The 57,671-nt window shown below is 68.3% G+C and carries 51 protein-coding genes, 4 tRNA genes and 1 other RNA gene (2 of these 56 only partly in view); 21 read left to right on the plus strand and 35 right to left on the minus strand.

The window, feature by feature from the left end; genetic code table 11:
- Window positions 1–757 carry the 3' portion of a pyridoxal kinase PdxY gene (pdxY, locus tag LQ938_RS07755; RefSeq protein ID WP_223721185.1) on the plus strand. Its footprint begins 95 nt before the window's first position, so 757 of the gene's 852 nt are visible here — the last part of the coding sequence; its start codon lies beyond the left edge, outside the window; the stop codon is at window positions 755–757.
- 15 nt (window positions 758–772) lie between these two features.
- Here the strand turns inward: pdxY and LQ938_RS07760 are convergent, their stop codons facing one another.
- The 3 genes from LQ938_RS07760 to thrS all read right to left on the minus strand — a co-directional run bounded on the left by LQ938_RS07760 (window position 773) and on the right by thrS (window position 3,977).
- Window positions 773–1,336 carry a hypothetical protein gene (locus LQ938_RS07760; RefSeq protein WP_223721184.1) on the minus strand — a complete coding sequence of 188 codons (564 nt, stop codon included), beginning with the start codon at window positions 1,334–1,336 and terminating at the stop codon, window positions 773–775.
- A gap of 80 nt (window positions 1,337–1,416) precedes the next feature.
- Window positions 1,417–1,977 (minus strand): HIT family protein, encoded by a 561-nt coding sequence (locus LQ938_RS07765; protein ID WP_223721183.1) that lies wholly within the window; start codon window positions 1,975–1,977, stop codon window positions 1,417–1,419.
- A complete protein-coding gene (gene thrS, locus LQ938_RS07770; RefSeq protein ID WP_223721182.1) occupies window positions 1,974–3,977 on the minus strand; it encodes a threonine--tRNA ligase in 2,004 nt (667 codons plus the stop codon). The genes LQ938_RS07765 and thrS overlap by 4 nt, the downstream gene beginning before the upstream one ends.
- 312 nt (window positions 3,978–4,289) lie before the next feature.
- On the opposite strand from thrS, the gene LQ938_RS07775 reads away from it, so the two are divergent.
- On the plus strand, window positions 4,290–5,441 hold the full coding sequence (locus tag LQ938_RS07775; RefSeq protein WP_223721181.1) for an SLC13 family permease: 1,152 nt from the start codon (window positions 4,290–4,292) through the stop codon (window positions 5,439–5,441).
- Between the two features lie 24 nt (window positions 5,442–5,465).
- On the opposite strand, the gene LQ938_RS07780 is transcribed toward LQ938_RS07775, so the two are convergent.
- From LQ938_RS07780 to LQ938_RS07795, 4 genes are all read right to left on the minus strand, one after another.
- Entirely contained in the window at window positions 5,466–5,855 is a 390-nt protein-coding gene (locus tag LQ938_RS07780; protein WP_223721180.1) for an ester cyclase, read from the minus strand.
- Window positions 5,856–6,132: 277 nt separating this feature from the next.
- A tRNA-Val gene (locus tag LQ938_RS07785) sits at window positions 6,133–6,207 on the minus strand.
- Between the two features lie 25 nt (window positions 6,208–6,232).
- Window positions 6,233–6,306: transfer RNA gene (locus tag LQ938_RS07790), tRNA-Cys, on the minus strand.
- A 53-nt stretch (window positions 6,307–6,359) separates the two neighbouring features.
- Window positions 6,360–6,432: transfer RNA gene (locus LQ938_RS07795), tRNA-Gly, on the minus strand.
- 157 nt (window positions 6,433–6,589) lie between these two features.
- Here LQ938_RS07795 and LQ938_RS07800 point away from each other — a divergent pair.
- A tRNA-Val gene (locus tag LQ938_RS07800) sits at window positions 6,590–6,665 on the plus strand.
- A gap of 374 nt (window positions 6,666–7,039) precedes the next feature.
- On the opposite strand, the gene LQ938_RS07805 is transcribed toward LQ938_RS07800, so the two are convergent.
- The 5 genes from LQ938_RS07805 to zapE form a co-directional block, all read right to left on the minus strand.
- Window positions 7,040–7,372 carry a DUF7882 family protein gene (locus LQ938_RS07805; protein ID WP_223721179.1) on the minus strand — a complete coding sequence of 111 codons (333 nt, stop codon included), beginning with the start codon at window positions 7,370–7,372 and terminating at the stop codon, window positions 7,040–7,042.
- Between the two features lie 77 nt (window positions 7,373–7,449).
- Window positions 7,450–7,728 (minus strand): hypothetical protein, encoded by a 279-nt coding sequence (locus tag LQ938_RS07810; RefSeq protein ID WP_223721178.1) that lies wholly within the window; start codon window positions 7,726–7,728, stop codon window positions 7,450–7,452.
- Between the two features lie 108 nt (window positions 7,729–7,836).
- Window positions 7,837–8,328 carry a type II toxin-antitoxin system PemK/MazF family toxin gene (locus tag LQ938_RS07815; protein ID WP_223721177.1) on the minus strand — a complete coding sequence of 164 codons (492 nt, stop codon included), beginning with the start codon at window positions 8,326–8,328 and terminating at the stop codon, window positions 7,837–7,839.
- 22 nt (window positions 8,329–8,350) lie between these two features.
- Window positions 8,351–9,577, minus strand: coding sequence for an ammonium transporter (locus LQ938_RS07820; RefSeq protein ID WP_223721176.1), 1,227 nt, complete (start codon window positions 9,575–9,577; stop codon window positions 8,351–8,353).
- Window positions 9,578–9,583: 6 nt separating this feature from the next.
- Window positions 9,584–10,621, minus strand: coding sequence for a cell division protein ZapE (gene zapE / locus LQ938_RS07825; protein ID WP_223721175.1), 1,038 nt, complete (start codon window positions 10,619–10,621; stop codon window positions 9,584–9,586).
- A 123-nt stretch (window positions 10,622–10,744) separates the two neighbouring features.
- Here zapE and LQ938_RS07830 point away from each other — a divergent pair, with 123 nt between their 5' ends.
- From LQ938_RS07830 to LQ938_RS07840, 3 genes are all read left to right on the plus strand, one after another.
- A complete protein-coding gene (locus tag LQ938_RS07830; RefSeq protein ID WP_223721174.1) occupies window positions 10,745–11,647 on the plus strand; it encodes a sulfurtransferase in 903 nt (300 codons plus the stop codon).
- A 78-nt stretch (window positions 11,648–11,725) separates the two neighbouring features.
- Window positions 11,726–12,166, plus strand: coding sequence for a SufE family protein (locus LQ938_RS07835; RefSeq protein ID WP_223721173.1), 441 nt, complete (start codon window positions 11,726–11,728; stop codon window positions 12,164–12,166).
- Between the two features lie 22 nt (window positions 12,167–12,188).
- Window positions 12,189–12,881: a dihydrofolate reductase family protein gene (locus LQ938_RS07840; RefSeq protein WP_231341307.1), complete on the plus strand. Its 693-nt coding sequence runs from the start codon at window positions 12,189–12,191 to the stop codon at window positions 12,879–12,881.
- Here LQ938_RS07840 and LQ938_RS07845 read toward each other — a convergent pair.
- Window positions 12,850–14,073 (minus strand): alpha/beta hydrolase family protein, encoded by a 1,224-nt coding sequence (locus LQ938_RS07845; protein ID WP_223721171.1) that lies wholly within the window; start codon window positions 14,071–14,073, stop codon window positions 12,850–12,852. The genes LQ938_RS07840 and LQ938_RS07845 overlap by 32 nt on opposite strands.
- Before the next feature lie 25 nt (window positions 14,074–14,098).
- On the opposite strand from LQ938_RS07845, the gene LQ938_RS07850 reads away from it, so the two are divergent.
- From LQ938_RS07850 to LQ938_RS07865, 4 genes are all read left to right on the plus strand, one after another.
- Window positions 14,099–14,686, plus strand: coding sequence for a DUF3000 domain-containing protein (locus tag LQ938_RS07850; protein ID WP_223721170.1), 588 nt, complete (start codon window positions 14,099–14,101; stop codon window positions 14,684–14,686).
- Window positions 14,679–15,875: an HRDC domain-containing protein gene (locus LQ938_RS07855; RefSeq protein WP_223721169.1), complete on the plus strand. Its 1,197-nt coding sequence runs from the start codon at window positions 14,679–14,681 to the stop codon at window positions 15,873–15,875. Before LQ938_RS07850 ends, LQ938_RS07855 begins: the two co-directional genes overlap by 8 nt.
- Window positions 15,876–15,947: 72 nt before the next feature.
- A complete protein-coding gene (locus LQ938_RS07860; protein ID WP_223721168.1) occupies window positions 15,948–17,156 on the plus strand; it encodes a thiolase family protein in 1,209 nt (402 codons plus the stop codon).
- An 11-nt stretch (window positions 17,157–17,167) separates the two neighbouring features.
- Complete coding sequence (locus LQ938_RS07865; protein ID WP_223721626.1) at window positions 17,168–19,315, plus strand: 3-hydroxyacyl-CoA dehydrogenase NAD-binding domain-containing protein; 2,148 nt, start codon at window positions 17,168–17,170, stop codon at window positions 19,313–19,315.
- A gap of 60 nt (window positions 19,316–19,375) precedes the next feature.
- On the opposite strand, the gene dxs is transcribed toward LQ938_RS07865, so the two are convergent.
- From dxs to dut, 5 genes are all read right to left on the minus strand, one after another.
- A complete protein-coding gene (gene dxs / locus LQ938_RS07870) occupies window positions 19,376–21,334 on the minus strand; it encodes a 1-deoxy-D-xylulose-5-phosphate synthase (RefSeq protein WP_223721167.1) in 1,959 nt (652 codons plus the stop codon).
- Between the two features lie 124 nt (window positions 21,335–21,458).
- A complete protein-coding gene (locus LQ938_RS07875) occupies window positions 21,459–24,326 on the minus strand; it encodes an aconitate hydratase (RefSeq protein ID WP_269216536.1) in 2,868 nt (955 codons plus the stop codon).
- A 139-nt stretch (window positions 24,327–24,465) separates the two neighbouring features.
- A complete protein-coding gene (locus tag LQ938_RS07880) occupies window positions 24,466–25,227 on the minus strand; it encodes a DUF3159 domain-containing protein (RefSeq protein WP_223721165.1) in 762 nt (253 codons plus the stop codon).
- Entirely contained in the window at window positions 25,224–25,823 is a 600-nt protein-coding gene (locus LQ938_RS07885) for a DUF3710 domain-containing protein (protein WP_223721164.1), read from the minus strand. The genes LQ938_RS07880 and LQ938_RS07885 overlap by 4 nt, the downstream gene beginning before the upstream one ends.
- Window positions 25,820–26,272: a dUTP diphosphatase gene (gene dut / locus LQ938_RS07890; protein ID WP_223721163.1), complete on the minus strand. Its 453-nt coding sequence runs from the start codon at window positions 26,270–26,272 to the stop codon at window positions 25,820–25,822. The genes LQ938_RS07885 and dut overlap by 4 nt, the downstream gene beginning before the upstream one ends.
- A gap of 12 nt (window positions 26,273–26,284) precedes the next feature.
- On the opposite strand from dut, the gene LQ938_RS07895 reads away from it, so the two are divergent.
- On the plus strand, window positions 26,285–26,782 hold the full coding sequence (locus tag LQ938_RS07895; protein ID WP_308116155.1) for a DUF3093 domain-containing protein: 498 nt from the start codon (window positions 26,285–26,287) through the stop codon (window positions 26,780–26,782).
- Here LQ938_RS07895 and LQ938_RS07900 read toward each other — a convergent pair.
- Entirely contained in the window at window positions 26,755–27,048 is a 294-nt protein-coding gene (locus LQ938_RS07900; protein WP_223721162.1) for a DUF4193 domain-containing protein, read from the minus strand. The genes LQ938_RS07895 and LQ938_RS07900 overlap by 28 nt on opposite strands.
- A gap of 210 nt (window positions 27,049–27,258) precedes the next feature.
- Here LQ938_RS07900 and sepH point away from each other — a divergent pair, with 210 nt between their 5' ends.
- Window positions 27,259–28,272, plus strand: coding sequence for a septation protein SepH (gene sepH / locus LQ938_RS07905; protein WP_223721161.1), 1,014 nt, complete (start codon window positions 27,259–27,261; stop codon window positions 28,270–28,272).
- A 17-nt stretch (window positions 28,273–28,289) separates the two neighbouring features.
- Here the strand turns inward: sepH and LQ938_RS07910 are convergent, their stop codons facing one another.
- Window positions 28,290–29,405 carry an alkaline phosphatase family protein gene (locus tag LQ938_RS07910; protein ID WP_223721160.1) on the minus strand — a complete coding sequence of 372 codons (1,116 nt, stop codon included), beginning with the start codon at window positions 29,403–29,405 and terminating at the stop codon, window positions 28,290–28,292.
- Between the two features lie 60 nt (window positions 29,406–29,465).
- On the opposite strand from LQ938_RS07910, the gene LQ938_RS07915 reads away from it, so the two are divergent.
- Window positions 29,466–31,931 carry a DNA gyrase/topoisomerase IV subunit A gene (locus tag LQ938_RS07915; protein WP_223721159.1) on the plus strand — a complete coding sequence of 822 codons (2,466 nt, stop codon included), beginning with the start codon at window positions 29,466–29,468 and terminating at the stop codon, window positions 31,929–31,931.
- Between the two features lie 520 nt (window positions 31,932–32,451).
- On the opposite strand, the gene LQ938_RS07920 is transcribed toward LQ938_RS07915, so the two are convergent.
- Entirely contained in the window at window positions 32,452–34,530 is a 2,079-nt protein-coding gene (locus LQ938_RS07920) for a DNA gyrase/topoisomerase IV subunit B (protein WP_223721158.1), read from the minus strand.
- Window positions 34,531–34,697: 167 nt separating this feature from the next.
- Between LQ938_RS07920 and LQ938_RS07925 the strand changes: the two genes are divergently transcribed.
- Complete coding sequence (locus LQ938_RS07925; protein WP_223721157.1) at window positions 34,698–34,922, plus strand: DUF7455 domain-containing protein; 225 nt, start codon at window positions 34,698–34,700, stop codon at window positions 34,920–34,922.
- Window positions 34,923–34,929: 7 nt separating this feature from the next.
- Here the strand turns inward: LQ938_RS07925 and LQ938_RS07930 are convergent, their stop codons facing one another.
- The 6 genes from LQ938_RS07930 to LQ938_RS07955 all read right to left on the minus strand — a co-directional run bounded on the left by LQ938_RS07930 (window position 34,930) and on the right by LQ938_RS07955 (window position 41,205).
- Window positions 34,930–35,964 (minus strand): alanine racemase, encoded by a 1,035-nt coding sequence (locus tag LQ938_RS07930; protein WP_223721156.1) that lies wholly within the window; start codon window positions 35,962–35,964, stop codon window positions 34,930–34,932.
- Window positions 35,961–36,632 carry an alanine racemase gene (locus LQ938_RS07935; protein ID WP_223721155.1) on the minus strand — a complete coding sequence of 224 codons (672 nt, stop codon included), beginning with the start codon at window positions 36,630–36,632 and terminating at the stop codon, window positions 35,961–35,963. Before LQ938_RS07935 ends, LQ938_RS07930 begins: the two co-directional genes overlap by 4 nt.
- 7 nt (window positions 36,633–36,639) lie before the next feature.
- On the minus strand, window positions 36,640–37,395 hold the full coding sequence (locus LQ938_RS07940) for a glutamine amidotransferase (protein WP_223721154.1): 756 nt from the start codon (window positions 37,393–37,395) through the stop codon (window positions 36,640–36,642).
- Window positions 37,392–38,687: a MurT ligase domain-containing protein gene (locus LQ938_RS07945; protein ID WP_223721153.1), complete on the minus strand. Its 1,296-nt coding sequence runs from the start codon at window positions 38,685–38,687 to the stop codon at window positions 37,392–37,394. Before LQ938_RS07945 ends, LQ938_RS07940 begins: the two co-directional genes overlap by 4 nt.
- A gap of 7 nt (window positions 38,688–38,694) precedes the next feature.
- On the minus strand, window positions 38,695–40,080 hold the full coding sequence (locus LQ938_RS07950) for an RNA polymerase sigma factor (RefSeq protein ID WP_223721152.1): 1,386 nt from the start codon (window positions 40,078–40,080) through the stop codon (window positions 38,695–38,697).
- Window positions 40,081–40,275: 195 nt separating this feature from the next.
- Window positions 40,276–41,205, minus strand: coding sequence for a proteasome assembly chaperone family protein (locus LQ938_RS07955; protein WP_223721151.1), 930 nt, complete (start codon window positions 41,203–41,205; stop codon window positions 40,276–40,278).
- A 64-nt stretch (window positions 41,206–41,269) separates the two neighbouring features.
- Between LQ938_RS07955 and LQ938_RS07960 the strand changes: the two genes are divergently transcribed.
- Genes LQ938_RS07960 through sucB form a run of 3 tightly spaced genes read left to right on the plus strand, consistent with a single transcriptional unit; the run spans window position 41,270 to window position 45,896 of the window.
- The gene (locus LQ938_RS07960; RefSeq protein WP_223721150.1) at window positions 41,270–42,742 is read left to right on the plus strand and encodes a leucyl aminopeptidase; all 1,473 of its coding nucleotides are present in this window, start codon (window positions 41,270–41,272) and stop codon (window positions 42,740–42,742) included.
- 1 nt (window position 42,743) lies between these two features.
- A complete protein-coding gene (gene lpdA, locus LQ938_RS07965) occupies window positions 42,744–44,108 on the plus strand; it encodes a dihydrolipoyl dehydrogenase (protein WP_223721149.1) in 1,365 nt (454 codons plus the stop codon).
- Between the two features lie 54 nt (window positions 44,109–44,162).
- The gene (sucB, locus tag LQ938_RS07970) at window positions 44,163–45,896 is read left to right on the plus strand and encodes a 2-oxoglutarate dehydrogenase, E2 component, dihydrolipoamide succinyltransferase (protein WP_223721148.1); all 1,734 of its coding nucleotides are present in this window, start codon (window positions 44,163–44,165) and stop codon (window positions 45,894–45,896) included.
- 17 nt (window positions 45,897–45,913) lie between these two features.
- Here the strand turns inward: sucB and LQ938_RS07975 are convergent, their stop codons facing one another.
- Window positions 45,914–47,266, minus strand: coding sequence for a hypothetical protein (locus LQ938_RS07975; protein WP_223721147.1), 1,353 nt, complete (start codon window positions 47,264–47,266; stop codon window positions 45,914–45,916).
- A 119-nt stretch (window positions 47,267–47,385) separates the two neighbouring features.
- Between LQ938_RS07975 and LQ938_RS07980 the strand changes: the two genes are divergently transcribed.
- On the plus strand, window positions 47,386–48,096 hold the full coding sequence (locus tag LQ938_RS07980; protein ID WP_223721146.1) for a DUF4191 family protein: 711 nt from the start codon (window positions 47,386–47,388) through the stop codon (window positions 48,094–48,096).
- A 196-nt stretch (window positions 48,097–48,292) separates the two neighbouring features.
- Here the strand turns inward: LQ938_RS07980 and LQ938_RS07985 are convergent, their stop codons facing one another.
- Window positions 48,293–48,694: an RDD family protein gene (locus LQ938_RS07985; RefSeq protein WP_223721145.1), complete on the minus strand. Its 402-nt coding sequence runs from the start codon at window positions 48,692–48,694 to the stop codon at window positions 48,293–48,295.
- Between the two features lie 133 nt (window positions 48,695–48,827).
- Here LQ938_RS07985 and glnA (LQ938_RS07990) point away from each other — a divergent pair, with 133 nt between their 5' ends.
- Window positions 48,828–50,252, plus strand: a complete 1,425-nt coding sequence (gene glnA / locus LQ938_RS07990) for a type I glutamate--ammonia ligase (RefSeq protein WP_223721144.1) — start codon at window positions 48,828–48,830, stop codon at window positions 50,250–50,252.
- A 149-nt stretch (window positions 50,253–50,401) separates the two neighbouring features.
- A complete protein-coding gene (locus LQ938_RS07995) occupies window positions 50,402–50,734 on the plus strand; it encodes a YbjQ family protein (RefSeq protein WP_223721143.1) in 333 nt (110 codons plus the stop codon).
- Here the strand turns inward: LQ938_RS07995 and LQ938_RS08000 are convergent.
- From LQ938_RS08000 to LQ938_RS08015, 4 genes are all read right to left on the minus strand, one after another.
- Window positions 50,725–51,234, minus strand: a complete 510-nt coding sequence (locus LQ938_RS08000) for a GNAT family N-acetyltransferase (protein WP_223721142.1) — start codon at window positions 51,232–51,234, stop codon at window positions 50,725–50,727. The genes LQ938_RS07995 and LQ938_RS08000 overlap by 10 nt on opposite strands.
- Before the next feature lie 53 nt (window positions 51,235–51,287).
- Window positions 51,288–54,287, minus strand: coding sequence for a bifunctional [glutamine synthetase] adenylyltransferase/[glutamine synthetase]-adenylyl-L-tyrosine phosphorylase (locus tag LQ938_RS08005; RefSeq protein WP_223721141.1), 3,000 nt, complete (start codon window positions 54,285–54,287; stop codon window positions 51,288–51,290).
- A gap of 7 nt (window positions 54,288–54,294) precedes the next feature.
- Window positions 54,295–55,632 carry a type I glutamate--ammonia ligase gene (glnA, locus tag LQ938_RS08010; RefSeq protein WP_223721140.1) on the minus strand — a complete coding sequence of 446 codons (1,338 nt, stop codon included), beginning with the start codon at window positions 55,630–55,632 and terminating at the stop codon, window positions 54,295–54,297.
- Window positions 55,633–55,736: 104 nt separating this feature from the next.
- Window positions 55,737–55,919, minus strand: coding sequence for an SPOR domain-containing protein (locus tag LQ938_RS08015; protein WP_223721139.1), 183 nt, complete (start codon window positions 55,917–55,919; stop codon window positions 55,737–55,739).
- A gap of 66 nt (window positions 55,920–55,985) precedes the next feature.
- Here LQ938_RS08015 and ppgK point away from each other — a divergent pair, with 66 nt between their 5' ends.
- A complete protein-coding gene (ppgK, locus tag LQ938_RS08020; protein ID WP_223721138.1) occupies window positions 55,986–56,783 on the plus strand; it encodes a polyphosphate--glucose phosphotransferase in 798 nt (265 codons plus the stop codon).
- 81 nt (window positions 56,784–56,864) lie between these two features.
- On the opposite strand, the gene rnpB is transcribed toward ppgK, so the two are convergent.
- Together rnpB and LQ938_RS08030 are read right to left on the minus strand one after the other, a co-directional pair.
- Window positions 56,865–57,234, minus strand: an RNA gene (gene rnpB / locus LQ938_RS08025) — RNase P RNA component class A.
- Window positions 57,235–57,249: 15 nt separating this feature from the next.
- Window positions 57,250–57,671, minus strand: the 3' portion of a protein-coding gene (locus LQ938_RS08030) for a bifunctional 3'-5' exonuclease/DNA polymerase (RefSeq protein ID WP_223721137.1). The gene runs 1,288 nt beyond the window's last position; the window shows 422 of its 1,710 coding nt (coding positions 1,289–1,710); its start codon lies off the right edge, out of view; its stop codon occupies window positions 57,250–57,252.

Below are 57,671 nucleotides of genomic sequence, written 5' to 3' on the forward strand. Positions count from 1 at the left end.
GCCCGTGTACACGGTGAACTTCTCCAACCACACCGGGTACGGCGCCTGGCGCGGACCACTGATCGCCCCCGAGGACGTCGCCGCGGTGCTCCTCGGCATTGAGGAGCGCGGTGTCTTCGGCGAGATCGACGCGGTGCTGTCGGGCTATCAGGGCGGCGCCGGAATCGGCGACGTGATCATCGACGCCGTCGCGCGGGTCAAGGCGGCGAACCCGTCGGCGATCTACGCGTGCGATCCCGTGATGGGCAACGCGAAGTCCGGATGCTTCGTCGCACCGGCCATCCCCGAACTGCTCCGCGAACGCGTGGTTCCGGTGGCCGACATCATCACCCCGAACCAGTTCGAGCTCGGATTCCTCACCGGCACCTCGCCGGCCACGATCGAGGAGACCCTCGCGTCCGCCGACCTCGCCCGGGCGATGGGCCCTCGCACGGTGCTCGTGACGAGCGTCGAGCGCCCGGACCGGGAGGACGGCACGATCGAGATGATGGTCGTCGACGACCGCGGCGCGTGGATCGTGCAGACACCACTCCTGCCGATGAAGGCGAACGGCTCCGGCGACGTGACGGCCGCCCTGTTCACCGCGCACTACGGCTCGACGGGCGATGCTGCGGATGCGCTCGCCCGCACCACGTCGAGCGTCTACGACCTGCTCGCGAAGACGCACGAGTCCGGAGAACGCGAGCTGCAGCTGATCGAGTCGCAGGAGTTCTACGCTCACCCGCGCATGCAGTTCACCGTGCGTCAGGTGCGCTGACGCGGCATCCGTCGGTCAGAAGCCGGCTTCGCCGGCGGCGGCCTGCCACTGGGGCGCGTCGTCGGGGCAGAGGAACCCGGTGCCGTAGATCATGATGCTGACGACACCGGCCTGAGCTGCCGCATCCTCGCCGGCGAGGGCGGAGATCAGCGGAGACGTCGCGACGTGCGACTGGAAGGTGTTCACGTCGACCGTGTGCGAGTTGAGTATCGACGTCTCGCACGCGTCGAGACCCAGCGCGAGCGTGATGCTCTCGAGTTCGGTCGACCAGGTGACACCCTGCGACTCGACGTACGCACGTTGGTTGGCGACGAGTTCTTTCTGCGCCTCGGTGCGTGCCACGAGCGTGCTCTCGCCGGGTAGCTGCTGCTGAGCGGCGAAGAATTCGTCTCGTTCCGCGAGCGCATCGCTCACGTCGCCCGCGCCGCTGTCCGTGCTCGATGACGCAGACGGCGTGGGCGTGGAACTCGGCGAGGCCTGCGCATCGGGGGCGGCGGCGGGAAGGAGCGAGCATCCGCTGAGCAGAAGGAGAGAGGTCAGCGCGAGCGGGATCGCGATGCGGGTGTGTCGAGCGGTCATGGTGTCCCCCTGGGCCATCGTTCGGTCCTGCCACGCTACGACGGCGGTGCGCGGCCGAACGGCCCTTGCGGAGCGACGGCTCAGTGTGCGGACCAGGCGTCTGCCACCGCGATGCGCACGTCGCCCAGGAGCTGCGGCAATGCCTTCGTCTTGGCGATGATCGGGAAGAAGTTCGCGTCCGTCGCCCAGCGGGGTACGACGTGCTGGTGCAGGTGTCCGGCGACTCCCGCGCCGGCGACGGCGCCCTGATTCATGCCGATGTTGAAGCCGTCGCAACGCGACACGGTGCGCAGTACGCGCATGGCTGTCTGGGTGAGCGCGCCGATCTCGGCGACCTCCGCCGGGGTCGCCTCGTCGTAGGTCGGAATGTGCCGGTACGGGCAGACGAGCAGATGACCGGAGTTGTAGGGGAAGAGATTCAGCAGCACGTAGGCATGTTCGCCGCGGTGCACGATCAGCGCGTCTTCGTCGGTATTCTCCGGTGCGGCGCAGAACGGGCACTCCTCGACCAGTGGCTGCGGGCCCGCTTGGATGTACGCCATCCGGTGCGGCGTCCAGAGCCGCTGGAACTCGTCGGGTACTCCGGCGAACTCGGATGCGGCGGCCAGCACCGCATCCGAGTCACCGGAATCGGTCGTCACGCGAGGTCCTCCGCGGTGTTGACGAGAGTCTTCTGAGCGATCGCCCCGAGGATGCGTTCGATGGCATCCTCGACCGGGATGCCGTTGGTCTGCGTGCCGTCGCGGAACCGGAACGAGACCGTCCCGCCGGAGCGGTCCTGCTCGCCCGCGATCAACTGCAGCGGCACCTTCTGGGTGGTGTGCGTGCGGATCTTCTTCTGCATCCGGTCGTCGGAGTGATCGACCTCGGCCCGCACGCCCTGAGCGCGAAGACGCTGCACGATCTCGTCGAGGTAGTCGCCGAAGTCGGCCGCGACGGGAATCGCGACGACCTGCACGGGCGCCAGCCACACCGGGAACGCGCCTGCGTAGTGCTCGAGCAGGATGGCGAAGAATCGCTCGATCGAGCCGAAGAGCGCACGGTGGATCATGATCGGGCGGTGCTTCTCGCCATCCGGACCCGTGTACTCGAGTTCGAAGCGCTCGGGAAGGTTGACGTCCACCTGGACGGTGGAGAGCTGCCAGGTGCGGCCGATCGCGTCCTTGGTCTTGAGGTCGATCTTGGGGCCGTAGAAGGCCGCCTCGCCGGGAACCTCGGTCACTTTCAGACCGCTGGCATGCGCCACGTTCCGGAGCGCGTTCGTGGAGTAGTCCCAGAACTCGTCGCTGCCGATCCACTTGGACTTCTCGTCGTCGCGCATCGAGAGCTCGAGCTCGAAGTCCTCGAGACCGAAGTCTCGGAGCATCGAGATCACGAACTCGAGCACGCGAGTCGTCTCCGCCTCGAGCTGGTCGGGGGTGACGAACAGGTGCGAATCGTCCTGCGTGAAGCCGCGCACGCGAGTGAGACCGTGGAGCGCGCCGGAGAGCTCGTTGCGGTAGACCGTGCCGTTCTCGGCGAGTCGCATCGGCAGGTCGCGGTAGCTGCGCGCCCGCTCCTTGTAGATGAGGATGTGCATCGGGCAGTTCATCGGCTTCAGGTAGTAGTCCTGACCGGCCTTGGTGACGTTGCCGTCCGCGTCCCACTCCTCGTCCATGCGGATCGGGGGAAACATGCCCTCGCGGTAGGTGACGAGGTGGTTCGACTGGAGGAAGAGATCTTCCTTCGAGATGTGCGGCGTGTAGACGTAGGTGTACCCGCCCTCGACGTGCCGGCGCCGCGCATGCTGCTCCATCTCGCCGCGGACGACACCGCCCTTGGGGTGCCAGACGCTGAGCCCCGAACCGATCTCGTCGGGGAAGGAGAAGAGATCGAGCTCCTTGCCGAGCTTGCGGTGGTCGCGCTTTCCGGCTTCCTCGAGACGCTGCTGGTAGGCACGCAGTTCGTCCTTGGTCGGCCACGCCGTGCCGTAGATGCGCTGCAGCTGCGGGTTCTTCTCGCTGCCGCGCCAGTAGGCTCCCGCGATCCGCTGCAGATCCCAGCCGTTGCCGAGCGTGCGGGTGCTCGGCACATGCGGTCCGCGGCACAGGTCACGCCACGCCACGGTGCCGTCGCGGGTGACGTTGTCGTAGATCGTCAACTCGCCCGCACCGACCTCGACGGAGGCGCCGTCGGTCTTGTCGGCGCCGCCCTTGAGGCCGATGAGTTCGAGCTTGAACGGTTCGTCGGCGAGTTCGGCGGTGGCCTCTTCGTCGGTGACGACGCGGCGGACGAAGCGCTGCCCTTCGCGGACGATGCGCTCCATCTCCTTCTTGATGGCTTTGACGTCTTCGGGGGTGAAGGGCGTGTCGGTGCCGAAGTCGTAGTAGAAGCCGTCGGTGATCGGCGGGCCGATGCCGAGGTTCGTCTGCGGCTTGATGCGCTGTACCGCCTGCGCGAGCACGTGCGCGGCGGAGTGGCGGAGGATGCTGAGGCCATCCGGTGAATCGATCGCGACGGGCTCGACGGCATCATCGGCCGTCACGGTCGTCGCGAGGTCTTTGAGCTCGCCGTTCACCCGCAGGGCGACGACCGAGCGGTCGGAGAAGAGGGCGAAGCCGTCGGCCGGGTACGCGACCTCGGCGGGGGTCAGATCAGTCACGAATACACTCCTGGTGGTCCTCTCCAGGCTACCGGTCGCCCGTGCCGCCTTCGTCGCCTCCCCGGTCTGGCTCACGTGTCGCAATCCGCCGCCCCGCCCCGCGCATTGCGTCACGTGAGCGGGATCGGGATCGGCTCACGTCTGCGCGGGATGGGGATTCGCTCACGTGTCGCAATCCGCCGCCCCGCCCCGCGCATTGCGTCACGTGAGCGGAAAGGCGATCGGCTCACGTGTCACAACACGCCGGGGTCGACGACAAATTGCGTCACGTGAACGGCGGGAGTTCGGGCACGCAGGCCGCATGATGGACCAGTGAAACTGGCGATCGTCGGATGCTGCCTCGTCGCTGTGGCCGTCATCGCGCTGCTGGTCGGCGCGATGCCGTGGAGCGAAGTTGCGACGATCGCCGACCGGGTGTGGCCGATCCTCGCCTTCGTCGTCGCCGTCACGGTCGTCGCGGAACTAGCCGCACGCGCGGGGGTGTTCGATGTTGTCGCGGGCCTGCTCGCACGCCTGGCTCGCGGGCGCACGATGGTGCTGTGGCTGTTCGTCGTGTTGCTGGCGGTGCTGGCGACGGCGTTCCTCTCCCTCGACACGACGGCGGTCCTGCTCACCCCGGTCGTCGTCGCGGTCGCTCGCGCCAACGGGCTCCCGCCGCTGCCGTTCGCGTTCGCGACGGTCTGGTTGGCGAACACCGCATCCCTCGTGCTCCCCGTCTCGAACCTCACGAACCTGCTCGCCTCGGAGCGGCTGACGGATGCGGGCACGGCAGGATTCGTCAGCATCATGGCCGCGCCGGCCGCGGTGGCGATCCTGGTGACGGTGGTGATCCTGTGGCTGCGGTACCGGACCCGGCTGCGCGGCACCTTCGATCCGGCGCCGCTCCCCCGAATCGCCGACCGCCCCTTGTTCACGGTGGCCGCCGTCGTGGTCGGGGTGATGATGCCACTTCTCGTGTCGGGCGTCGAGCCGTGGATTCCCGCATCCGGGGCCGCGGTTGTTCTGCTCGTCGTCTTCGTGTGGCGTTCGCCCCGGACGATCCGCGTCACGCTCGTGCCGTGGTCGCTGCTCGTCTTCGCTTCCGGACTCTTCCTCGTCGCGGGCGTCGCGGAATCGTCCGGACTGCTCGATGTCGTGGCCGGATGGCTGGGCTCCGGAGACGATCTGTTCTCGCTCTGGGGCGTGGCCGGCGCGGGCGCCATCGGGGCGAACCTGGTGAACAACCTGCCGGCGTATCTCGCGCTCGAGCCGGCCACATCCGGTGCACCCGAACGCCTCGCGGCGCTTCTGGTGGGGGTGAACGCCGGACCGTTGATCACCCCGTGGGCATCACTCGCGACGCTGCTGTGGCATCAGCGGTTGAGCGCGGACGGGATCGAAGTGCCGTGGCGGCGCTTCATCCTGTGGGGTGCGCTCGCGACGCCCCTCGTCGTGCTGCTCGCCGTCGTACCGCTCGCGCGGTAGCCGTCCGGGCCGGGCATCTGCGGATCATCCGCTCAACTGAGCCAGGAGCTCCGAGGCGTCGGACCCGGAGAACTCGGTGATACGGCCGGCCGTCACCCGGTACATCGCGAACTCGGCGACGTTCGCATGCCTCCGGGTGGGCGCGATCCCCCGGAAGGCGCCCAGGTGGGTTCCGCTCCCCCTCAGGTGAGCGGCAACCCGATCCTCTTCGACGATCAGCTGGATGCGGCGCCACCGCCAGTCGGGGAAGGCGGCGAAGAGCTCGGCGAGATCGTCGATCCAGGCATCCGCGCCCGCGGGCCGATGCGCGCGTCGGACGGTTGCGTCGAGGAAGCAGCGGATGGCGTCGAGATCGTGCCGGTTGGACGCCTCAAGGAAGTCGGCGTACCACTCGCGCAGTTCCCAGGGCTCCACGATTCCATTATCCGAGCCGAACGACGAGCGGAGGCGCAGCCCTCTGATCTCGGCTCGGTTCGGCCCTAGCTTCACCGTACGTTCGGCGCGGAGCAACACGCCCGGATCGTCGTCGAATCAGCATCCGAGCGCAGGCGCCAGCGCAGGACATCCGTGCGAGGCCGTTCACATCGCAGTACGGCGGGTTCGACACCACCCATGCGCCCACGCGTCCCACCCCAACGAGCTGCGTCTTACGGGCACAGCAAAAAACCCCCGATCTCTCGGGGGTTTTAGGTGGTGCGCGATACTGGGATCGAACCAGTGACCTCTTCCGTGTCAGGGAAGCGCGCTACCGCTGCGCCAATCGCGCCTATACAGGCTGTTCTATTGTGGAGTGGAGGTGGCGACGGGATTCGAACCCGTGTAAACGGCTTTGCAGGCCGGTGCCTAGCCGCTCGGCCACGCCACCATGTGGTTCGACCCACGTGTCGTGATTCTCTCTAGAGAGAACCCCCGCACTCGAGCGGATGACGAGACTCGAACTCGCGACCCCAACCTTGGCAAGGTTGTGCGCTACCAACTGCGCTACATCCGCGTGCTTTCCGATCGCTCGGGCACTCGCATTACATTAGCCCAATCCCAGACCGACGCAAAACCAGAATCGCCCCGCGCGTGTCTCACCGCGGTCCCCGCACGTGCACGGCACCGCTGTCCGCATCCGGTATGCTCGGTTACCGGCCCACGTGGCCGATGGGCGATTGGCGCAGTTGGTAGCGCGCTTCCTTCACACGGAAGAGGTCGTCGGTTCGAGTCCGGCATCGCCCACCAGAAGAGGCCCGGATCGCGCAGAACACGCGCGATCCGGGCCTTTCGCATTCCGTCCGCATCCGCAACTCGCGTCGCGCGCTGATCCCGTCGGATATACGGCCGAAGCGAGGAGATCTGCCGACGCGAGGACCAGAACCTCGGATGCGGACCTCGCTCCGGCAGATCTCCTCGCTCCGGGCGCTCGAAAGCCTCGTGGCACCCCTCACACCCCAAACCCGCCGGGTCACCCCAAACCCGCCGGGTCACCCCAAACCCGCCGGGGCACCCCAAACCCGCCGGGGCGGCACAAACCTGCCGCGGCGCCAGACACTTCACGCGCCGCGCCAAGAAACAGGCGCCCCGACAGCTTCCCGGGGAAGACGGACCGAGCCGCGCTAACCGAGGAGCACGCGTGCCTGCTCCGCCTCCACGGACTGCGGCTCGCTCACGACGTACAGTCCCCGCGGCGAGTCAGCCGTCGCGGTCAGCGCTTCGATCCACGCCCGGTTGATCTTCGGCTGGCGGCTGCCGTGGAACTTGAACGTCATCGTCGCCCCGGCGTGCATCCAGACCGCTGTGCGCCCGGAGCCGACGCTGGCGTCGTCGCGCCATGTGAAGTAGAACGGCTCGGATCGCCGGAGCTTCGTACCGATGACGATCTGCAGATGCGCCAGCAGACGATCGTCGAAGGTCGCGCTGATCTGGGTGTCGTAGGTGAACTTTCCCATCCGAACTTTCTGGTCGGCCGCTCGTGACGGCGCTTCAGGTGAATCAGTGCCGGGCCCGCCCCGGTAGGGGCTGCGGCTCAGAAGTCGAAGAACCCGCCGAACGGCTCCTCGCCGTCGCCGTTGTCTCGCGCATCGAACTGCACGGCCTGAGAGGAGATGACGACCTGGGTGTGCGAGGTGATCAGGACGGATGTGGCACGGTTGCCGACCACGATGAACTCGACGAAGGTGGCGCCGGCGCGCGCCGCCTGCTCGATCTGGCGGCGAAGGTCGTCGACGTCTTGCCCCTGCGCCAGAAGGTAGCTGTCGCCGTTCACCTGGACTTCGGTGCGCACCATGGTCTGCGTATCTGTCACCACTTCACGGTACTGCGTCAGCGCGGTCGCTCGGGGGGTTGCGGCGCACACGCCGCTCGTGCAGGGTGACGCGGCGCACGCACCGCTCGTGCCGGGCGTGGCGATCCGTCAGCGCCGCTTCCACCCGTAGCGGCGCGCGAGCACTTCGGCGACACCCGCGAAGCGACGGGCGTCCAGCGGCGCACCCTGGCGACGAAGACCCCGCTGGTGAACGCTGTACAGCTGGTCGACATCGACCCAGGAGGGGCGACCCTGGGCGTCCCAGTCCCCCGCGCCGATCGGCACGTACTCGCGGTCGCCGTCGTGCGAGCGGGACGTGAGCTTCACGGCGTACACGCGGTCGTCGGACTCCCCCGCGATCACGAGCACCGGGCGATCCTTCCCCCGGCCGTCGCGTTCGGCGTACGGAACCCAGGTCCACACGATCTCGCCCGCATCCGCCCGCGCGTCCCGGCGAGGTGCGTAGGCGAGCGTCAACGGCGAGACCCGGGTCGGATCGATCTCCACCGTCGCACCGGAGTCGCTCGCGGGTGTGTGAGCCGTGCGCGGACGCCCGAACACACGCGCCACGCGCGACAGAAACCGTCCGACGGTCGACATGATCACACCTTATCGGCGGCGTTCAGTCGGCGTCGGTCAGCGAGTATCCCCGCTCGCCGTGCACCGCGGTGTCAACGCCGGCGACCTCGTCCTCGTTCCGGATGCGGAAACCGATCGTCTTCTCGATCGCGAACCCGAGCAGCCAGGCGACTACGAACGAGTAGACGAGCACGCCGAACGCCGCGACGAACTGCAGCACGAGCTGTTCGTAGCCGCCACCGAGGAACAGCCCCGTGCCGGTGGCGAAGAACCCGAGGAAGAGGGTTCCGACGAGTCCGCCCACGAGGTGCACCCCGACGACGTCGAGCGAGTCATCGAAGCCGAGCGCCCACTTGAGCTCCACGGCGATCGCGCAGATCGCTCCCGCGAGCGCGCCGAGAAGCAGCGCCCATCCGGGAGTGAGCGACGCGCACGCCGGAGTCACCGCGACCAGTCCCGCCACGGCACCGGATGCGGCGCCCACCGAGGTGGCCTTGCCATCCTTCAGCTTCTCCACGACCATCCACCCGAGGATCGCGGCGGCCGTCGCGCCCAGCGTGTTGACCACGATGAGTCCCACCGCGGACTCGTCGGTGCCGAGCAGCCCCTCGACTCCCTGCGCGCCCGCGTTGAACCCGAACCACCCGAACCAGAGGATCGCGGCGCCGAGCATCACCAAGGGGACGTTGTGCGGCTTCGCGAGTCCTTTCCGGAACCCGATGCGCTTTCCCAACACGAATGCCAGCGCGAAGGCGGCGGCACCCGCGTTGATGTGCACGGCGGTACCACCCGCGTAATCGATCACGTCGACCGAGTAGCCGAGCTGCTCGCCGAGACCCATGATCCACCCGCCGCCCCACACCCACGCCGCCACCGGGAAGTAGACCAGCGTCGCCCAGAGGCCGGCGAACAGCATCCACGCGCCGAACTTCGCCCGGTCGGCGATGGCGCCCGAGATGAGCGCGACCGCGATGATCGCGAAAGTCGCGCTATACGCCGCACGAACAAGGGTGTCGTCGTCGGCTCCGGCGAGGCCGACATCGGCGAACGGATTACCCGCGAACGCCCACGTCGTGTCGACGGCGCTCATCTGGAATCCGAACAGGATCCAGAGCACGCCGATCAGCCCGAGCGCGCCGAAACTCATCATCATCATGCTGATGACGCTCCGGGCCCGAACGAGCCCGCCATAGAACAGCGCGACCCCGGGCGTCATGAGCAGCACGAGCGCCGTCGCGACGACCGCCCACGCCAGATTTCCGCTGTCCACGTGAGCTCAGGAGTGCGTCAGCGCGATCAGCCGAGAGACCGCGCGCAGATACTTCTTGCGGTATCCCCCGCCAAGCATCTCTTCGCCGAACACCGTGTCGAGCGGTGCGCCGGTCGCCCGCACGGGAATCTGCGCGTCGTAGGCCCGGTCGACGAACGCGACGAATCGGAGGGCGGCCGACTGGTCGGTGAGCACCGTGACGTCGCGGAGTCCGATTTCGGCGAGACCGTCGATGAGCCGGATGTATCGCGACGGGTGCACGGAGGCGAGGTGTGCGACGAGGTCGGCGAAGGCGTCGTCGGAGGCGATTCCGGATTCCGCCGCCGCAGCCACGCGGGACTCGTACTCCTCGGCGGTGAGGACGACGGCGTGCCCGTCGACGGCACGCTGGCGGAAGTCGACGCCGTCGATGCGCAGCGTCTCGAAGCTCGCAGACATCGCGCTGATCTCGCGGAGGAAGTCCTGCGCGGCGAAGCGGCCCTCGCCGAGCGCGTTCGGCGGGGTGTTGGAGGTCGCCGCGAGCTTCGTACCGGAGGCCACGAGCTCACCCAGCAGCCGGGTCATCACCATGGTGTCGCCCGGGTCGTCGAGCTCGAACTCGTCGATGCACAACAGATCCGCACCGCGGAAGAGCTGCACGGTCTGCTGATAGCCGAGCGCACCGACGAGAGCGGTGTACTCGATGAACGAGCCGAAGTACTTCCGGCGTGCGGGCATGGCGTGATAGATCGCCGCGAGCAGGTGGGTCTTGCCGACGCCGAACCCTCCGTCGAGGTACATCCCGGGCTTGCGGTCAGGAGCCTTCGGTGCGCGGCGGAACAGACCGCGCTTCGCGCCGGATTCGACGAATCCGCCGGAAAAGGCGACCAGCGCGTCCTTCGCCTCCTGCTGCGACGGGTGCGCGTCATCGGCGCGATACGACTCGAACGTCGCGTCGGCGAACTGCGGGGGCGGTACGAGTGCGGCGACCATGTCGGTGCCCGAGACCTGCGGGGTCCGGTCGACGAGGTGAACGATGCCGGTGGGCGTCACGGTAGCGGTCATGCGGGCGTCCTGTGTCCCCTGTTTACGGATGCGGATGCGTCTCCCACCCGAGGTATCTAGGGTCGATGCAGACGGCTACCACACTACGCCGTGTCCCGTACGCCCTGATCGCGAGGAGCAATCGTGCCCGTCGAACCCGACACCACGTCCGACAAGTTCGCCGCCTACGCCCACCCGGAACGTCTCGTGACGGCGGACTGGCTGCAGGAGCGGCTCGGCTCGCCGGGCCTGGTCGTCGTCGAATCGGATGAGGACGTGCTCCTCTACGAGACCGGCCACATCCCGGGCGCCGTCAAGGTCGACTGGCACACCGAGCTCAACGACCCCGTCGTCCGCGACTACGTCGACGGCGCGGGCTTCGCGGAGTTGCTGAGCCGGAAGGGCATCTCCCGCGACGACACCGTGGTCATCTACGGCGACAAGAACAACTGGTGGGCCGCCTACGCGTTCTGGGTGTTCTCCCTGTTCGGCCACGAGGACGTGCGTCTTCTGGACGGCGGTCGAGACCGATGGATCGCGGAGGAGCGCCCCATCACGACGGAGGCGTCGGCTCCCACGCCGACCGATTACCCGGTCGTCGAACGCGACGACAGCGTGCTCCGCGCATACAAGGAAGACGTGCTCGCGCACCTCGGCAATCCGCTCATCGACGTGCGCTCCCCCGAGGAGTACAGCGGAGAGCGCACCACGGCCCCCGCCTACCCCGAAGAGGGCGCGCTCCGCGCCGGCCACATCCCCTCCGCGCAGAGCGTGCCGTGGGCGCGTGCCGTCGGCGCCGACGGCGGATTCAAGCCCCGCGAGGAGCTCGATGCGATCTACCGCGGCGATGCCGGTCTCCGCGATGGCGACTCGGTCGTCGCGTACTGCCGCATCGGTGAGCGCTCCAGCCACACCTGGTTCGTGCTGAAGCACCTCCTCGGTTTCGACGACGTACGCAACTACGACGGATCCTGGACGGAGTGGGGCAGCGCGGTGCGCGTGCCAATCGTCACGGGCGCCGAGCCGGGCGCAGTCCCCGGCAGCTGATCGACGGCCCATGTCGCGAGGGTGGGCGCGGGCCGAGCGCCCGCCCTCGCGCGGTCTCCTCGTGAAAGGATGGCCGGGATGAGCGACACCGCACTGCCCGAGGCCCTCGCCGAGATCCGCGAGGATTTCCTCGCGCTCCCCGAAGCCGAGCGGCTTCAGCTCCTGCTGGAGTTCTCGCAGGAGCTTCCGCCCGTCCCGGCGCAGTACGACGGGCACCCCGAGCTGTGCGAGCGGGTCGCGGAGTGCCAGTCCCCCGTGTATATCGTGGTCGACGTGTCGCCGGACGGAATCGTGGCGATGCACGCGACGGCACCGGCCGAAGCCCCGACGACCCGCGGGTTCGCGAGCATCCTGGTGCAGGGTCTGACCGGGCTCACCGCCGACGAGGTTCTCGCGGTGCCCGATGATTACCCGCAGAGCATCGGTCTCACCCGGGCCGTGTCGCCGCTGCGGATAGCGGGCATGACCGGCATGCTCCTGCGCGCCAAGCGGCAGGTCCGCGCGAAGATCGGGTCCTGAGTTCCGGATGCTGATCACTCGCATGATCCCGGGCCCCGTCGAGACGGTCGATGCCGGAACCGACGCGGGCCGGGCATGGCTCGAGGCTGCGTACGCACCGCCGGCGGGCCCGTTCGTGCGCCTCAACATGGTGACCTCGCTCACCGGCGGCGCGACGGGTTCGGACGGAACGAGCGACACGCTCACCAGCCCGCTCGACCGCACGGTCCTCGGCATCATCCGGGCATCATCCGACGTCGTGGTCGTGGGTGCGCAGACCGTGCGCGCAGAGAAGTACATCGTGCCGCGCCGCACGCGTCTCGCGATCGTGACCGCATCCGGCCGGCTCGACGGTCTTCGGATCGAGGCGGAGGATGCGGGACGTGTCGTCGTGTTGTGCCCGGCCGACCGTGCCGAAGCGGTGCGCGCGACCGTTGCCGAGTCGGCCATCGAGGTGCTGCCGATCGCCGGCGATGGCGACCTGACCCCGGAAGCGATCGTGGCGTCACTTGCCGATCGCGGGTGGACCCGAGTGGTCTGCGAAGGCGGACCCGGGCTGGCATCGCAGTTCGCCGCGGCGGGAGCGATCGACGAGTACTGCGTCACGGTCGCGCCGCGGATCGGCGCGTCACCGGCACCGTTCCTGCACGTGCAGCACGACATCGCGGCAGAGCCACGGGCCCTGCTCGTAGACGACGCGGGGTTCAGCTATCTGAGGCTGCGCCCTCGACCGTGAGCTCGTGGCGCCGCATCCAGTTCCGGATGCTGTCGCTCCACCGCTTCTCGTCGTAATTCCAGAGCTTCGTGTGCCGTGCGACCTCGAAGACGTCGAGTTCGACGAGATCGGGACGTGCGTCGGCCAGCGCGTGCGATGCGTCGGAGGGCACGAAGCCGTCGTCGTCGCTGTGCAGGATCAGGATGGGGTCCCGCAGCTCCTTGGCCCGCGCGACGACATCGAGGCGCTCGAACGGGATGGGGTGGCCCGTGCGGGTGAAGGCGGTTCCCCACTCGGACTCGAGCGCCGCGTAGGCGACCGAGGTGACGGCGTGCGGCAGCTTCATGGCCTGCGCCTGGTAGTCCAGCACGACGCGCCAATCCACAACCGGTGAGTCGAGCACGATGCCGGCGATCATGTCGCGGTGCGCCGAGCTCAGGGCCAGCTGCAGCGCGATCGCGCCGCCCATCGACCAGCCCATCAACACGACGCGGCGTGCTCCCTGACGGCGGGCGAAACCGATCGCGGCGTCGACGTCACGCCACTCGGTCGCACCGAGTCCGTACGTTCCCGTGCGGCTTCGCGGAGCCTCGCCGTCGTTACGGTACGACACGACCAGGGTCGTGATTCCGAGACCGTGCATGAGGGGGACGGCACGGAGGCACTCGGCGCGGGTCGTTCCCCGCCCATGCACCTGGATGCACCAGAGGTCGGTGGCTTCCTCGGCCGGGAACAGCCAGGCGGGGCAAGGGCCCACGGCCGAGCCGATGAGCTGCGAGGAGAACGGGAGGTGCAACTGCTCGGGACGGTCGTAGTACCAGCCGCTGAAGGCGGCCTCGGCGGCGAGCTGGGAATCCAGACCGACGTGCGTGAGGAGCTTCCGCTTCACGCTGTGCTCGTTCGAATCGAGCACGCTGCCGAGCTTCATATAGTCCTCGGTACCCGTCGTGAACAAGCCGTATCGGCCCGGCAGCTCGGTGTCGGGGGTGCGCTCGAGTGTGACGGTCTGGGCAGTCGGGTCGACCGCGAGGATGCGGGTGTCGGCGCGTCGTGCGGCGGGCGTCACGACCCGGCGAGCCACCCGTAGCGCAACGGCGCCGAGCAACGCACTCGTCATCGCGGTCGCTGCCGCGAGTCCGACAAGTGCACCGCCGAGAGCCCCGCGCAGAACGGGAGAGGCACTGTGTGAAGCGGCGCGCCTGAAGTTGTTCATGGTCGAACCAGCCTAGTCTGTCGCCGTGGCCCACCCCTCTGCCCCGTCACCCTCCTCGTTCGAGGATGCCGTGGCGGATGTGGCCCAGGTCGTCTTTCGCGATGACCTGGCCGTGCGGCAGATCAGCGCGCCGACCGGGCTGGCGCCGAACGCGATCGCGCTGGCCGGCGACATCCGTCCCGAGTCCGAGCACGGCGAGTCGCTGTATGGAACGGGCCGATTCCTCCTGCTGCACGACCCGACCGAGCCCGACCCCTGGGGCGGTCCCTGGCGCGTCGTCTGTTTCGCGCAAGCGCCTCTCGACGCCGACATCGGCATCGATCCGCTCGTCGCGGACGTGGCCTGGTCGTGGCTGGTCGACGCGCTTCGAGCCCACGATGCGCCGCACCATTCCGCATCCGGGACCGCGACGAAGACCCTGTCCAAGGGGTTCGGCGGGCTCGCCGGAGAAGGCGACGGCGCCCAGATCGAATTGCGGGCATCGTGGTCCCCCGACGGGCGTTTCTCTGCTCACGTCGAGGCATGGGCCGAGCTTCTGGGCATGCTGGCGGGTCTTCCGCCGGGCTCGGAGAACATCGACAGCATCCGGACGAAAGGAACAAGGCGTGGCTGAGTACCCCGTGATCGCCGACGACGACACGCTGGCGGATGCGGTCATCGCTCTCGCCGATGGCGAAGGTCCGTTCGCCGTGGACGTGGAGCGCGCGTCCGGTTTCCGGTACTCGCAGCGTGCGTACCTGATCCAGATCTTCCGCCGCGGCGCGGGGGTCTTCCTGCTCGATCCGCCCGCGCTGTCTCGCTACGACGATCTCCAGGGCGTCCTCGCGACCGATGAATGGGTCCTGCATGCCGCGAGTCAGGATCTCCCCTCGCTCCGGGAACTGGGCCTCGAACCGCCGCGCATCTTCGACACCGAGCTGGCCTCGCGGCTCCTCGGCCACGAGCGCGTGGGCCTGGGCGCCATCGTGGAGGAGACGCTCGGAATCACCCTCGCGAAGGCGCACTCGGCGGCGGATTGGTCGACGCGCCCGCTGCCGCAGGGGTGGCTCGAGTACGCCGCGCTGGATGTGCTGCATCTCATCGACGTGCGCGACATCCTGGTCGCCGAACTCGCCGAGCAGGGGAAGACGGAAATCGCCGCGGAGGAGTTCCAGGCGGTGCTCGATCGCCCGTCCAAACCGCCGCGCACCGACCCGTGGCGCCGGCTGAGCGGTCTGCACACGCTGCGCGGCCGGCGTACGCTCGCGATCGCGCGGGAGCTCTGGGAAGCCCGCGAAGAGCTCGCGATCGCACAGGACGTCTCGCCGGGTCGCCTCGTGCCGGATCGCTCGCTGGTCGCCGCGATCGCCGCCGATCCCGAGTCGAAACGCGCACTGAGCGCGATCAAGGAGTTCAACGGACGGGCGAGCCGTACCGAGCTCGACCGGTGGTGGGCGGCCTTCGAACGCGGCCGCGCGGCCACCGTGCTCCCGCCCGACCGTGTGCCGAGCGACACCCTGCCGCCTCCCCGCGCGTGGTCCGATCGCAACCCGGCCGCGGATCTCCGGTTGAAGGCCGCACGCCCGATCGTCGAAGAACGAGCGAGCGAGCTCGGCATGCCGACGGAGAACCTGCTGACGCCCGAGCTGCTTCGACGCGTGGCGTGGGAACCGCCGGAGCCGACGGATGCCGAGGGCATCGGGGAAGCCCTGCGCGCTCTGGGCGCGCGGTCCTGGCAGGTGCACGAAACCGCACAGATGATCGCGGATGCCTTTGTGGCTTCCGTGCAAGAGCCGCCGTCGCCCGCCGAGAACGATTCGTAGGTTCGGCCCAACCGATTCCCGCCCCCGCAGGGGCCTCCATAGTGTCGAGAGCACACAGACTTTGGAGGCAAAGTGGCCGAAATTTCGGACGTCTATTTCGTCGACGGCATGCGGACCCCGTTCGGTCGCGCCGGCGAGAAGGGCATGTACTGGAACACCCGTGCGGACGACCTGGTGGTCAAGACGATCATCGGTGTGATGGAGCGAAACCCCGATGTTCCGGCTGATCGCATCGACGATGTCGCGATCGCCGCGACGAGCCAGACCGGAGATCAAGGTCTCACCCTGGGCCGTTCAGCGGCGATCCTTGCGGGGCTGCCGATGACCGTTCCCGGATTCGCCATCGACCGCATGTGCGCGGGCGCGATGACGAGTGTCACGACGATGGCCGGTTCGATCGGCATCGGGATGTACGACGTCGCCCTGGCCGGCGGTGTCGAGCACATGGGGCACCACCCCATCGGCGCGAACACCGACCCCAACCCGCGGTTCGTGGCCGAGAAGATGGTGGACCCCGGCGCCCTCAACATGGGGGTGACCGCCGAGCGCATCTTCGATCGTTTTCCCCATCTGACCAAGGAGCGCAGCGACCGTTTCGGTATGCGGAGCCAGCAGAAGGTGCAGGCGGCCTACGACGCGGGAAAGATCCAGCCGGATCTCGTCACGGTCGGAACGAAAGACGCCTCCGGCGCGTGGGGACTGGCGACCGAGGACGAGGGGCGCCGCCCGCAGACCACGATGGAAGATCTCGCAGGTTTGAAGACGCCCTTCCGCCCGCACGGCCGGGTCACGGCGGGCACGTCCTCCCCGCTCACCGACGGCGCCACGATGGGCCTCTTGGCCGGTGCTGCCGCAGTCAAGGAGCTCGGCCTTCGCCCGAAGATGCGACTCGTGTCCTTCGCCTACGCCGGAGTCCAGCCCGAGATCATGGGAATCGGACCGATCCCGTCGACCGAGAAGGCGCTGCGTAAAGCTGGCCTGGGGATCGACGACATCGGCCTGTTCGAGTTGAACGAGGCGTTCGCCATCCAAGTCGTGTCGTTGCTCGACCACTTCGGTATCGACGACGACGATCCCCGCGTGAACCCGTGGGGTGGGGCGATCGCCTTCGGGCACCCGCTCGCCGCATCCGGCGTCCGTCTCATGATCCAGCTCGCTGCGCAGTTCCAGGAGCGCCCCGACGTCCGGTACGGGCTCACCGCCATGTGCGTGGGTCTCGGTCAGGGCGGGTCCGTCATCTGGGAGAACCCGTCCTTCGACGGCAAGAAGAGGAAGAAGTGAGCGCGACCACCGTGACGAACTACGACGCCATCGATTTCTCGCCGCTCGATGCCTTCACCGCCGATGAGGTGGTGACCCACTCCCCCGTTCGCGACATCCGGCTGCCCTCCGGGAACGTTCTCGCACTGATCACGCTCGACAACGGCCGCGACCACACCCGACCGAACACCCTCGGGCCGGCCACGCTCGCGGAGCTCAACGACACGCTGAGCACCCTGCGTGCCCGCGCGGCCGCGGGCGAAATCCAGGCCGTCGGCATCACCGGCAAGCAGTACATCCTCGCGGCCGGCGCCGACCTCTCCCAGGTCTCGCAGGTGCCCTCCCGCGATGCGGCGAAGCTGATCGCGCAGCGCGGACACCAGGTGCTCGGCCAACTCTCGACGCTCGGCGTTCCGTCGTTCGCGTTCGTGAACGGGCTCGCGCTCGGTGGCGGGGTCGAGGTTGCCCTCAACTCGACCTACCGCACCGTGGACTCGTCCGCTGCCGCCATCGCGCTGCCCGAAGTGTTCCTCGGCATCATCCCTGGATGGGGCGGCGCCTACCTTCTGCCGAATCTGATCGGAATCGAGAACGCCCTCGAGGTCGTCATCTCGAACCCGTTGAAGCAGAACCGCACACTCAAGCCGCAGCGCGCGTTCGAACTCGGCATGTTCGACGCGATCTTCTCGCCGGCGACCTACCTGGAGGACTCGCTCTCGTGGGCCGATCGTGTGCTCACGGGAGCTCAGAAGGTCGTCCGGAAGAACGAGCCCGGAAAAATCGAGCGACTTACAAAGTGGCCGGTGGCGATCAAGATGGCTCGCTCCATGCTGGAGAGCCGAATCGGCACCGTCCCCCGTTCGCCGTACGTCGCCCTCGAGCTGCTCGAAAAGGCGCGGAGCGGCACGAAAGAAGAGGGTTTCGCCCGAGAGGACGACGCCCTCGCCGACCTCGTCGCGGGCGACCAGTTCGCGGCATCGATGTACGCGTTCGATCTCGTACAGAAGCGCGCCAAGCGCCCCGTCGGCGCGCCCGACAAGTCACTGGCGAAGAAGGTCACCAAGGTGGGCATCATCGGCGCGGGGCTCATGGCCAGCCAGTTCGCGCTGCTGTTCGTGCGCCGACTCAAGGTGCCCGTGCTGATCACCGACCTCGATCAGGCCCGCGTCGACAAGGGCGTGGCGCACATCCACGACGAGATCGGCGCGCTCGAGGCCAAGGGTCGGCTTGACGGCGACACGGCGAACCAGCTCCGTGCGCTCGTCCGCGGCACGACCGACACATCCGAGTTCGCCGACTGCGACTTCGTGATCGAGGCGGTGTTCGAAGAGGTGGGCGTGAAACAGCAGGTGTTCGCCGGAATCGAACCGATCATCGCCCCGGACGCGATCCTCGCGACGAACACGTCATCGCTCTCCGTCGCGGAGATCGGCGCTCACCTCGCCCACCCCGAGCGTCTCGTCGGCTTCCACTTCTTCAACCCCGTCGCGGTCATGCCGCTGATCGAGGTCGTCAAGACGCCGACGACCAACGAGCAGACGCTGTCCACCGCGTTCGTGGTCGCGAGGGGACTCGGCAAGAATGCCGTTCTGACGGCGGATGCGCCCGGCTTCGTCGTCAACCGTCTCCTGGCGAAGGTCATGGGGGAGGCGGCGCGTGCGGTCTACGAAGGAACCCCCCTCATGACCGTCGAGAAGGCGTTCGCGCCGCTCGGATTGCCCATGTCGCCGTTCCAGCTGATCGACCTCGTCGGGTGGAAGGTCGCCGCCCACGTGCAGGATACGATGGCGCACGCCTTCCCCGAGCGGTTCTTCGCGTCCGAGAACTTCCACTCGTTGGCCGAGTTGTCGCAGGTTGTGGAGAAGGACAAGTCCGGACGGGTCACCGGCTGGACGAAGGCTGCCGAGAAGGTGCTGACGGGTGCGGTCGGATCGACGCCGTCCTCCGAGGCGACCATCCTGCAGCGGGTGCAGGACGGTCTCGCGCAGGAGATCCACCTCATGCTCGAGGAGGGTGTCGTGCCCGAGGTCGAAGACGTCGACCTGTGCCTCATCCTCGGGGCGGGCTGGCCGTTCATTGACGGCGGTGCATCGCCCTACCTCGACCGGGAGGGCGCGTCCGAGCGCGTCTTCGCCGACACGTTCCACCATCCGCCGATCCTCGGCATCGTCTCGCGCTGAGCGCGGGCGAATGAAGAGGGGCGGGACCGGTCAGCCGGCCCCGCCCCTCTTCGGTTCGCCTCAGTCGCGATTCTCGGAGGTCTGTTCCGCCTGCGCCCAGGACGCATCGGCGTCGTCGTTTGCGGGACGAGCGACCGGGATGCGGGTGCCGAGCACCTGAGCGATCACGTCCTGCGCGATCTTCGCGGCCGTGAGACCCGCGTCCTGCAGGATCTGATCACGCGAAGCGTGGTCGATGAACTCGTCGGGCACGCCGAGCTCGTCGACCGCCGTGTCGACCCCCGCCTCGCGCAGCACCTGCCTGATGCGCGTGCCGATGCCGCCGACCCGGATGCCGTCCTCGATCGTGATGACGAGCCGGTGCTCAGCGGCGAGTTCGATCAGCGAGCTCGCCACCGGCACCACCCAGCGCGGATCGACGACGGTCGCGCCGATTCCCTGGGCGCCGAGCCTCCGGGCGACATCCATTGCGACGTGGGCCATCGGCCCGATACCGACGAGCAGAACATCGGATGCGGAGGGCCGGACGAGGACGTCGACTCCGTCCGGAAGACGCTCGATGGCGGGAAGCTCGGGGCTGACCGCACCCTTCGGGTACCGCAGCACCGTCGGTGCGTCCGACACGGCGACGGCTTCCGCGAGTTCTTCGCGGAGGCGCGTCGCATCCCGCGGCGCCGCGATCCGGATGCGCGGCACGAGCTGGAGCATCGCGAGATCCCAGATGCCGTGGTGGCTCGGGCCGTCGGGTCCCGTCACGCCGGCGCGGTCGAGCACGAACGTGACGCCGGCGCGATGCAACGCCACATCCATGAGCACCTGGTCGAACGCGCGATTCATGAAGGTCGCGTACAGCGCGACGACCGGATGCAGTCCGCCATACGCGAGGCCGGCGGCAGACGTGACGGCGTGCTGCTCGGCGATTCCGACGTCGTACACCCGATCCGGATGCTTCACCGCGAAGGGGAGGAGCCCGGTCGGTCGCAGCATGGCCGCGGTGATGGCGATCACATCGGGGTGAGCGTCGCCGACCCGCACCAGCTCTTCCGCGAACACGTCCGTCCAGGCCGTACCGGCGTCGCCGCCGAGGGTCTCACCGGTGAGCGGGTCGATGCGCCCGACCGCGTGGAACTGGTCGGCCTCGTCGTCCATGGCCGGCTGATACCCGCGGCCCTTCTCCGTGATCACGTGCACGATCACGGGGGCGCCGTAGTTCTTGGCGAGCTCGAGCGTTTCGAGAAGGGTCGGCAGGTCGTGTCCGTGGATCGGGCCGAGGTATTTGATGTCGAGGTTCGAGTACAGCGCCTCGTTGTTCACGAAACGCGAAAGGAAGCCGTGCGTTCCGCCGCGGACACCGCGGTACACCGCCCGCGCGGCCGGCCCGAGCTTGATGAACAGGTTCCGCGAGTTCCGGTGGAGGCTCTGGTAGGCGTCCGCCGTCCGCACGCGGTTGAGGTAGCGCGCCATTCCGCCGATCGTCGGGGCGTAGGAACGGCCGTTGTCGTTCACGACGATGACGAGATTCCGATCGTTGTCATCGGAGATGTTGTTGAGGGCTTCCCACGTCATCCCGCCGGTGAGCGCGCCATCTCCCACGACCGCGACGACATGGCGGTCTTTGCGTCCGGTTCGTGCGAACGCCCGGGAGATTCCGTCCGCCCAGCTCAGCGAGCTCGACGCGTGAGACGACTCGACGATGTCGTGCTCGCTCTCGGAGCGCTGCGGGTAGCCGGCGAGGCCCCCACGCGAGCGCAGACCGGAGAAGTCCCGACGACCCGTCAGGATCTTGTGGACGTACGACTGGTGGCCCGTATCGAACACGATCGGGTCCCGAGGAGAATCGAAGACGCGGTGGAGGGCGATCGTGAGTTCGACGACACCGAGGTTGGGCCCGAGGTGCCCGCCGGTGCGGGAGACGTTCTCGATCAGGAACGCCCGCGTCTCCGCGGCGAGCTGCTCGAGCTGCTCGATGCTCAGAGTGTCGAGATCGCGCGGGCCGGCCACAGAGGTGAGCAGAGACATCCCGCTCCTTTCGCCGTCGAGAGTCTTACGCAGAGCGTCGACCCAGTCTAGGTCCGGGCCGGCAATCACCGGCCCTCAGACGACGATGGCCCCGACGCGAACGTCGGGGCCATCGTCGATGCACTCACACGAGCGAACGCAGCACGTACTGCAGGATGCCACCGTTGCGGTAGTAGTCGGCTTCACCGGGGGTGTCGATGCGAACGATCGCGTCGAACTCGACCGTCTCCTTGCCGGGAGCGGAGAACTCGCTCGGGGCGGCGGTGACGCGAACCGTCTTCGGGGTCACGCCCTCGTTCAGCTTCGCCAGGCCCGAGATCGAGACGATCTCGGTACCGTCGAGGCCGAGCGACGCCCAACTCTCGCCCGTCGGGAACTGCAGCGGAACGACGCCCATCCCGATCAGGTTCGAGCGGTGGATCCGCTCGAAGCTCTCGGTGATGACAGCCTTGACGCCCAGCAGGCTCGTGCCCTTCGCCGCCCAGTCGCGCGACGATCCCGAGCCGTACTCCTTGCCACCGAAGATGACGAGGGGGGTGCCCTGCTCCTGGTAGTTCTGGCTCGCGTCGTAGATGAACGACTGCGGGCCGCCCTCCTGCGTGAAGTCGCGGGTGTATCCACCCTCGACGACCGCGCCGTCGTTGACCGCGCCGACGAGCTGGTTCTTCAGGCGGATGTTCGCGAACGTGCCGCGGATCATGACTTCGTGGTTTCCTCGGCGCGAGCCGTAGGAGTTGAAGTCCTTGCGCTCCACGCCGTGGTCGGCGAGGTAACGCCCGGCGGGGCTGTCGACCTTGATGTTTCCGGCGGGGCTGATGTGGTCCGTCGTCACCGAGTCGCCGAGCGTCGCCATCACGCGGGCGCCCTCGATGTCGCGCACCGGGGTGAGTTCCATCGTCATGCCGTCGAAGTACGGGGGCTTGCGGACGTAGGTGGACTCGTCGTCCCACTCGAACACGTCACCGGTGGGCGTCGGCAGGTTCTTCCACCGGTCGTCGCCCTCGAAGACGGTCGCGTACTGACGCGTGAACATCTCTTCGTTGATCGACGAGTCGATCGTCGACTGCACCTCGGCCGCATCCGGCCAGATGTCCTTCAGGAACACGTCGTTTCCGTCGGAGTCCTGACCGAGCGCGTCAACCTCGAAGTCGAAGTTCATCGACCCCGCGAGCGAGTACGCGATCACCAGCGGCGGGCTGGCGAGGTAGTTCATCTTCACGTCGGGGTTGATGCGTCCCTCGAAGTTGCGGTTGCCGGAGAGCACCGCGGTCACGGCCAGATCGTTGTCGTTGATGGCCGTGGAGACCTCTTCGATCAGCGGACCGGAGTTACCGATGCAGGTCGTGCAGCCGTAGCCGACCGTGTAGAAACCGAGATCCTCGAGGTCCTTCGTGAGTCCGGCCTTCTCGTAGTAGTCGGTGACGACCTTGGATCCGGGGGCCAGCGTGGTCTTGACCCACGGCTTGGCCTTCAGCCCCTTCTTGACCGCGTTGCGCGCGAGCAGACCGGCCGCGAGCATGACGGAGGGGTTCGACGTGTTGGTGCACGAGGTGATGGCTGCGATCGTGACGGCTCCGTGGTCGAGCGTGAAGGACTCGCCGCCCTCCAGGGTGACCTTGGTCGGTTTCGACACCGTCGAGGGCGCGTGGCTCAGCGAACGGGCCGCGTGCTCGTGCGCGTGGCTCACCTCGGTGGGGGGTTCGCCCTGGCTCGTCTCGTCCTGCGGGGTGAAACCGATGGGGTCGGATGCGGGGAACGTGCCCTCCACGGCCGCGTCGACGGCCGTATGCGCGCCGGGAGTCGCGTAGTCGAGCAGGTCCTGCTCGAAGCGCTCCTTCGACTCGGTGAGGATGATGCGGTCCTGGGGGCGCTTGGGGCCGGCGATCGAGGGCACGACCGTCGACAGGTCGAGCTCCATGTACTCGCTGAACACCGGCTCGACGGACGCGTCGTGCCAGAGGTGCTGCTCCTTCGCGTACGCCTCGACCAGCGCGAGCGACTGCTCGCTGCGCCCGGTGAGACGCAGGTAGTCGATCGTCACGCTGTCGATCGGGAACATCGCGGCCGTGGAGCCGAACTCGGGGCTCATGTTGCCGATCGTGGCGCGGTTCGCGAGAGGCACGGATGCCACACCCGCGCCGTAGAACTCCACGAACTTGCCGACCACACCGTGCTTGCGCAGCATGTCGGTGATCGTCAGCACGACGTCGGTCGCGGTGACGCCGGTCGGGATCGTGCCGGAGAGCTTGAAGCCCACAACCTTGGGGATGAGCATCGACACAGGCTGCCCGAGCATCGCGGCCTCCGCCTCGATGCCGCCGACGCCCCAGCCGAGCACGCCGAGACCGTTCACCATCGTGGTGTGCGAGTCGGTGCCGACGCAGGTGTCGGGGTAGGCGCGCAGCGTGCCGTCGATCGTGCGGTCGTAGATGACCTTCGCGAGGTGCTCGATGTTGACCTGGTGGACGATGCCGGTTCCGGGCGGCACGACCTTGAAGTCGTTGAAGGCGGTCTGGCCCCAGCGCAGGAACTGATAGCGCTCGCCGTTGCGCTGGTACTCGATCTCGACGTTGCGCTCGAGGGCGTTTTCACTGCCGAACAGGTCGGCGATGACGGAGTGGTCGATGACCATCTCGGCCGGAGACAGCGGGTTGATCTTGGACGGTTCCCCACCGAGGGCGGCGACCGCCTCGCGCATGGTGGCGAGATCGACGATGCAGGGAACGCCGGTGAAGTCCTGCATGACCACACGGGCCGGGCTGAACTGGATCTCGGTGTCGGGCTCTGCCGCCGCATCCCAGGATCCGAGCGCCTCGATCTGCTGCTTCGTCACGTTCGCGCCGTCTTCGGTGCGAAGGAGGTTCTCGAGCAGGACCTTCAGGCTGAACGGGAGCTTCTCGTAACCCGGAACCGTGTCGATCCGGAAGATCTCGTAGTCGGTGCTGCCGACCGTCAGGGTGCTCTTCGCACCGAAGCTGTCAACAGTGGACACGTGTGTCTCCTTCGTCGGCATGGACGGGCGACATCGCGGGGCCCGCAGACCCCATCTTCCCCGCCGCCATGGTGGGGAGCTAGCAAGGCAAGCCTTACTCGGTAGCCCGAATATTTATCTTGACGTCAAGATAAATATATCACCGAGGAGCGTCCGCGGCGTCCGCATCCGGCGTCGCCGCGCGGCGCACGTACAGGGCGCGGGCGGTCAGCCAGGTCACCGCGACGAGCGGGGCGAACAGGGGCAATCCCATCGCGATCTTCAGCGTGCCGAGGAGGGCGACGGCGCTCTCGCGGTTCGCCGGATCGAGAGAACTCAGGTAGATCGGCAGCTGCACGCCCAGGCGCACGGCGAAGAGCGCCGCCCACGCGATGGTCAGCCAGAAGAACGCGCGACGCTTACGGCGATCGCGGCGCCACGCCACACCCTCGCCCATCAGGTACCCCGCGGCGAGACCGATGAGCGGCCACCCGATCAGCGCGGAGACCAGCATCGCCGTGCCGTAGGCCGCGTTGGTGAGCAGTCCCGGCACGAAGTTATCTGACGGGTTGCCCGTCAGGAGCGACAGCACGGCGGCGATCGCGGCGGCGATCAGGCCGCCGAGCGCGGCCGCCGGCGGAGACTTCTGGGCGAATCGGACGACCGTGAACACGGCAGCGATCCCGACCGACGCGATAAGCGAAACGACCAGGTCGCGCGAGACCGTGTACGCCACCACGAAGATGAGGCTCGGCAGCACCGACTCGACGACGCCGCGCCATCCGCCCATCGCCTTCCACACCACGTGACCCGTGGTGGCGGACGAAGACGGATCGAGTCCTGCGCGACGTGCTGCCGTGCCGAGGGCCTCCCCGATCAGCTCGGATGCCTTCGGCTCGCGCGGGTCGGCGCCCTCGCTCACGCGCTGCCCGGTGTCGCGGGCATCTTGAGCGGAATCAGATCGCGGGGCGGCATGGGCGACGTGCCGCGAACCACCACGAGCGACCGGAAGAGATCTTCGACCTGGGCGGCAGCCTCGACGTCGGACGTCGCCGCTCCGCCGATCACACCACGCAAGAACCAGCGCGGCCCATCGACACCGACGAAGCGCGCAAGCCGCTTGCCAGCGGAACCACCGTCACCGCCGACGACGACCGGCACCTCGGCCAGGAGCTCCGGCCCGAGCGGGCCCTCGCGCTCTTCGACGCGACCGCCCTGCTGGCGCACCTGCTGGCGGATCTGCTCCCGCGTCTCCTCCCACAGGCCCGTCGAGCGCGGGGCCGCGAACGCCTGCACCTGGAGCGTGGAGTCCACGTAGTCGAGCCCGACCGCGACGATGCGCTTCGTCTGCTCCTCGACCTCGAGGCGGAGGTTGAGGCCTTCGCGCGGAAGAACCTTCACCGCGCCGAGGTCGATGTACGGACGCACCGGGTTCACCTCCGACTCATCGAAGGGGCCGGCCACGGCGCGATCGGCGGGTGCGGTCTTATCGAGCGGTTCCAGTGACGCGTCAGTCATCGAGGACTCCTCTGAGTGTCGTAACCCGTGGAACCGAAACCGCCGGAACCTCGGATGCTGTCCGGCAACTCTTCGACGGGAACGAAGTGCACCGGCGGAACGGTCATGATGATGAGCTGCGCGATCCGGTCGCCGACGGCCACGTCGTAGGCCGTATCGCGGTCGGTGTTCAGCAGCGTCACCTTGATCTCGCCACGGTAGCCCGCATCCACCGTTCCGGGGGCGTTCAGCACCGTGATGCCGTGTTTCGCGGCGAGTCCACTGCGCGGAACGACGAAAGCGACGTAGCCGTCGGGGAGGGCGATCCGCACGCCGGTTCCGATCAGAGCACGCGCGCCCGGCTCGAGCGTGACCGCCTCCGTGGCGACCAGATCGGCGCCGGCGTCACCGGGGTGCGCGTACGCGGGGACGACCGACGCGATAATGAGTACGTTCACGCTTTCGGCCACCCAACGAGGGTAATGCAGATCATGCACGTCAACACCCGCTCCCCCGCCCCCGTCTACCGCGAAAAGCTCAGCCCCTCGCTCTGGACGCTCGTCGCCGCCGCGCTCGGCGCGCCGATGATCGCGCTCGCGCTCAGCCCGGTCGATCTGACCCTGGCGTTGGTCGGCGGAGTCGCCGTCTCTGCCGCGATCATCGCGCTGCTGATCTGGCTCTCGCCATCCGTCTCCGTCGCGGACGGTGAGCTGCGCGCGGGACGCGCGCACATCGACGTCGCGTTGCTGGGGGATGCGGAAGCGCTCGCGGGCGAAGAGGCCCGCACCGCGCGCGGTCGCGAGTTCGACCCGCGGTCGTGGACGCTCGTTCGCGGCGGCATCGATGGAGCGGTGCGCATCGCCGTGCTCGACGCAAACGATCCGGCGCCCTTCTGGATCATCTCCAGCCGGACTCCGGATCGTCTCGCAGCAGCGCTGCGTCGCGCGCAGTCTTACGCTGCGCACTCCATGCAGATGTAACCGCCGGACTCTTCGTGGTCCACCTGGGATCGGTGCTTCACGAGGAAGCAGTTGACACAGGTGAATTCGTCTTCCTGGGCGGGCAGAACCACGACGTCGAGGTCGAGGTCGGAGAGATCTGCGCCGGGAAGTTCGAAGCCGGACGGGTTGTCAGCATCCTCGACATCGACCGAACCGGACATCTTGTCCGGCACGCGCTCCTTGAGCGCTTCGATGGACTCGCTGTCGTCCTCGGTCTTGCGGGGGGCGTCGTAATCCGTAGCCATGCTTCCGTGTCTCTTGATCGATGTGGAGCGTCCGCCATCGCGGCGGGCGGCCATAGTTTGCATGACGGCTGACCATTAAGCAAATGCGTCGCGGTGCCGTCGGGTGATTGTGTACGCCGAGGAAACTCGCGCCACGCGCACGATATTCCCGGTGTCGCCTGCTCGCTGTGACACCATGGCCCCACACGGCAGATCGGAGGCGTGTGACCTATGGAACAGCTCAGAGTGATCGGCACCGAGGACGGCGTACTCGTCGTCTCATCCGAATCCGGCCAGCGGTATTCCCTCGTCGTGGACGACGTGCTGCGCGCGGAGCTCCGCCGCGCACGCAAGGAGCGCGAAGAACCCGCGCGCGGCCCCCGGCCGAGCCCGCGTGAGATCCAGGCGCAGATCCGCGCGGGGCTTTCCGCACGCGAGGTCGCCGAGGTGCTCGGCACGACGCTCGAAGACGTCGTGCGGTTCGAGCCTCCCGTTCTCGCCGAGCGCGAGTTCATCGTCGGCCAGGCCCTCTCGGTCCCGGTGCTGCTCGGAGCGGATTTCGGTGACGACGCACCCACGACCTTCGGCGATGCCGTCCGCGCCAAGCTCGCGGAGGCCGGCGCGACCGCCGAGCGCTGGTCGAGCTGGAAAGAAGCATCCGGTTGGATCGTGAAGCTGCTCTTCGTCGCCGGCGAGGTCGAGCGCGATGCGCGCTGGGGTTTCGATCCGCGCCGCAGCTCGCTGTCTCCGCTGAACACGGACGCCACCCAGCTCTCCCGACAGGGCTCGCTTCCGGAGGGACTCATCCCGAGGCTTCGTGCTCTCGACACATCGGGGATCAAGGACGAGTCGCGGTTCGACAGCGGCGCCTTCGGCCCCCGGCACGACGCCGAGCAGAGCCACGCCTCGCCGCCGCCGTCGAGTGCGGCGGTACAGGATGCCGCCATCAAGCGCGCGCCGGACGCGCCCGTCACGTCGGCGGAGACCGCCGACCTCCTCGAGGCGCTTCGTCGCCGGCGCGGCCAGCGCACGTCGGCACCCGTCGGAGAGACGGAAGGCTCCCGTTCGCCGGCTCCGGTCGCCTTGTTCGACGCCCTCGAGCCGGGCTACGACTCGTCCCCCGCCGCAGAACCGACCCCGACGCAGGCCGAACCGTCCGGAAGCGACGCCCAACGTCGCAAGGGTCGTACGTCGATGCCGTCGTGGGATGAGATCGTCTTCGGAGCTCGTACAGACGAGAACTGAGCTCGGCTCCCCGTCCGTCAGATCCCGAAGGCGCCGAGACGCAGGAGCGGCACGATCCGCTCGTCCGCGGTGAGCGAGCCGTGCTGGCCCACCATCCGCTGTCCGGAGGTGTCAGCGAGTCTGCCGTCGTAGTACGCGATCTCCGCTCGCGCGGCCACCAGGACGTCGCCGATACGCAGGCGCACGTCGTCGGCGACCGTCGCCCCGAACAGTCCGGCAACGATCGCTTCGTCACGCGTCATGACCCACGAGCGGCCATCCTCGCCACGCCACGCCTCGCGGACGGATGCGGCGGCACCGTCTTCGGCGTAGATGTGCAGCATCCGGGGTTCTCCGCCGAGTGCGCGGACGCCGTCGAGCCGCGCGTCGCCGTGCCCGACGATGACGTGCCGGTGGGACGGGACATCGACCATGCCGTGGTCGGCGGTGAGGAGAACGCCCACGTCGGGACCGACCGCGCCGTGCAGCCGCCGCGCAGCCGCATCGACCGCCTCGAGCACCGACCGCCACGCATCCGAGCCCATCCCGTAGCGGTGGCCGGCGGAGTCCAGTTCGGGCACGTAGAGATAGATCGCCGCTCCGGGGTGAGTGCGCGCGAGGTGCGCCGCCGCATCGATCCGCGCGTCGAGATCCCGCTCGCCGATGAAGCGCGCTCCGCGCGTGGTGGCGGTCGTGAACCCGGTGTGCGCGTACTCGGGCTTCGAGACGACGAACCGGTTCGGCGCGTCCAGCAACGACGGGGACCGCTGCCAGGTTGCGGCATCGAGCTGGCCCGGCCCCCAGTCGGTCAGCTGATTCCACACCCGGTCCGTCGCCGGCACACGGGCCCGGTATCCCACGATCCCGTGCGCGCCGACGTCGGTGCCGGTCAGGAGGCTCGTCAGTGCGGCCGCGGTCGTACTCGGGAACACCGTCGTCGCCACGCTCTTCTTCGTGCTGCGAGACGCGAGGAAGCGGGCATATCCGGCGTGGGCGGCCAGCGCGTGCGATCCGAGGCCATCGACGACCATGACCACGGCGCTCCGGACGGGCGGCAGAGTCGGTGACACTCCGTCGATGGCGGCAAGGACGTCCGTCAAAACCGCGGTGAGGCTCCGGGCGTGGGACGGGTCCGCCGGTAGGCTGAGGGGCATCGGGGCCAGTCTCGCACACCCGCGCACACGCCCCTCATCGCTACCCGAGGTTCGAACGTCATGCCTTCTTCCGGATCCCCGTCCATCCCCGCAGATCACGGACGCATCGAAGACATCGACGTCGCCGCCGAGATGCAGGGTTCGTTCCTCGAGTACGCCTATTCCGTCATCTACTCCCGCGCCCTCCCCGATGCGCGAGACGGTCTGAAGCCGGTGCAGCGCCGCATCCTGTATCAGATGGCCGACATGGGCCTGCGTCCCGACCGCGGACACGTGAAGAGCGCGCGCGTTGTCGGCGAGGTGATGGGAAAGCTGCATCCGCACGGCGACGCGCCCATCTACGACGCCCTCGTGCGCCTGGCCCAGCCGTTCTCGCTTCGCGTGCCGCTCGTCGACGGGCACGGCAACTTCGGATCCCTCGACGACGGTCCGGCTGCTCCGCGATACACCGAGGCCCGGCTCGCTCCGGCAGCGCTCGCGCTCACCGAGAACCTCGACGAGGACGTCGTCGACTTCATCCCCAACTACGACGGGCAGTTCCAGCAGCCCGAGGTGCTCCCCGCCGCGTACCCGAACCTCCTGGTCAACGGCGCCGCCGGAATCGCCGTCGGCATGGCGACGAACATGGCGCCGCACAACCTCGTCGAGGTCGTCGCGGCCGCCGTGCACCTGTTGCGCCACCCCGACGCCACTCTCGAGCAGCTGATGGAGTTCGTGCCCGGACCTGACCTGCCCTCGGGGGGCATCATCGTCGGTCTCGACGGCATCAAGGATGCGTATACGAACGGCCGTGGCTCGTTCCGGACGCGCGCCAAGGTCAGCATCGAGCAGCTCGGGCCACGCAAGTCCGGTCTCATCGTGACCGAGCTGCCGTACCTCGTCGGTCCCGAACGCGTGATCGAGAAGATCAAGGATGCGGTCAACGCGAAGAAGCTCACGGGCATCTCCGACGTCACCGACCTGACCGATCGGCGGAACGGCCTGCGCCTCGTGATCGGCATCAAAACCGGCTTCGATCCGCAGGCCGTGCTCGACCAGCTCTACCGGTTGACGCCGCTCGAGGACTCCTTCGGCATCAACAACGTCGCGCTGGTCGACGGTCAGCCGCAGACTCTCGGTCTCCGCGAGCTTCTGCGCGTGTACCTCGACCACCGCCTGCGCGTCGTGACGCGGCGCAGCGAGTATCGCCTCGCCCGAAAGGTCGAGCGTCTGCACCTGGTCGAAGGTCTGCTCATCGCGATCCTCGATATCGACGAAGTCATCCAGGTGATCCGGACGTCCGACGACTCGGAAGAGGCCCGCGCACGGCTGATGGATGTCTTCGACCTGACGCACATCCAGGCCGAGTACATCCTCGAGCTGAGACTGCGGCGGCTCACGAAGTTCTCGCGCGTGGAGCTCGAGGCCGAGCAGGACGCGTTGAAGGCCGATATCGCCGCCCTCCGCGAGCTGCTGGGCGATGACGCGCTCCTGCGTGCGCAGGTAGCGCGCGAGCTGGAGACCGCATCCGATACGTACGGCACTCCGCGGCGCACACTGCTGCTCAACGGCGGACCGGTCACCGCCCGAGCATCGGCACGCGCCGCAACCGCGGCCGATCTGCAGCTCGCCGACCTTCCGTGCCGCGTCTTCCTGTCGGCGACGGGTCGGATGGTGCGCGCGGAACTCGTGGCGGATGTGCCCGGCGGCGGCATCGTGGCGCCGACGCGGCGGTCGAAGCACGATGCCGTGCGTTCTTGGGTGGACGCCACGGTTCGCGGGGACGTCGGTGCGGTGACATCGGCCGGGCGCCTCATCCGCTTCTCCCCCGTCGATCTGCCCTCCGTGCCGGCGAACTCCGTCGCGCTGGCGGCGGGTACCCGCGCAGACACCTACCTGGGGCTCACCGGATCCGAGCACGTCGTCGCCGTCGTACCGCTCACGGCGGAACCCGTGATCGCCCTCGGCACCGCGCAGGGAGTCGTCAAGCGGGTCGCGGCGAGCGAGCTGCCCCCCGGCAAACACGATGTCGAGATCATCGCCCTGAAGCCCGGCGATCGGGTCGTGGGGGCGGCACCGGCACCGGATGGTGCCGAGCTGGTGTTTGTCGCATCCGATGCGCAGTTGTTGCGTTTCGATTCCACGAGTGTGCGTCCGCAGGGACGCGCGGCGGGCGGCATGGCAGGGATCCGACTCGGCGATGGTGCGCGAGTGGTCGCCTTCGACGTCGTGACCGCGGACCCGGCGGAGGTCGTCGTCGTGACTCTGGCGGGCTCGGCGCAGGCGCTGCCGGGAACGGACGCGGGATCCGCGAAGGTCTCGGCCTTCGCCGAATTCCCCCCGAAGGGACGCGCGACCGGTGGCGTGCGTGCGCAGCGGTTCCTCCGTGGGGAAGACGAGCTGACGCTCGCGTGGGTCGGTGCCGGGCCGCGCGCGGTCGGCGCCGACGGTTCGGTCCGTGCGCTTCCGGATGCGGGCGCGAAGCGGGACGCCTCGGGTCAACCCCTCGACGCCGTGATCGCGGCCGTCGGCTCCGCCGTCGCCTGATCGCGAGCGCGACACGGGCTCGAAAGACCCGCTCACGTGTCGCAATCCGCCGGCGCCCCGCGCAGATTGCGCCACGTGAGCACCAAGCGTGAGCGCGACACGGGGTAGAAAGACCCGCTCACGTGACGCAATCGGTCGGCACACCCCGCAGATCGCGCCACGTGAGCACCAAGCGTGAGCGCGACACGGACGCGGGAGACTCACTCACGTGTCGCAATCCGCCCGCGCACCGCGCACATCGCGCCACGTGAGCCGAAGCCGGAGCGCGACACGGACGCGAAAGATTCGCTCACGTGTCGCAATCGGTCGGCACACCCCGCAGATCGCGCCACGTGAGCCCCGGGTCGAGGACCCGCGCGCGGTTCGAGCGCGCGGTTCGAGCGCGCGGTTCGAGCGCGCGGTTCGAGCGCGCGGGCGAGGGCGACGGAACGGGAACGCGAAGAAACGGGAACGCGAGGGCGGCGGCGCGACGAACGGCCCGACGATGCCGGCGGCCCGTTAAGCCCTCCCGGGGCCGTGCTCAGGCGTCGATGCGTTCGCGCCCGAGACGGTCACTCGAGGTCACGATGAAGTCGCGGCGCGGCGCGACCTCGTTGCCCATCAATAGCTCGAACACGGATGACGCGGCTTCCGCATCCGTCACCCGCACGCGTCGCAGCATGCGTCCGGCGCGATCCATCGTCGTCACCGCGAGCTGATCGGCATCCATCTCGCCGAGACCCTTGTATCGCTGCACCGGCTCCTGCCAGCGCTTGCCCGACTTCGTGAGGCGCGCGAGCAGGGTGTGGAGCTCTTGCTCGCTGTACGTGTAGATCGTCTCGTTGGGCTTGGTGCCCGGGTTCATCACGACGACCCGGTGCAGCGGCGGAACGGCCGCATAGACGTGACCCGCCTCGATCAGCGGGCGCATGTACCGGAAGAACAGCGTCAACAGAAGGGTACGGATGTGGGCGCCGTCGACATCCGCGTCGCTCATCAGAATGACTTTTCCGTAGCGCGCAGCGTCGAGTTCGAACGACCGACCCGACCCGGCACCGATCGACTGGATGATCGCGGCGCACTCCGTGTTGGAGAGCATGTCGCTCACGGAAGACTTCTGCACATTCAGGATCTTGCCTCGAATGGGCAGTAGCGCTTGGTACTCGCTGTTGCGTGCGTGCTTGGCCGTGCCGAGCGCTGAGTCACCCTCGACGATGAAGAGCTCCGTGTCGGCGATGTCGGTCGAACGGCAGTCGACGAGCTTTACCGGAAGGGAGGAGGACTCCAGCGCGTTCTTGCGCCGCTGCGTCTCTTTGTGCGTGCGCGCGGAGATGCGCGCCTTCATCTCGGACACGACCTTCTCGAGCAACTGCGACGTCTGCGCCTTGTCGTCTCGCTTCGGCGACGCGAACCGCGCCGTGAGCTCCTTCGTGATGACGGAGTTCACGATCTGGCGAACCGCGGGCGTGCCGAGGATCTCCTTCGTCTGCCCCTCGAACTGCGGCTCCGGCAACCGCACGTTGAGCACCGCGGTCAGCCCGGCGAGGATGTCGTCCTTCTCGATCTTGTCGTTGCCCACCTTCAGGCGGCGCGCGTTCTGCTCGATCTGGGTGCGCAGCACCTTCATCAGGCCCTGCTCGAAGCCCTGCTGGTGGGTGCCGCCCTTCGGCGTCGCAATGATGTTCACGAAGGATCGCATCGTGGTGTCGTACCCGGTGCCCCAGCGGAGCGCGACATCCACCTCGCACTCTCGCTGCACCTCGGTCGCCACCATGGCGCCGGTCGCTTGGAGCACGGGCACCGTCTCCGTGAAGGTGCCCGTGCCGGTGAGCCGCCAGGTGTCGGTGACGGCCGCATCCGGTGCGAGGAACTCGGCGAACTCGGAGATGCCGCCGTCGTAGCGGTAGACGAGTTCTTTGTGCTCGGCCGCGCGCTCGTCGCGGATCACGATCTCGAGCCCCGGAACCAGGAACGCGGTCTGACGCGCGCGCTGCTCGAGTTCGTCGAGGTGGAACGCCGCGTCCTTCGTGAAGATCTGGGAGTCGGCCCAGTACCGGATGCGGGTACCGGTCACGCTCTTCGCGGTCTTGCCGACGACCCGCAGCTCGCTCTTGTCGCGGAAGGGGCGGAACGGGGCGTCCGCACGGGCGCCCATTTCGTCGGCGAAGAGCCCCGGCTCGCCGTGCCGGAACGACATCGCCCACGTCTTGCCGCCGCGGTCGACCTCGACGTCGAGCCGCTCGGACAGCGCGTTCACGACCGAGGCGCCGACACCGTGCAGACCGCCGGATGCGGCGTACGAACCGCCGCCGAACTTTCCTCCCGCGTGAAGCTTCGTGAACACGACCTCCACGCCGCTCAGGCCCGTACGGGGCTCGACGTCGACGGGGATGCCGCGGGCCCGGTCGCGGACCTCCACGCTGCCATCGGCGTGCAGGACGATATCGATGCGCGAACCGTGCCCGCCGAGTGCCTCATCGACGGAGTTGTCGATGATCTCCCATAGGCAGTGCATCAGCCCCCGCGAGTCCGTGGAGCCGATGTACATGCCCGGGCGCTTGCGTACCGCCTCCAGTCCTTCGAGGACCTGCAGATGATGGGCGGAGTACTCGGCTGTCACAAAAGACAAGGCTATCCGCGGCCTCCGACACAACCGTGCACAGACACGGAAGACCGGGGCCGGCGTACGCGCTGAGCGAAACACCCCGACGCGGGGGCATGCACCCCGGAAGCGCGTGGTTGTATGTCATGACTCGCACCCCGCACGACGCACCGAGGAGGTCCCCGATGAACACCATGTCGTCACCCACCGAAGAGACCGCTGTCCTCGAGTACCGCCTCACCGCAGCTGACCGCTGCGATTCGTGCGGCGCCCAGGCCTACATCGCCGCCGAGGTCAACGGCAGCGAACTGCTCTTCTGCGCGCACCACGGGCGCAAGTACGAAGAGAAGCTCCGCAGCGTTGCCACCTCGTGGCACGACGAGACCGCGCGTCTCGTCGACGCCAACTGATCTTCGATCAGAGGTAGCGCCGCTCCACGAGCGGCGATAGACGAAGGGCGATCTCCTCGCCGATCGATCCGATGGTTTCGGCCAGGTCGGTCGGTGAGGAGGCGCCCTCTCCGTATATTCGGACCACGTCGCCGGCCTGTGCCTCGCCCCACGGCTCTACCGTGCTGGTGAGGTCGCCGATACCGGTCATGCGGCGGGCGCCGGCGGGAGTGCGAACCGGGAATCTCCCGGCGAGCGACGAGGGCAGGCCGTCGGAAGAACCGATGTCGATGACGATCTCGTCGTCGTTCACTTCGATGACCGTGGCATCGAGCGCCGCCACCGGCACGAGCCCGAGTTCCGCCTCGTGGGGGCCACCCGCCGAACGGATGCCGAAGCAGAACGCCCCCACTCGCACGAGGTCGTAGCGGAACTCCGGACGCGCGAACGATGCCGCGCTGGCCGACAGATGACGAACGGGGTGCGCGATTCCCGCCGCACGTGTCGTATCGAGCGCATCCTCGAAGAGTCGCCGCGCGGCGTCGTCCTCCGCATCCGATGCTTCCGCGATGTGGCTCCAGATCCCGGCGATCTCGATGATGCCCTCGTTCGCGCACTGCGCGGCGCGGCCGACGAACGTCGCCCACTCCTCGGGTCGCACGCCGTTCCGGTGCAGCCCGGTATCGATCTTCAGATGCACGCGCGGAACGACGTCTGCCTCGCGTGCCGCGGAGACGACATCCTCCAGACCGAGTGCATCGCCGATCCCCAGGTCGAGGTGCGCCGCGATGCCCGCACGGGCGTCGGGAAGCCCGGAGACGCGCCACGCGAAGATCCGGGTGTCCGCGCCGACACGGCAGCGCACACGCTCTCCTGACGCAACGTCGAACGCCCCGATCCACCGGACGCCGTGGGTGACGGCGGCCGTGACGATCTCATCGAGACCCAGACCGTAGGCATCGTCCTTCACGACCAGCATCAGCTCGGCCGGCGCAACGCGATCGCGGACCACCCGGAGATTTCGGGCGAAGGCATCGAGGTCAACGGTCAGGATCGCGGTCAACGGACGTACTCCCTGCGCGTGTGCAGGCCGACGCCCGCGACGATCTCGAGTGCCGTGAGACCGGACTCCGCCGCCCATCGATCGATCGCGGGTGCGCCGTCTTCCGGGTCGCCGAAGTACACGACGGACTGGCCGCGGGCGACGCGCGCGTCTCCGATGTCGATCACGCAGACGTCCATCGCGATCCGACCGATGATCGGATGCCGCGCATCGCCCACGCCCACGGCCACTCGGTTGCCGAGCGAGCGCGGGATTCCCTGCGCGTACCCGCCGGTGACGAGGGCGACCCGGGTGTCCTGGAGAGTGCGGAAGGTGTAGCCGTACGAGACGCCCTCGCCCGCCTTCAGATCTTTGACGGCGAGCACCGTGCCGCACAGGCTGAGCGCGGGGCGCGTACCCGGCTGGAGGCCGAAGGCGACCGCGGGCGCGACATCGGGCAGCACGCCGGACGTCAGGATCCTCGGGTTGCTCAGATCGTGACGCGCGAGGTCAGCGGAATCCGCCAACAGGAGCACGTCGGTGCTCTCGAGCAGGACGGCAGCGACGTCGGCGACTCCGTGCCCGCGTGCGTCGCGGCGCACGTCCACGACTGATCCCCCACTCGCGCGGACATTCGCGATGATCGCCGTCGCGAAGACGCGGGCGCGCGGGTCGGCATCCGTGGACACGCGGGCCTCAGAGCTGAATCGCGTTGAAACGCTTGTTCACGGCGAGTCGTTCGATCTCGGCGCGAGCGGCCTCGGCGTGCACGTCGACGGCGCGGTGGGCGACACCCGACGCGTACTCGACGCCCTGTCGGGCGAAAGCCCGGGCCAGCAGCGCATCGGCCAGGGGCGGATTCAACGGGAGCACCGGACCCTGCACGTTCGTGGCGTACAGCCCGCCGATCGCGATGGACTCGAACCCGTCCGCGAATCCCCCGTTACCGGCGATCACCTTCCCGTACCGCACGGCGGGGTCCGCATCCGGCGCCAGGGTCCATTCGGACGCGTGATCCTCGAAGCCGACGAGTCGCCCGGTGACCGTCTCGGCCACCACGTACCCGACACGACGCTGACGGGTGCGAGCGACCCGCGCCGGAAGCAGCCCCAGGCCCTCGATCGCCGTCCCATCGAGCAGATCGATTCCTGTACTCAGCAACTCGGCGCCGCCGCCGACAGCGAAGACCACGCCGCCGGACGCGAGCTGCGCCGCCAGCCAGTCACGTCGCCCGTGGAGGTCGTCGCCGACGACGCGGAGCGCCGAGAGCGGACCGTTTCCGATCACGACGATGTCGGCGGTGTCGGGCGCGGTCTCACCGCGACCGACCAGGACGACCTCGGTCTCGTGACCCGACAGCGCTGCGCGCGCCGCCAGCACCTCGACGTTGCCGCGGTCTCCGGTCACCCCGAGCAGGTCGGGGTACAGCTGGACGATTCGGATCGCGGTCATCGCCGTGCCACCTCCTGGTCGCCGTGTCCGAGGATGCGGCGGCCGATCATCATCAGCTCGTAGTTCACGAACCACACCTGGCGTCCGCCGGCGGTCGGCGCGAAGCCGCGCATGATCGCCGCGGCCTTCTCCATGTCGGGCTCGACCGTGCCGATCGGGATACCCGCATACGCGAGCCGTGTCGCAATCTGGTGGGCCTTCTCACCCGACACGACGTCGACATGGTCGAGGCCGGTCAGATCGACGTCGTACAACCAGGAGACGTCGGGCGTGCCCTCGTCGATCGCCATCAGGAGACGTTCGGGAGCGCCGTCGAGCGCGTCGACGTTCAGCTGCAGGCTCGGGCCGTTCTTGAACATCACGAACTCGACCTGCTCGTCACCGGTGCGACGAAGGGGCACCAGCTCGCCGCGCCCGTACGCGGGAGTCATCCGCGCGAATCCTTGTGCCGCAGCCTCCGTGCGGAACTCGTCGCCGAGCACATGCCGCGCGACGCTGACCGCGGCCGCCGCATCGACGGCGTAGTGCAGGCCGCGAGCGGGCAGAGTGAGGGAGAACTCGTCGCCCTCCAGAGACAGGGTCACGGACCGGCCGTCCACGGAGACGACCTCGGACTCCGCCGCGCGCTCACGCGCCCCCGCCTCGCCGCTGCGCGTGTCGGTCGCGTTGACGAGGCCATGCGCGGAGGCACCGACCACGTCGCGCGACGCACCGAAGAACGAGACCGGAGCCTTCAACGTCGACTCGTCGATCTTGCTGAGGTAGGGATCGTCACGGTTGATCACGACGCGGACGTCTGCGCGTCGCGCTGCGTCGAGCATCATGTCGGCGACGCGCTCGGTCTCGTAGAACCGGTACAGCTGATCGACCTGAACGTTGAGCGCCACGATGACACGCGGCGACAGGATGTCGGCGAGCTCTGCGGCGAATCCTTCATCGACTTCGAGGACCGCCACGTCGGCGCGCACGCGGCCGGTGAGCGTGGCATCGGCCAGCAGAGCGCTCGTCACGCCCTGCGGCAGGTTCGCCCCGGTCGGGTTCGTGAAGACGCGCAGCCCGTGGGCGCGCAGGATCTCACTGACCATGTGCGTGGTGGTTGTCTTCCCGTTCGAGCCCAGCACGAACACCACGCCGTAACGGAACTGGCCGCCGAGCGAACTCAGCAGGTTCGGCGCCAAGCGATTGGCGAGGTGCCCGGGGAAGGCGGAGCCTCCCCCGCGCAAACGCGTCGCGAAGCGGGCGAGCTTGCCGGCGAGAACCGCCGGCACATAACGGATGCTGCTTCCCGTCACGCCCGGATCACTCCAGGTAGTCGCGCAGAGACTGCGAGCGGCTGGGGTGGCGGAGCTTGGCCATCGTCTTCGACTCGATCTGACGGATGCGCTCGCGCGTGACGCCGAACGTGTCGCCGATCTGGTCGAGAGTCTTCGGCTGGCCGTCGCCCAGGCCGAAACGCATCCGGATCACTCCGGCTTCGCGCTCCGAGAGCGAATCGAGGAGCGACTCGAGCTGGCGCTGCAGCATGGTGAACCCGACGGCGTCCGCCGGAACGACAGCCTCGGTGTCTTCGATGAGGTCGCCGAACTCGCTGTCGCCGTCTTCACCAAGCGGGGTGTGCAGCGAGATGGGCTCGCGGCCGTACTTCTGCACCTCGATGACCTTCTCGGGGGTCATGTCGAGTTCACGGCTGAGCTCTTCCGGCGTGGGTTCGCGGCCCAGGTCCTGCAGCATCTGACGCTGCACGCGGGCGAGCTTGTTGATGACCTCGACCATGTGCACCGGGATGCGGATGGTGCGCGCCTGGTCGGCCATCGCGCGGGTGATCGCCTGACGGATCCACCACGTCGCGTACGTCGAGAACTTGAAGCCCTTGGTGTAGTCGAACTTCTCGACGGCACGGATGAGGCCGAGGTTGCCCTCCTGGATCAGGTCGAGGAACTGCATCCCGCGACCCGTGTAACGCTTCGCGAGAGAGACCACGAGGCGGAGGTTCGCGCCCAGAAGATGGCTCTTCGCGCGCTGACCGTCGCGCGCGACCCACTGCAGGTCGAGACCGAGCTGCTTGGACTTCTCCGCCGCAGACATCTTCGAGAGCTTCTCTTCGGCGAACAGACCCGCCTCGATCCGCATCGCCAGCTCGACCTCTTCGGCAGCGTTGAGGAGCGGGACCTTACCGATCTGCTTCAGGTAGTCCTTGACCGGGTCGGCCGTCGCGCCGGTGATCTGCGCGGAGTAGACGGGAACGTCGTCCTCGTCGTTCGACGAGATGACGATCGCACCCGCGGGCAGGGGCTCGGCGACGGGCTTCGCGCCCTCTTCTTCCGAGTCTTCGTCGGAATCGGTCGGCTTCGCGACGGCCGCGGCCGGCGCCTCGGGCGTCTCATCGGCATCCGTCTCGTCGACCTCGGGTGCGGCCTCGTCGATCTCGACCTCGTCGTCGAATTCTTCCTCGTCCTCGCCCTTGGCGGCGGACTTCTTGGCGGGAGCCTTCTTCGCGGGCGCCTTCGCCGCTGCCTTGGCGGCGGGCTTCGCGGCCGTCTTGGCGGCGGGCTTCTTCGCGGGGGTCTTCTTTACCGGCGTCTTGGCCGCGGGCGCCGCGGCGACCTCCTCGGCGACGACGCCGTCGGACTCAGCCGTCGTGGCTGCCGTCCGCGAGCGGGTGTCGGTCTTCGTAACTGGAGTCACGGTTCGCCTTTCACCGCGGATCAGCACCACGGTCGGTCTCGGACACTAGTAAGACCCTTGTCAAGTCTCGAGGACGCCTAAACGTCCCCGATTGACAACGGGTCGGTCCTCTATTGTCGCATACCCCGGACACAGCATTGACGCGGCACCCGGTCATCGGGTAAACGTCGCGGCGACCACCGCTATTCCACAGGGTCAGCCGAATGCCGGCCCGCGTGAGTCGTCGTCGTGCGACCCGGTGGCGAGGAACTTCTCCAGCTCCGCAGCGATCTCGTCGGCGCTCGGCAGATCCGCCTCGTGCAGCAGCGGCGACGCTTGGGTTGCCCCCGCCATGTACGCGTCGTAGCGCTCTTCGAGGTTCTGCAGCATGGTCGTGAGCTCGTCGCTCGCCTCGATCTGCTGGGACACCTTGCCGAGGAATTCCTCGTTGTCGGCACGCAGATCATCGACGGTGAACACGAGACCGGTCGCCGCGGTCACGCTGTCGAGCGCCGCGATGGCGGATGCGGGGTACTCGGCGTCGCCGAGATAGTGCGGCACGAGGAGCACGAAACCGGCGACGGCCGCCCCGGCCTCCGCCAAGCGGTACTCGAGAAGGTGTCCGGCGGTGGCCGGCACCTGCGTGCGCGGCTTCCAGACCGAGTGCAGTTCCGCGAGCTCGGCGCGGGTGCCCGACACCGTCGCACCGAGCGGACGGGTGTGCGGCACCGGCATTCCGATCGAGTGCACCCACGTCACCGTCGCCACCGAGTACTCGGCCGCGGCTGCCACCACGGATGCGGTGAAGGCCTCCCAGGCGAAGTCCGGCTCGTACCCGGTCAGCACGAGGAACGGTTGGCCGAGCGCATCGTGTGCGAGCGCGAGCTCGAGCCTCGGCGGAATGTAATCGGTGAGGTGGTCCTCCTCGAACGCCACCGTGGGGCGGCGCGCACGGTAGTCCAGCAGCAGATCGTTCTCGTAGCGGCGCAGCACCGTCGGCGACAGTTCGTCGCGCAAGTAAGAGATCGTCTGGGAGACCGCAGACCCCGCGTCCGTGAAGCCGGTGAGCATCACGACGAGCGGGAGGCCGACGGGCACGGGAGGCGCGTCGGTTGCGTCGGCGTAGAGCGACGGGTTCCAGGGCATACCCCAATGGTACGAGGCGTGGTGGGGGCGGGCTCCGCGCGGGCACCGTCCTTAGGATGGAGTCATGCCGCATCCGGAACTCCACTTCACCTCGGCGCCCCTGAACGAGACCACCGCGGACGCGGTGCTGCTCGCCCTGCCGCCGCTCGACGCATCCCTTTTCGAATCCACGTCGCCGGACGGCGACTGGCCCGCCATCCGCACGGCACTCGAAGCCGTCGGATTCTCCGGCGCCCCGGGCGTGTTCCAGCGTGTCCTCGTCCCTGGCCTCGAGAACGTCCCGGTGGCGGTCGTCGGCACGGGATCCGCACCGGATGCGGACGCCCTGCGTTTCGCCGTCGGCGCCGGCATCCGCTCGCTCATCGGGTTCGATACCGTCAGCGTCATCGCGCCGGGTGTCACAGGGAATGCGCGTGCCCTCGCGGAGGGCGCCGGTCTCGGCGGCTACCGCTTCGAGGGGTACAAAGCCGACGGCGCAAAGAAGCGCGCCGCGACCGTCACCATCCACGCCGAGGGCTCCGACGAAGACCTGCGTGTCGCGCAGGTCGCATCCTCGGCGACGGCGCTCGTAAAGGACCTCGTCTCGATCCCGGCCGAGTGGTTCGGACCGGAGGACTTCGCACAGCGGGCCGCCGAGGTCGTCTCGGACCTCCCGGTCGAGATCACCGTGCTCGACGAGAGCGACCTCCGCACCGAGGGCTACGGCGGAATCCTCGGCGTCGGTCAAGGATCGGACCGCCCGCCCCGTCTCGTGCGTCTCGACTATGCGCCCGAGGGGGCCTCGCGGCATGTCGCGCTCGTAGGCAAGGGCATCACCTTCGACACCGGCGGGCTGTCGCTGAAGCCGGCGTCGTCGATGGTCGGCATGAAGTACGACATGTGCGGGGCCGCGACCGCTCTCGCCGTCCTCGTCGCCGCCGCAGAACTCGGCGCCCCCGTGCACGTCACGGCATGGCTCTGCATCGCCGACAACATGCCCTCCGGACGCGCCATCCGCCCCGGTGACGTGCTGCGCATCAAGGACGGCACGACCGTCGAGGTACTCAACACCGACGCAGAAGGTCGACTCGTCCTCGCCGATGGCCTGGTCGCGGCGAGCAGCGAGCACCCCGACCTGATCGTCGATGTCGCCACGCTCACCGGCGCGATCACGGTCGCGCTCGGCAACCGTCACGCGGGAGTCATGGGCGACGACGCCGCCGTCGCCGAGTACCTCGCGGCATCCGAACGGGCCGGCGAACTGGCGTGGCGACTGCCGCTGCCCCCGCACATGGAGGACGACCTCGACTCGCCGATCGCCGACATGGTGAACGCGAAGATCGGCGACCCGGCGGGCGGGTCGCTGTTCGCGGGTCTGTTCCTGCAGCGTTTCGTCGGACGCGCGAGCGATGACGCCGACGCACCGCGCATCCCCTGGGTGCACCTCGACATCGCCGGTGTCGGCATGAACAAGGGCGGCGGCTACGGCTTCACCGAGAAGGGCCCGACCGGCGCAACGGTTCGAAGCCTCATCGAGCTCCTCACCGGTCAGGCCTGAGGTGGAAACCGACATCGTCGTCATCGGCGGCGGAAGCGGCGGCTACGCCGCGGCCTTGCGTGCGGCGGAACTCGGCAAGCGGGTCATGATCATCGAACGAGACAAGGTCGGCGGAACGTGCCTGCACCGCGGCTGCGTCCCGACGAAGGCGCTCCTGCACGTCGCGGAGACGGCCGATTCCGTGCGCGAAGCGACCTCACTCGGCGTCCTGGCCGATTTGCAGGGCTTCGACGTGCCGCGCATGCACGCGTTCCGCGAAGGCATCGTCGCGAAGAAGTACAAGGGCCTGGAGGGTCTCCTCCGCGCCCGCGGAGTCGAGACCGTGATCGCAGAAGGCACGGTCGTCGCGCCGGGCCGAGTGCGCGCGGGAGACGTCGAGATCACCGCATCCGACATCATCGTCGCCACCGGCGCGCAGACGCGAACGCTGCCCGGCGTCGAAATCTCCGGGCGAGTGCTCTCGAGCGAGCAGGCGCTGGCGCTCGATGAGATCCCCGGCTCGGTCATCGTGCTGGGCGGCGGCGTGATCGGAGTCGAGTTCGCGAGCCTCTGGCGTTCGCTCGGCGCCGAGGTGACGATCGTCGAGGCACTGGACCACCTCGTCCCCACCGAGGACGACGCGCTGCGTACACAGCTCGCGCGCGCCTTCCGCAAGCGCGGCATCCAGACCCGCCTCGGCGCGCGATTCGCATCGGTGGCGCAGACCGACACGGGTGTCACGGTCGCGCTCGAGGGCGGAGACGAGCTGCACGCCGACTACCTGCTGGTCGCGGTCGGCCGCGCTCCCGTCACCGCGGGTCTCGGACTCGAAGATGCCGGCGTGCAGATCGACCGCGGCTTCATCGTGACGGATGCGGACCTTCGCTCCACGGCGCCGGGAATCTGGGCGGTCGGCGATGTCGTCGCCGGACCGCAGCTCGCGCACCGCGGATTCCAGCACGGCATTCAGGTCGCCGAGCGCATCGCGGGCCAGCATCCCGTGCCGGTGTCCGATGAGCTCGTCCCGCGGGTCGTCTACACGAGTCCCGAACTCGCCTCGGTCGGGCTCACCCGAGCCCAGGCGGTCGAGCGCTTCGGAGAAGACGGCATCGCCGCCGTCGATTACAACCTGGCCGGCAACGCCCGCACTGAGATCATCGGCGGATCCGGCACCGCCCGGGTCATCCGCCGCGTCGATGGCCCCGTCATCGGCGTGCACCTCGCCGGACCGCGCGTCGGAGAGCTCATCTCCGAAGCGCAACTCGTCGTCGGGTGGGACGCGCACCCCGAGGACATCGCCCCGTTCATTCACGCACATCCGACTCAGAGCGAAGCGCTGGGCGAGGCATTCCTCGCCCTGGCCGGCAAGCCGTTGCACGTCCTCTGATCGCACGGCATCACTAAGCTAGACAAGAATTCGCATTTCAAAGGAGCAAATCCCATGAGCACTTCCGTGGTCCTCCCCGCGCTCGGAGAGAGCGTCACCGAGGGAACGGTCACCCGCTGGCTCAAGAACGTCGGCGACACGGTCGAGGTAGACGAGGGTCTGCTCGAGATCTCGACCGACAAGGTCGACACCGAGATCCCGTCGCCGGTCAGCGGAGTGATCGAAGAGATCCTCGTCCAGGAAGACGACACCGTCGAGGTCGGCGCCGTTCTGGTCAAGATCGGCGATGGCTCCGGCGCATCCGCCGCGCCTGCGGCCCCCGAGCCCGCCGCCGAAGAGCCCGCCGCGGCTCCGGAGCCCGAGAAGGCCCCCGAGCCCGCAGCCCCGGCTGCGGCACCGGCGCCCGCAGCGGCTGCCCCGGCAGCATCCGGCGGCCGCGATGTCGTGCTCCCCGAGCTCGGCGAGAGCGTGACCGAGGGAACCATCACCCGCTGGCTGAAGGCCGTGGGCGATGACGTGGCCGTCGACGAGCCGCTCCTCGAGATCTCGACCGACAAGGTCGACACCGAGATCCCCGCGCCGTTCGCCGGTGTGCTGCAGGAGATCCTCGTCCAGGAGGACGAGACGGTCAGCGTCGGCAGCCCCCTCGCTCGTATCGGCGATGGCGCTCCTGCCCCGGCCGAGGCGCCCGCCGCGGAGGCACCGGTCGCCGAGACGGCACCCGAGGCACCGTCGACCGAGAAGCCCGTCGAGGCGGAAGAGGCCGAGGCTGCGCCCGCGGCACCGGCTCCGGCCGCTGCACCCGCTCCGGCTCCGGCCGCTGCACCCGCTCCGGCTCCGGCCGCCGCTGCACCCGCGACGACCGAATCCGGCGATGATGGCGGCGCGTACGTCACGCCGCTGGTTCGCCGCCTCGCTCAGCAGCAGGGTGTCGACCTGGCGAAGGTCACCGGCTCCGGTGTCGGTGGCCGCATCCGCAAGGAAGACGTGCTCAAGGCTGCGGAGAAGCCCGCTCCCACTGCTGCTCCGGCCGCGCCTGCTGCTCCCGCCGCACCGGCACTCGAGGTGTCGCCGCTGCGCGGCACCACCCAGCCGATGTCGCGTCTGCGCAAGGTCATCGCCGAGCGTGCCGTCGCGTCGATGCAGGCCACAGCCCAGCTGACGACCGTGGTCGAGGTCGACGTGACGAAGCTCGCGAACTACCGCGACGCGGTCAAGGGCGAGTTCCAGCAGAAGACGGGCGACAAGCTCTCCTTCCTGCCGTTCTTCGCGATTGCCGCGATCGAGGCGCTGCAGGCGTACCCGATCGTCAACTCGACCGTTGACGGCGACAAGATCGTGTACCCGGCATCCGAGAACATCTCGATCGCCGTCGACACCGAGCGCGGTCTGCTCACGCCCGTCGTGCGTGACGCCGGCGACAAGAACATCGCGCAGCTCGCTCGCGAGATCGCCGACCTCGCGGCACGCACCCGCGACAACAAGCTGAAGCCCGACGAGCTCGCGGGTGGCACGTTCACGCTGACCAACACCGGTTCGCGCGGCGCGCTGTTCGACACGCCGATCGTGTTCCTTCCCCAGTCGGCGATCCTCGGCCTCGGTGTCGTGGTGAAGCGTCCGGGCGTCGTCTCGGTCGACGGAAAGGATGCCATCTCGGTGCGCTCCTACGTCTACCTGGCGCTCTCGTACGATCACCGGATCATCGACGGCGCGGATGCGGCCCGTTTCCTCTCGGCGATGAAGTCCCGCCTCGAGGCAGCCGACTTCGCGGGCGTTCTCGGAATCTGAGGCTCGACACCTCTGCATCACCCCGGGTGCTGCGCGACATCGTGAATGTCGCGCAGCACCCATTTCTCTTCTCCGCGCACCGCCGCCACCACCTGTGACGGGCGCACTCCCGTCGCATCGTCGGCACGCACCAGCACGAGCCCGCCGACGTCGTCCAACAGGCTGAGCTGCCGTGACGCGTCGTCGGCGAACGCGGCCCCCTCCGCGTAACCGGCGCTGCCGTCGCCCGCGAGCGCCCCGTCCTCGTCGAGCAACGGCCGCAGACACCCCACGTCTCCCCCGCAGTCCCGCGCCGCATCCAACAGCGCTCCGACGGCGATGACCGCGTCGTCGGATTTCTGCGGCGATGCAGGCGCGGCGGGCGCCTCCGGTGCCGGGGCCGCCGGCTCATCCGGTGCGGGTGATGTGCCGGCATCCGCCGCCGTGTCGGCGTACATCGATGGCGCGCTCGTCGAAGTCGCGGATTCACGGTCGCTCTCGCCGGTCGGCCAGAGCAGACCCGCCGCGAGCACGAGGGCCGCGCACGCGAGTCCGGCGAGCACCGCGCCTCGGCGCGAGCGTTTCGCACCTGGCGGGCGTGAACGCACCGCGCGCCACACGCTCGTCACAGCCTGGGACACCATCTCCGCCACACCCGCGTCCGCGGCCGACGCGAGTCGTTGCCATGCCGGACGATCGGCGGGTGCGGCCGCCGGCCCGGTCGACTCCGAGGCCGGACGGGCCCGACGCGCCAATACCTGAGTGCCGATCGCCTCCGGGGACGCCTGCGCGAACAGATCGGCTTCTCGCGCCGCCGCCACCTGCGGCAGACGCTCCACGTCGAGAAGAGCGCGCCCGACGCGGTCGAGCGCGGGAACCACGGATGCATCCGGATCGCACGCATCGGTGATCGCGCGCACGGCCTGGATGGCCGCTTCATCCGCAGTCGGAGCGTCGGGGCGGTGCACGAAGAGCGGCTCGCCGTCCGCATCCACCCACCATTCGCCGTGGCACTCGGCGCTGCCGTGCTCGGCGAACTCGGCGACGGTTCCGCGGACGACGCTCACCGCGAGCGTCACCACCTCGCCGGGTGAGAGCGGGTGCCCCGCCCGGAGACGGTCGCCGGCGAGGTCGACGACCGAGCGGGTGCACTGCGGAAGGACCACGGCATGACCGTCTGTCGTGCGGAGCACCTCCCAGACGGCCGCGACGTGTTCGCCCGCGGCATTCCAGAGCGCATCGGATGCGGCGTCCTCCGCACGCACGCGGGTCGCCGGTCGAGGCCCCCACGCGATGACCTCGCCCGGGTAGGGCCCGGCACCGGCCGGCACAGCGCGCAGCACCGGCTCGTCGAGCAACGGGAGCAGGGTGGTGTGGACGGATGCGGTCATCCATCCACCCTCGACCACGTCGCGACAGAGGAGCCCGCTCGGGAGCTCATCCGGGAAAAACCCGCGACGGTCATCGCCTGGGGAGGAGAGGACGAGCGCTCGACGGTAGGCTGGGACACATGGCAGCGCGCAGTTCCGCACCCGAGAAGCGTCCCGGGTTCTTCTCCCAGCTCAAGACCCTCTACACGTTCACGGTGGAGGCCTACCGCTGGTTGCCGTTCGCGCTCGCCGGCATCCTGCTCGCCGGTATCGCGCTCGGCGTCGGCATCGGCTTCCTGGTGCCGCCGGTCGCCGTGTGGAGCGTCATCCTGTGGGGCTTCACCGGCCTTCTCCTCGGAGTGCTGGCGTCTCTGATGACCATGACGCGCCTCTCTACGAGCGCGATGTACACGAAGATCGACGGAATGCCGGGCGCCGCCGGGCACGTGCTGTCCACCTCGCTCGGTCGCAACTGGCAGTCGGGCGACATGCCCGTCGGTGTGAACCCCCGCACCCAGGAGGCCGTGTACCGCGCGGTGGGTCGTGGTGGCGTCGTCATCGTCGGCGAGGGCGCCCGCGGCCGGCTCACCCGCCTGGTCGGCGACGAGCGTGCGAAGGCACAGCGCGTCGCGTCCGGAGTTCCCGTGACCGTGATCTACGTCGGACACGGCGACGACGAAGTGCCGATCGCCAAGCTGGCCTCGACCATCAAGGCGCTGCCGAAGAAGATCGACCGCACCACGATGGCCGCGGTCATCAAGCGCATCGAGTCCGTGTCGCAGTCCCTGGCATCGATGCCGATCCCGAAGGGGATCGACCCCACCAAGGTTCGCGCGCCGCGTCCCCGCTGATCGCGGCTTCCGCGACGAACAGCCAAGGCGTCTTGCCGCCGGGTCCTCACTGCAACTCCCTCAGAAGTCCGTACTCGGAGCCGATCCCGCCCGTCGAACACTCGATGTGGAGGAGTTATCGCACGTGCGTCGCCCCTGCCGTTCGCGCAGGACGGAGCACTCGCCGTGCGCGACGCCCCCGAACTCCGCCGCGGGCTTACGCGCGGAGGAGCACCGTGCCGACGACCTTGTCGTGCAGTCCCCGCTGATCGGGATCCCAGACGACGGCAGGAATCACGAGCACCAGAAGCACGGTGCGCACGATCGGGCGCCAGACCCCGATCCAGCTGCCGCCGAGGCGGACGAGCCGCATTCCGAGCAGCCGGTGCCCCGGGCTGCCTCCCAGAGTGGGAATGAAGACGATCTGCACGAGCGCGAAGATCGCGATCGTCGCCAGGGAGTCGTAAGCGAAGAAGGCCACCGAGACGATGACGGCGCAGGCCCAGTCAATCGCCAGAGCGCCGATGCGGCGTCCGACCCGGGCCACCGACCCCGATCCTGTCGCCGGAAGCCCCAACCGCTCGCCGGGATAACGGGATTCGAGCGGGGTTTCAGCCATGACACGAGCCTAACCATCGAGGCGTAACCTGCCGGAAACATATGGGACACTGGCGAGCAATGCCTTCTCGATAGCGTCAAGGCAGGCCCGCTTCGGCGGGCGGAATCCCGAATGCCCTACCTCTGGAGTCCCCATGTTCAGTGATTCATCAGAGGTGCTCAAGTTCATCAAGGACGAGGACGTCAAGTTCCTCGACATCCGGTTCACGGACCTCCCTGGTGTGCAGCAGCACTTCAACATCCCCGCCGCTACCGTCGATGAAGAATTCTTCACGGTCGGCCAGCTGTTCGACGGCTCCTCGATTCGAGGATTCGCGAACATCCACGAGTCGGACATGCAGCTGATTCCGGACGTCTCGACGGCGTACGTCGACCAGTTCCGCGAGGCGAAGACCCTCGTCATGATCTTCGACATCTACAACCCGCGCAACGGTGAGATCTACGCGAAGGACCCGCGTCAGGTCGCCAAGAAGGCCGAGAAGTACCTCGCCTCCACCGGCATCGCCGACACGGCGTTCTTCGCCCCCGAGGCGGAGTTCTACATCTTTGACGACGTGCGCTACGAGGTGAAGCAGAACGCAAGCTTCTACTCGGTCGACTCCGAGGAGGGCGCCTGGAACACGGGCCGCTCCGAAGAAGGCGGAAACCTCGCCAACAAGACCCCGTACAAGGGTGGCTACTTCCCCGTCGCACCCGTCGACAAGACGGCCGACCTCCGCGATGACATCAGCCTCAAGCTGATCGAGGCGGGCCTGCTCCTCGAGCGTTCGCACCACGAGGTGGGCACCGGCGGTCAGCAGGAGATCAACTACCGCTTCGACACCATGGTGCACGCGGCCGACGACATCCTGAAGTTCAAGTACGTCGTGAAGAACACGGCCGAGCAGTGGGGCAAGGTCGCGACCTTCATGCCCAAGCCGCTCTTCGGTGACAATGGCTCCGGCATGCACACGCACCAGTCGCTGTGGCTCGACGGCAAGCCCCTCTTCTACGACGAGAAGGGCTACGGCGGACTCTCCGACCTCGCTCGCTGGTACATCGGCGGCCTGCTCGCCCACGCGCCCGCCGTGCTCGCCTTCACGAACCCGACGCTGAACAGCTACCACCGTCTGGTGAAGGGCTACGAGGCTCCGGTCAACCTGGTCTACTCGGCCGGCAACCGTTCCGCGGCGATCCGCATCCCGATCACCGGCTCGAACCCGAAGGCCAAGCGCATCGAGTTCCGTGCACCGGATGCCTCGGGCAACCCGTACCTCGCGTTCGCTGCCCAGATGATGGCTGGCCTCGACGGCATCCTGAACCGCATCGAGCCGCACGAGCCGGTCGACAAGGACCTGTACGAGCTTCCCCCCGAGGAAGCGAAGAACATTCCGCAGGTTCCGAACTCGCTGCTCGACTCGCTCGAGGCGCTGCGTGCCGACAACGAGTTCCTGACCCGCGGCAACGTGTTCACGCCCGAGCTCATCGAGACGTGGATCGAGTACAAGATCGAGAACGAGATCAAGCCGCTCGCGGCTCGTCCGCACCCGTTCGAGTTCGAGCTGTACTTCGGCGTCTGACGCCCGTGTGAGAAGAGCCCGCCAGCACTCAGCTGGCGGGCTCTTCTCATGTCTGTGTCGCGCACACGGGACGCCCGCCGCCCCTTACGATCGTTCCGTCATCAACGCCCGCGTCCGCCGGGGACGCACGACGAGATTCGAGGTCGAACATGTTCGCAGTCACCACCAATGACGTTCCGGGCTACCGGATCACGCAGGTGTTCGGAGAGGTCATGGGGCTCACCGTTCGCTCCGCGAACTTCGGTCAGAACTTCACCGCCGGTTTCCGGTCACTCGCCGGGGGTGAGATGCCCGAGTACACGAAGGTGATCTACGAATCGCGGTTCGAAGTCATGCAGCGGATGTGGACCGAGGCCCAGCAGCGCGGCGCGAACGCTGTCGTCGCGATGCGCTTCGACTCGGGCGCCATCGGCAACTTCACCGAGTTCTGCGCGTACGGCACGGCCGTGCTCATCGAGCCGATCACGCCTCCTCAGGCCTGAGGTTCACTCGTGCCGATCGTCTTGGCGAGGAAGTGGTCGGCGTACGGCGACGTGCTGAACGATTCGACCGCCCCGTATCCGCACGCTTCGTAGAGGCTCCGCGTCGGCGTAAGGTCCTCTCGAACAGTGAGCCGGAGGCGCCGCAGACCCCGCTGCGCGCTCGCGGACTCCAATTGCTGAAGGAGCGCGCGGCCCGCTCCCGAGCCGCGCGCCTCCGGCGCGACGAACACCCGAGTGACCTCTCCCGTGGTCTCATCGATCAGGCGCACTCCCCCGCATCCGATGATGCGGTCGTCATCTCGGATGAGGAGGAAGAACCCCGTGCCGTCTCGCAGGTCATCGCTCGGTTCGTTTCGCATCGCCCGGGTGACCTCCGCAGACGTCGCCGGTCGCCCCCAGTAGCTCGCGACGAGATCCTCGAAGAAGCGGGTCAGGATCGCGCGGCCCTCAAGCGACGCTGGATCCGCGACGGTGAACGTAAGGGAGTGAGGATGACGCACCCGACGAGCGTATGCCGACCGGTCGTGCGCCTACGCACGCCAGGCGCGGCGGGTCAGCCGTAGAACTGCTTCTCGAACACTCGACGGGCCACGCGGGAGACCCGCATCCAGTCCTCCTCGACGGCGCTCGCGGAACGTTCGGGGTACTCGAGGAGCCGGCCGATGCCATCGAGCCGCCGCCGATCCGTCGGCAGCACATCGCTCGTCTGCGCGGAGAGCAACGTGTTCGCCGAGCGCAACCGACTGGCGAGCCGCCACGCGTTGTGGAGTCGCGGAACGTCGGTCTCCGGCAGCAGCCCCGTCGCGCCCAGCACCTCGAGCGCCGCGATGGTGGACGTGGTGCGCAGGCCCGGGTGCGCGTGCGCATGCTCGAGCTGACGCAGCTGCACGAGCCACTCGACGTCGCTGAGCCCACCCGGCCCGAGCTTCAGGTGCCGCGCAGGATCGACGCCCTTCTGCAGGCGCTCGCTCTCGACGCGCGCTTTGATGCGTTTGATCTCACGCAGGCCCTGCGCATCGGCCCGCACCGGGTATCGCACGCGATCCGCCAGCGAGGTGAACGCCGCGATCAGAGAAACGCTCCCCGCCACGCCCCGCGCGCGCAGCAGCGCCTGCGCCTCCCACGACAGCGACCAGCGTCCGTAATACTCCGCGTAGGACTCGAGCGAACGCACGAGCGGACCGTTGCGTCCCTCGGGGCGAAGGTCCGCGTCCAGGTCGAGCGGCACACGGTGGTCTTCGGAGAAAGTTCGCAGGCCCGCCACGAGCTTCAGTGAGAGCGCGTGCGCTCGCTCCGGATCCACCCCGTTCGGCCGGTACACGTACAGCACATCGGCATCCGAACCGAACCCGAGTTCTCGCCCGCCGAAACGGCCCATGGCGATCACGGCGAAATCGAGCGCCTTGTCTTCGGCGGGGACCACCTCGCGTCGAACGGCCCGGAGCGTCGCCTGGATCGTGACCTCGGTGATCGTCGTCAGTGCGTCCGCGAGCTCCTCGATCGTCAGCACGCCGACGACCGCAGCCATCGCGGTGCGCAGCAGCTCACGCCGGCGCAGCGCTCGCACGGAGCGCATGGCGTCTTCGATCGTGTCGTGTCGGGTCTGGATGGCGCGGGCTTCCTCCTCCAGCGCCTGGCCCGATCGAGGTCGGAGGAGATCGTCATCGTCGAGCCACGCGGCGGACTCGGGGATCCACTCCATCAGCTCCCCGATGTACCGGGAGCCCGAAAGCGCGCGCGTGAGACTTTCCGCCGCCGCAGACGAATCCCGCAGCAGCCGGAGGAACCACGGCGTGTTCCCCAGCCGCTCGCTGATCCGCCGGAACGACAGCAGGCCGTAATCCGGGTCGACGCCGTCCGCGAACCACCGGATCATGATCGGCATGAGGTGGCGCTGGATGGTGGCCTTGCGGCTCAGACCGCTGGTGAGCGCACCGATGTGGCGCAGTGCGCCGGCCGGGTCTTGGAATCCGATCGCCGCGAGCCGGTCATGCGCCTGCCCCGTCGAAAGGGTCCGCTCCCCCTCCGGCAGCGAGGCGACCGCCGACAGCAGCGGGCGATAGAACAGCCGCACGTGGATGTCGCGCACCTCGCGCTTCACGCCCTCCCAGAGCTCCCAGATCCCCTGCCCGGTCGTGGCGAACCCGCTCGCCCGCGCGAGGATCCGCCGGTCATCGGGGCGGTCGGGCATGAGGTGCGTACGACGCAGCGCGCGCAACTGCATCCGGTGCTCGAGTACGCGCAGGACACGGTAGTCCCGGGCGAAGATCGCCGCCTCCGCGCGGCCGATGTAGCCCTCCGCGACCAGCGCCTCGAGTGCGTCGAGCGTGCCGCGCTGCCGGATGCGGTCATCCGTCAGCCCGTGCACCAACTGCAGCAGCTGCACCGTGAACTCGATGTCACGGATGCCGCCGGGCCCGAGCTTGATCTGCGAGGCGAGCTCAGCGGCGGGGATGTTGTCGGTGACGCGCTCCCGCATCCGCTGAACGCTGTCGACGAAGTTCTCGCGGGCCGCGCTCGTCCAGATCTTGGGCTGCACGGCGGCGACGTACTCATCGCCCAGCGCCATGTCGCCGGCGAGAGCGCGAGCCTTCAGGAGCGCCTGGAACTCCCAGCTCTTCGCCCAGCGTGCGTAGTACGAAAGGTGCGAGTCGAGGGTGCGAACGAGAGCGCCCTGCTTCCCTTCGGGGCGGAGGTTCGCGTCGACCTCCCAGAGCGGCGGCTCGATCTCGACGCCCGAGATGCCCTGCATCGTCTGCGCCGCGAGGCGCGTGGCGATGTCGATGACCCGACTCTCACCGAAGTCCTCGAGCTCCGTGTCCTCCGCCGCGCACACGAAGATCACGTCGACGTCGCTCACGTAGTTGAGCTCTCGGGCGCCGGTCTTGCCCATCCCGATGATCGCCAGGCGGGTCGCCGCGACCTGCTCGCGCGGGAAGAGTCCGCCGGGGCGGCCCCGGGAAATCCGGGTGCGGGCAACGCTGAGCGATGCCTCGAGGGCTGCGGCGGCCGCATCCGCCAATGCTACCGCGACCGGCGCGAGAACCGCTTCCGCGTCCGCGGCCGACAGGTCGTAGACCGCGATCCGCGCGACGATACGTCGATACGCGATGCGCAGCGCGCACCAGGCGCTTTCGTCGCCGGCGCTCGCGAACCCGTTGTCGTCGCCGACAGACGCCAGCAGTTCGGCCCGCATGAGGTCGAGCGTCGGAAGACCCGCCCGGGCACCGGCGAGATTGTCGATCTCTTCCGGATGCCGGAAGTAGAAGTCCCCGTAGCCTTCGGAGGCGCCGAGCAGCGCCCAGAGCGCCGGGCGTTCCAGCGCATCGCCCATCACGCGCCGCACGACATCGGGGGCGCGACGCGCGATCCGGGCGACCGCCCGGAGGGCCCCGTCCGGATCAGCGGCCCGCCCGAGGTCCTCCGTGAGTACGCCCCGCTCGACCGACAGCAGTTCGCTGAGCTCGTCGAGCGTGTCGAGCGCTGTCGTGACGTCACCGATCCCCAGCCGCACCAGGAAGGTCCGCGCGGAGGATCGATCGAGACCGGACACGCCGGTCTCAGAGCATCTCGAGGTTGCTCTTCAACTCGAAAGGCGTGACCTGCGAGCGGTAGCCCGCCCACTCCTTGCGCTTGTTCAGGAGCACGTAGTTGAAGACTTGCTCGCCCAGAGTTTCGGCGACGAGCTCGGAATCCTCCATGTAGTGCAGCGCCTGGTCGAGGCTCGCGGGCAGCGGCGCGTAGCCGAGGGCACGACGCTCCGACTCGGAGAGCGACCACACGTTGTCTTCTGCCTCCGCGGGAAGCTCGTACTCCTCTTCGATGCCCTTCAACCCGGCCGCGAGCATGAGCGCGTAGGCGAGGTACGGGTTCGCCGCGGAGTCCAGAGCACGGTACTCCACGCGAGACGACTGGCCCTTGTTGGGCTTGTACATCGGCACGCGAACGAGCGCGGAGCGGTTGTTGTGGCCCCAGCAGATGAAGCTCGGAGCCTCGTCGCCGCCCCAGAGACGCTTGTAGGAGTTGACGAACTGGTTGGTGACGGCCGAGATCTCGTTCGCGTGGCGCAGGAGCCCGGCGATGAACTGACGGCCGACCTTCGAGAGCTGGTACTGAGCGCCCTCCTCGTAGAACGCGTTCATGTCGCCCTCGAACAGCGACATGTGCGTGTGCATGCCGCTTCCGGGCTGACCACTCAGTGGCTTCGGCATGAACGTCGCGTAGACGCCCTGCTCGATCGCGACCTCTTTGATCACGGTGCGGAACGTCATGATGTTGTCGGCGGTCGTCAATGCGTCCGCATACCGGAGGTCGATTTCATTCTGCCCCGGGCCGCCCTCGTGGTGGCTGAACTCCACCGAGATCCCGAGGTCTTCCAGCATCCGCACCGACCGGCGACGGAAATCGTGCGCCGTGCCTCCGGGGACGTTGTCGAAGTAGCCCGCGGAGTCCACCGGCTCGGGGCCTTCCGCGCCGAAGGTCGAGGACTTCAGCAGGTAGAACTCGATCTCGGGATGCGTGTAGAAGGTGAAGCCCGCATCCGCCGCCTTCGCGAGCGTGCGCTTCAGAACGTGCCGCGGGTCGGCCACGGCGGGCTCGCCGTCAGGCGTCGTGATGTCGCAGAACATGCGCGCGGTCGGGTCGATCTCACCGCGCCACGGCAGGGTGTGGAACGTCGTCGGGTCGGGGTGTGCGAGCAGATCGGATTCGTAGGAGCGGGTGAGCCCCTCGATGGCCGATCCGTCGAAACCGAGTCCCTCCGCAAAGGCTCCCTCGACTTCGGCGGGCGCGATCGCCACCGACTTCAGGGTGCCGATCACATCGGTGAACCAGAGCCGGACGAACTTGACGCCGCGCTCTTCGATCGTGCGCAACACGAAGTCCCGCTGCTTGTCCATCGTTTCCCCTCTGCCCGCCGGCATCGCCGGTTCGGTGTCGTCATCCACCGGCCGAGCCGGTGCAGGTCATTGCGCGGGGCACGTCGCTGGGGACGCGCTCCGTCTCACTCGTCGTCCGCGTCGTCCTCTGCCCACTGGCGCGAGCGCTCTTTCAGGAGGGTGGGAGCGTTCGCCGCTTCTTCGGCGGTATCGAACGGGCCCGCACGATCGATGGCAGGCGACTCGTAGCCGCGCTCGACCTCACCGGTCGTCAGATTGAACCAGTACTTCTCGTTCTCTTCGCTCACCACGAACTCCTCGCTGTCTGAGTCGATCCTACTGATGACTCGTGTCGTCCTGGATAGGCTGGAGGCATGGCTACAGAGAAGACCCGCGCGGTCGGCATCGACATCGGCGGTACGGGCATCAAGGGCGGCATCGTCGATCTCGAGAACGGTCAGCTGCTCAGCGACCGGGTCAAGGTCTCCACCCCCGCGGGAGCCGAGCCCGACGACGTTCTCGTCGCGGTTCGCTCCGTGCTCGAGACGCTCGGCGCGTCGGACTCGGACTACGCGCTCGGGGTCGCATTCCCCGCGATCGTGAAGAACGGCCGCACGCTGTCGGCGGCGAACGTGTCGGACAAGTGGATCGACTTCCCCGCCGAGGAGTTCTTCGAGCAGGGACTCGGACGCGACATCCACTTCGCCAACGATGCGGATGTCGCCGGCGTCGCCGAGATGCGTTTCGGCGCGGCCAAGGACGTCAGCGGCCTGACGATTCTCACGACCCTCGGCACCGGCATCGGCTCCGCCATGATCTACGACGGCGTCCTCATCCCGAACTCGGAGCTCGGACACCTGCAGCGCGCGAAGCACGGGAAGGATGCGGAGGCCTACGCCGCATACTCCGCGATGGAGCGCGACAAGCTGGAGTGGGACGAATGGGCCGCACGGCTGCAGTGGTACTACAGCCACGTCGAGTTCCTCTTCAGCCCCGACCTGTTCATCGTGGGTGGCGGCGTTTCCAAGCACGCCGACAAGTTCCTGCACCTGCTGAAGCTGCGGACGCCGATCGTGCCGGCCGTGCACCGCAACAACGCGGGCATCATCGGTGCCGCGGCGCTGTCGCTCGGCGCGTCGCCCGAGCTCGACGGCACCGTCACGGGCGCGTAGCCCCCCGCTTCGCTTGCCTCAGATACACGCGAAACGCTCGTCGCGGTGTGTAAATGGGGCAAGTGAACCGAGGCGAGGGGGCGAATGGGCCGGCCTGTACGCCGGGTTCTGTCCGGGGGCGTGAACCCCGTGGACGGTCATCTCTCTCGGCGACACGTTGCCGTGCCGCTCCAGCGGCCTACCCGAGGACTCGGCGAGCCGCGTCAACATCCTCTGTCTGACCTTGCTCCGGGCGAGGTTTACCTTGCGGGTCATGTCACCATGACCCCGGTGGTCTCTTACACCGCCGTTTCACCCTTACCGCGGTCGAAACCGTGGCGGTCTGTTTTCTGTGGCACTGTCTCGCGGATCACTCCGGGTGGGTGTTACCCACCGCCCTGCTCTACGGAGCCCGGACGTTCCTCGGCGCGACACGGCGAACCGCGCGCGACGCGACCGTCCAGCCGACCCATTCGCACCGCCGAGTCTATCCGGGCCCAGGAGCCTCGCCGTCGGCGGCGCCATCACGCACCACTTCCACGTCGAGCGGGAAGTCCACCGGAAAGGTCCCGAACAGGCGTCGCCCGGCAGCATCCGCAGCATCTCTGATCGCCTGGACGACCGCATCCGCCATCGACGCGGGCGCGTGCACCATGACCTCGTCGTGAAGGAAGAACACCAGGTGCGGGCGATTCTCGAACACCGGTCCGGCACGCGCGGCGAGCGGATCCGCCACCGCACCCAGGGCATCGAGACGCGCACGGATCTCTGCGAGCCAGCACAGCGCCCACTCCGCCGCCGACCCCTGCACGACGAAGTTGCGGGTGAATCGGCCGCGATCCCGGCCTCCCCGGCGGGCGAGCTCGGCCGTCGCGGCGTCGGCGCCTTCTGCGCTCGCCGCGGCCGAGA

The sequence above is a fragment of the Microbacterium sp. cx-55 genome (genome assembly GCF_021117345.1).
Taxonomy (GTDB): Bacteria; Actinomycetota; Actinomycetes; order Actinomycetales; family Microbacteriaceae; genus Microbacterium.

Bases quoted from the DNA above. Each gene is read 5' to 3' on its own strand.
- LQ938_RS07885 (WP_223721164.1), bottom strand. From the start codon at position 25,823: ATGACTGACGCGTCACTGGAACCGCTCGATAAGACCGCACCCGCCGAT.
- LQ938_RS07835 (WP_223721173.1), top strand. From the start codon at position 11,726: ATGAGCGACACCGCACTGCCCGAGGCCCTCGCCGAGATCCGCGAGGAT.
- LQ938_RS07975 (WP_223721147.1), bottom strand. From the start codon at position 47,266: ATGACCGCATCCGTCCACACCACCCTGCTCCCGTTGCTCGACGAGCCG.
- zapE (WP_223721175.1), bottom strand. From the start codon at position 10,621: ATGACCGCTACCGTGACGCCCACCGGCATCGTTCACCTCGTCGACCGG.
- LQ938_RS07980 (WP_223721146.1), top strand. From the start codon at position 47,386: ATGGCAGCGCGCAGTTCCGCACCCGAGAAGCGTCCCGGGTTCTTCTCC.
- glnA (WP_223721144.1), top strand. From the start codon at position 48,828: ATGTTCAGTGATTCATCAGAGGTGCTCAAGTTCATCAAGGACGAGGAC.
- LQ938_RS07900 (WP_223721162.1), bottom strand. From the start codon at position 27,048: ATGGCTACGGATTACGACGCCCCCCGCAAGACCGAGGACGACAGCGAG.
- LQ938_RS07760 (WP_223721184.1), bottom strand. From the start codon at position 1,336: ATGACCGCTCGACACACCCGCATCGCGATCCCGCTCGCGCTGACCTCT.
- LQ938_RS07995 (WP_223721143.1), top strand. From the start codon at position 50,402: ATGTTCGCAGTCACCACCAATGACGTTCCGGGCTACCGGATCACGCAG.
- LQ938_RS07815 (WP_223721177.1), bottom strand. From the start codon at position 8,328: ATGTCGACCGTCGGACGGTTTCTGTCGCGCGTGGCGCGTGTGTTCGGG.
- ppgK (WP_223721138.1), top strand. From the start codon at position 55,986: ATGGCTACAGAGAAGACCCGCGCGGTCGGCATCGACATCGGCGGTACG.
- LQ938_RS07840 (WP_231341307.1), top strand. From the start codon at position 12,189: ATGATCCCGGGCCCCGTCGAGACGGTCGATGCCGGAACCGACGCGGGC.
- LQ938_RS07805 (WP_223721179.1), bottom strand. From the start codon at position 7,372: ATGGGAAAGTTCACCTACGACACCCAGATCAGCGCGACCTTCGACGAT.
- LQ938_RS07925 (WP_223721157.1), top strand. From the start codon at position 34,698: ATGAACACCATGTCGTCACCCACCGAAGAGACCGCTGTCCTCGAGTAC.
- LQ938_RS07915 (WP_223721159.1), top strand. From the start codon at position 29,466: ATGCCTTCTTCCGGATCCCCGTCCATCCCCGCAGATCACGGACGCATC.
- LQ938_RS07955 (WP_223721151.1), bottom strand. From the start codon at position 41,205: ATGCCCTGGAACCCGTCGCTCTACGCCGACGCAACCGACGCGCCTCCC.
- LQ938_RS07960 (WP_223721150.1), top strand. From the start codon at position 41,270: ATGCCGCATCCGGAACTCCACTTCACCTCGGCGCCCCTGAACGAGACC.
- LQ938_RS07985 (WP_223721145.1), bottom strand. From the start codon at position 48,694: ATGGCTGAAACCCCGCTCGAATCCCGTTATCCCGGCGAGCGGTTGGGG.
- dxs (WP_223721167.1), bottom strand. From the start codon at position 21,334: ATGTCTCTGCTCACCTCTGTGGCCGGCCCGCGCGATCTCGACACTCTG.
- glnA (WP_223721140.1), bottom strand. From the start codon at position 55,632: ATGGACAAGCAGCGGGACTTCGTGTTGCGCACGATCGAAGAGCGCGGC.
- LQ938_RS07940 (WP_223721154.1), bottom strand. From the start codon at position 37,395: ATGACCGCGATCCGAATCGTCCAGCTGTACCCCGACCTGCTCGGGGTG.
- LQ938_RS07895 (WP_308116155.1), top strand. From the start codon at position 26,285: ATGCAGATCATGCACGTCAACACCCGCTCCCCCGCCCCCGTCTACCGC.
- sucB (WP_223721148.1), top strand. From the start codon at position 44,163: ATGAGCACTTCCGTGGTCCTCCCCGCGCTCGGAGAGAGCGTCACCGAG.
- LQ938_RS07845 (WP_223721171.1), bottom strand. From the start codon at position 14,073: ATGAACAACTTCAGGCGCGCCGCTTCACACAGTGCCTCTCCCGTTCTG.
- sepH (WP_223721161.1), top strand. From the start codon at position 27,259: ATGGAACAGCTCAGAGTGATCGGCACCGAGGACGGCGTACTCGTCGTC.
- LQ938_RS07910 (WP_223721160.1), bottom strand. From the start codon at position 29,405: ATGCCCCTCAGCCTACCGGCGGACCCGTCCCACGCCCGGAGCCTCACC.